Genomic DNA, 56278 nt, shown 5'->3' on the forward strand with positions numbered 1-56278 from the left:
CGCCGATCTGCGATGTGGCCACCTGGTACAGCAGGGGCTGGAACTGGTGGTAGTTGTTCGAGTCAATAAGCAGGACGCGCACGCCCTTGCGGCCAAGTTCCTTGGCTGCTGCTATGCCCGCGAAACCGGCCCCGACCACGATCACCTGATATGAGTCCTCCATCCGAGCAACCTACTCCACAGGGGTTCCCGGCAACAGTGCCTAGGAGGATTTCAGTGCGGCCTTGCTCCGCCGGCGCGCCACCGATGTTTTGCGGGCGGTCCGCAGCATGTCCACGGTCAGGACGAGCAAGGCCACCCAGACCACACCGAACCCGATCCACCGGTCGAGGGTCATCGCTTCTTTGAACACCACGAGGGCCAGGACAAACTGCAGCAGGGGTGCGAAGTACTGGAGCAGCCCGATGGTGGTCATGGGGAGCCTGCGCGCCGAGGCCCCGAAGAACAGCAACGGAACAGCGGTGATCACACCGGAGGCCAGCAGGAGCCAGAAATGGCCCGGGCCCTGGGTGGTGAGGGTCGCCGTTCCGGTTACGGCGAGGTAGACCATGGTTACCGCCGCGAACGGGGCCAGCACCATGGTTTCCACACTGAGGCTGGTGACGGCGTCCACCCTGGGGCCAACACGTTTCTTGACGAAGCCGTAGAGGCCAAAGCTGAACGCCAAGGTGAGCGCGATCCACGGCAGCTTGCCGTAGGAATACGTGAGTACGCCCACCGCAACGAACCCGATGCCTACCGCCGCCCACTGGAGCGGGCGGAGCTTTTCCTTCAGCACAAACACGCCCAGCAGGACGGAGACCAGCGGGTTGATGAAGTAGCCGAGGGAGGCCTCCACTGCCTGGCCGGTGGTCACGCCATAGGTGTAGGTCAGCCAGTTGACGGCGATCAGGAACGCGGCCAGTGCCAAGGAACCAAACACGGCGCGGTTCCGCAGCGCGCCGGCCAGAGCACCCCATGAACGGGTGACGGTGATCAGCAGCGCGCAGAACAGCAGCGACCACACCACGCGGTTCGCCACGATTTCCACGGCGCCGGCCGGCATCAGGACAAAGAAGTACAGGGGGAGCAGCCCCCACAGCCCGTACGCCCCGATGCCAAAGAGGATTCCCGCCGTCGTCTCCTTTTCCACTGCCTTTGGCGGCGCACCCTTGCTGCCTGCCGCGGGCGTTGCCGCTGGTGCCGGAACTTCCGACGTCGGCGCGGAGGGCGATGCTGGAGGTGCGGCCGGAGCAGGGACAGGCGAGGGGGATCCATCGGGAGAAGGCACGGTATCCATAACATCAGTTCCAGGGCAGGTATTCCGGCAAATAGTCAGTAGGCTTGCTTTTATGATATTTGCCGACGGGCTGGAGGCCACCCGATGAGGCTCCGGCGCAGCAACGCCTCGGGCCGCGGATACCGCCGGGTCGCCGCAGGCAAGGGTTTCAGCTACCGGGACCTCGATGGTTCGACGCTGCCGCCGGGGCCTGTTCGTGAGCGGTTGGAGAGCATCGGAATCCCGCCGGCCTGGACGGACGTATGGATAGCGCCGTTCGAAAACGGGCATATCCAGGCCACCGGGGTGGATGCTGTGGGCCGGCGGCAGTACATCTACCACCCGGAATGGCGGGAACGGAAGGACCGGGTGAAGTTCGACCGGGCCCTGCAGCTGGCCGAATCGCTTCCCGCCGCCCGCCGTCGCGTCACCATGGACCTCCGTGGCGAGGGGTTCTCCCGCGAGCGCGTCCTCGCCGGAGCCTTCAGGATGCTGGACAGCGGGTCCCTACGGGTGGGGTCCGAGCGGTACACCAACGAAAACGGCAGCCACGGGCTCGCCACCCTGCTGTGTGCCCACGTCCATGTGCGCAAGGACCGGATCCATCTGCGGTTCCCGGCCAAGAGCGGCAAGGACTGGGAGTCCGAAATCCGCGACGCCGACCTCGCCGCCCTGCTGCGCCTGCTCAAGCGGCGCGGCGCGAACGCCAGGCTCCTGGCGTATAAGGAAGGCCGGCATTGGCGGCCCGTCACCAGCGCGGACATCAACGCGTACGTGAAGGAGCGGACCGGTTCGGACTTCACGGCCAAGGACTTCCGGACCCTGCGCGGCACGGTGGCGGCTGCCGCCAGCCTGTCCCGCACCGGCCCCCAGCGGACGGCGGCCAAACGCAAGCGGGCCATCAGCCGTGCCATGATCGAAGCGTCCGAAGTGCTGGGCAACACCCCATCGATTGCCCGCAAGAGCTATGTGGACCCGCGCGTGCTGGACCACTACCACGAGGGCGAAACCATCGACCCCAAGCGGCCTGACTCCGCCGAAGCCGAACTGCGTGCGCTGCTCTACCGCGAAGGCAACGTGGTGCCGCTCGCGAAAAGCGGCTAGGTGTATTGACCTGAGAGGTTGGTGACGCGGCTGGCCGGTGGCTGACCTTTGAGTGAGGTGTGGCCTCGATGATGATTGTAGTGATGGAGCCAGTCGGCGAAAGCGGCAACACGCTCGGTCTCAGCGCGTTAGCATGGGACATTGAAGACCTCCTTGTGGTTCGGACTCTAGACAAGCCCCACTCCACTTGGAGGTCTTCTTTTTGTCACCTAACCACGCCGCATGTTCCTAACGTCCGTGGTCAATACAGCTAGGCGTTACGGGCGGCATTATTTCGCGGAACCGGCCAATTAGAATAAGTGACTGTGCGCTGCACCTGCCGCGTATCGTCAACGGCCAGAAGGGTCCCAGGTGTCCAACCACGGCGAAACCACCCCCGCACGTCCCCTCCGTGTAGCGATTGTGGGCGCGGGACCTGCCGGTGTCTACGCTGCGGACATCCTCACCAAGTCCAGGGGCGTCAAGGACGGCGACTTCGAGGTCAGCATCGACCTCTTCGAGGCCTATCCTGCGCCGTACGGGCTGATCCGGTACGGGGTGGCGCCGGACCATCCGCGGATCAAGGGGATCGTCAACGCCCTGCACAAGGTCCTGGACCGCGGTGACATCCGGTTCCTGGGCAACGTGACCTACGGGCGGGACCTCACCCTGCACGATTTCCGTGCGTTCTACGACGCCGTCATTTTCTCCACCGGGGCCGTCAAGGATGCGGACCTGGCCATCCCGGGCATTGACCTGCAGGGCTCCTTCGGCGGGGCGGATTTTGTTTCCTGGTACGACGGGCACCCGGACGTCCCCCGCGAATGGCCGCTCGAGGCGAAGGAAATCGCCGTGATCGGCAACGGCAACGTGGCCCTGGACGTCGCCCGAATGCTGGTGAAGCACCCGGAGGAGCTGCTTTCCACCGAAATTCCGGACAACGTGTACCAGGGGCTGAAGGCTTCGCCGGTCACGGACGTGCACGTTTTTGGCCGCCGCGGCCCGGCCCAGGTGAAGTTCACGCCCCTTGAGCTGCGCGAGCTCAGCCACATGAATGACGTGGACATCGTGCTCTATCCCGAGGACTTCGAGTTCGATGAGGCCTCCGATGAAGCGATCCGCAGCAACAACCAGATCAAGACCATGGTGAACACCCTCACCAACTGGCTGGTGGAGGAGCACACCGAGTCCGAGAACCCGTCCTCCCGCCGCCTGCACCTGCACTTCCTGCACAGCCCGGTGGAGATTTACGACGACGGCGGCTCGGGCAAGGTGGCGGGCATCAAGTTTGAGCGCATGCAGCTTGACGGCACCGGCAACGCCAAGGGCACGGGCGAGTTCATCGACTACCCGGTGCAGGCCGTCTACCGCGCCATCGGTTACCACGGCTCGGCCCTTGATGAGCTGGAGTACGACGCCAAACGCGGGGTCATCCCCAACGAAGGCGGCCGCGTACTGGATGCCGAAGGCAACCCGGTCCCGGGAATCTACGCCACCGGCTGGATCAAACGCGGACCTGTCGGGCTGATCGGCCATACCAAGGGTGACGCCCTGGAAACGATCGGCTTCCTCCTGGAAAACCGGCTCACGCTCCCTCCTGCCCAGAATCCTGACCCGCAGGCCATCATCCGCCTGCTGGAAGAGCGCGGCATCGAATACACCACGTGGGAAGGCTGGAACAGGCTCGACGCCCACGAAGCAGCCCTGGGTGCTGCCTGGACCGGGCCGGAAGGCGCGGACCACGTGGTGCGCGAACGCATCAAGGTGGTGCCGCGCGAGGAGATGATCCGCATCTCCCGCGCCTGACGTTCCCACCCTCCACCTCCCCTGCTAGGTGGGGGAGGAGGGCCGCGTTAGAATGGCGACCACCCCTTGGCCGGCTGAGATGAAGCCGCGCCCGCAGGCAGCAGCAGGAGTTCAATGAGGAACCTGATCCAGCCAGGCCCGGCAGCCGACGCCGAACCGCGCCAGCGTGCCGCCCTCGCCGGGCATGAATACCTGGACAATAGTTTCCGGGACATCAATTTTTTGGAAAGCGCCGCGGTCACGGAGACCTCGGAGCTCCCCGGGCTGCGGAAACTCATCAGGGAGTCCTGGCAGCGGTCTGCCAGTTTCAAGGCGGACCCGGACAACGCTGCAGCCCCGCTGGCGATCGACCGGGACGAGCTCGAGGACTACCGGCGGCAGCATCCGCTGGCTGCCATCATGCCGGTCATCAACAAGCTCCTGGTCCAGCCCAGCCATGACAGCGGACTGCTGGTGGCGGTGGGGGATGAGGTCGGGCGCCTGCTGTGGGTGGAGGGTGACCCAGGCCTCCGGCGGCGTGCAGAGGGCATGATGTTCGTTCCTGGCGCTGACTGGTCGGAGGCGACCGTAGGCACCAGTGCGCCGGGCACTGCCCTCGCCCTTGGCCGCGGCATCCAGATCGCCGGTGCCGAACACTACCAGCGGGCCGTGCACCCTTGGAGCTGCACGGCTGTTCCGTTTCACGACCCCGACTCCGGGGCGGTGCTGGGAGTCGTGGACATCACTGGCACGGCCACCGCCGTGGCACCGCACACGCTGTCCCTCGTGGAGGCAACGGTGGCTGCCGCCCAGGCACAGCTGCGTGTTGAACGCCTCCAGCGTGCGGCCGAAGCCACGGGCAGGCCGGCACGACGGCGGTCGCCACGGGCCGCATCCCGGCCACCGGGCGAAGGCAGCACGGACGGCAGCCTCTACCGGAACAGCCTTCAGCTGCTGGGCCGCGACCAGGCCTTGCTCAGCCTGGGCGGCAGGACCGTTGCACTGTCCGCCCGGCACAGCGAAATCCTTGCCCTGCTAAGCACCCACCCGGGCGGACTCAGCGCCGAGGAGCTCAACCTCCTGCTCTACCGCGGGGATGGTTCCACCATCACGCTCCGTGCCGAAATGGTGCGCCTGCGCAAAGTCCTTCAGCAACTCAACCCGGACGCCGTTCCGGGCTCCCGGCCGTACCGCCTTCCCCTCGACCTCGTCCCGGACAGTGCCCAGGTGCTGAGCTGCCTGCAGCGCGGCGCCCACCGGATCGCCTTGGAGATTTACCGCGGCGCAGTGCTTCCCCGCTCCGAGGCGCCGGGCATTATCAAGCTGCGGAACAAAGTTTCGTCACTGCTGCGGGAAGCAGTCATGACGGACGGCAGCGCCGAGTCGCTGCTCAGGTACGCCGAGCTCCCGGAGGCAAGGGACGACGTCGGCATCCGCCGTGCCGCGCTCCGCCTCCTTCCGCCGCGCTCGCCCAAGCGGGCCGCCGTCGTCGCGGACCTCGAGCGGCTGGAAGCCGAACTGCACGCCTAATCCCCACCCGCTCCTCAAGGTTGCAACCTTGCTGCAACCTTCCCGCTCCTACGCTGGCTCCAACGGCGAAAGCCTGACCTGCACAGCAAAGGAGCTAGCAATGACTGTTTACGCACAGCCCGGAACCGAGGGCTCGAAAGTCACTTTCAAGGACCGCTACGAGAACTGGATCGGCGGGGAGTGGGTGGCCCCGGTGAAGGGGCAGTACTTCGAAAACATCACTCCGGTTACGGGCAAAGCCTTCTGTGAAGTGGCCCGCGGCACGGCCGAGGACATCGAACTGGCGCTCGATGCCGCGCACAAGATTGCACCGTCCTGGGGAAAGACTTCCGTGGCCGAGCGCGCCGCGATCCTGAACAAAATCGCGGACCGCATCGATGAGAACCTGGAAATGCTGGCAGTGGCCGAGTCCTGGGACAACGGCAAGCCCATCCGCGAAACCCTCAACGCGGACCTTCCGCTCGCCGCCGACCACTTCCGCTATTTCGCCTCGGCCGTCCGCGCCCAGGAGGGCAGGCTGTCCCAGCTCGACGACGACACCACGGCCTATCACTTCCACGAACCCCTCGGCGTCGTCGGCCAGATCATCCCCTGGAACTTCCCCATCCTCATGGCCGTGTGGAAGCTCGCCCCCGCACTTGCGGCAGGCAATGCGGTGGTGCTCAAGCCGGCCGAGCAGACGCCGTCGTCCATCCTGGTCCTGATGGAACTCATCGGAGACCTGCTCCCAGCCGGCGTGATCAACGTGGTTAACGGCTTCGGAGTGGAGGCGGGCAAACCGCTTGCGTCCAGCCCCCGGATCCGCAAGATCGCGTTCACCGGCGAGACCACCACAGGCCGCCTCATCAGCCAGTACGCCAGCCAGAACCTCATTCCAGTCACGCTGGAGCTGGGCGGCAAGAGCCCGAACGTCTTCTTCAACGACGTCGCCCAGGACAATGACGCGTTTTACGATAAGGCACAGGAAGGGTTCGCGCTGTTCGCCTTCAACCAAGGGGAGGTGTGCACCTGCCCGTCCCGCGCGCTGGTGCAGGAGGACATTTACGAGTCCTTTATGGCCGATGCCGTGGCCCGGGTGGAAAAGATGGTGCAGGGCAATCCGCTGGACACCGAGACGCAGGTGGGCGCGCAGGCCTCGAATGACCAGCTGGAAAAGATCCTCTCCTACATTGACATCGGAAAGCAGGAGGGCGCCAAGGTCCTCACCGGAGGCGGCCGTGCCGAGCTGCCCGGCGACTTGGCCGGCGGGTACTATGTCCAGCCGACCGTGTTCGAAGGCCACAACAAGATGCGTATCTTCCAGGAGGAGATTTTCGGCCCGGTCGTCGCCGTGACGAAGTTCAGCGACTACAGCGACGCCATGGGCATTGCCAACGACACCCTTTATGGGCTGGGTGCAGGAGTGTGGTCCCGCAACGGCAATGTGGCCTACCGCGCCGGCCGCGAGATCCAGGCCGGGCGCGTCTGGGTCAACAACTACCACGCCTACCCGGCCGGGGCCGCGTTCGGAGGGTACAAGTCTTCCGGCATCGGGCGTGAGAACCACGCGATGATGCTGGACCACTACCAGCAGACCAAGAACCTGCTGGTCAGCTACAACGAAAACAAGCTGGGCTTCTTCTAGGCCATGGCTCCGAGAAGCGCGATCGACGCCGCGGTGACGCTGCCCGGGGAGGACTTTTCCCGGGTGGCGCTCACGCCCGAGGCCGCGGAACTGTTGCGGAAGCTCTGGCTCCGGCACGGGCCGCTGATGTTCCACCAGTCCGGCGGGTGCTGCGACGGGTCATCGCCCATGTGTTTCCCTGTGGGCGACTTCCTCACCGGTGACTCCGATGTCCTGCTGGGCCTGTTCGATGTCTCCGATGGCCTTGAACCCCAGCCCCTTGAGTTCTGGATGTCCCGGGAGCAGTTCAACTACTGGAGCCACACGCACCTGACCGTTGATGTGGTGCCGGGGCGGGGCAGCGGTTTCTCGGTGGAAGCACCCGAAGGCAAACGGTTCCTGATCCGTTCAACCCTCATGGACTGGCCGCATAGCAGTTCGACATAAAGCGCTTGAGACCCTCCGCTTGGAGGGTCTCAACCGTTTCCACGGAACAGAGTTCGGCCGGGTGGCCGTCTCACCATTCGGGACAATTGGGACCGTCCAGTGGATGGACCTATCGTTGATAGGTCTGTTTCCATCAGAAATCAGGATAGTGATCCCCTTATGAACCTTCTCCGGACCAAATCGATCGAGCAGTCGATGGCCGACGCCGATGAACCCGGACGCAAGCTCAAGCGGTCCCTTAGCACCTGGGACCTCATGATCATGGGCGTTGCAGTGGCCGTGGGCGCCGGTATCTTCTCCGTCGGCGCCAAGGCAGCAGCCAACTTCTCCGGCCCTGCCGTCACGCTGTCCTTCGCGATCGCCGCCATCACCTGCGCCCTTGCCATCATGTGCTACGCCGAGTTCGCCACCGCCATTCCCGTGGCCGGCTCCGCCTACGTCTTCACCTACGCCACGATGGGTGAACTCCTTGCCTGGATCATCGGCTGGAACCTGATCCTCGAGCTCTTCACAGCAGCTGCGGTCATCGCCAAGTACTGGGGCATCTACCTCAGCAAGGTCTTCGCCCTTATGGGCGCCGACATCCCGGCGGCACTCTCCCTCGGCGGCGTGGACCTCTACTGGGGCGCCTTCCTGATCGTTGCCGTCTTTACGGTGCTGCTGGTGCTGGGCACCAAGCTGTCTGCCCGCGTGGGCAACATCTTCACCCTGATCAAGATCGGCGTGGTCCTCTTTGTGATCATCGTCGGCTTCACCTACGTGAAGTTCGAAAACTACAGCCCGTTCATCCCGGCTGCCGAGCCGACCGGCGGCACCGGCACTGCAGATGTTCTGAAGCAGTCGTTCTTCGGCTTCCTCACCGGAGCTGCCCCAGCACAGTACGGCACCCTCGGCATCTTCGCCGGCGCGGCCCTGGTATTCTTCGCCTTCATCGGCTTCGACGTGGTGGCCACGTCCGCCGAGGAAGTCAAGAACCCGCAGAAGACCCTGCCGCGCGGCATCTTCGGCGGCCTTGCCCTGGTGACCCTCCTGTACATCCTGGTTTCCCTGGCCCTGACCGGCATGGTGTCCTACACCCAGCTGGCCGAGGCGGAGAGCCCTACCCTCACCACCGCTTTCGAAGCTGTGGGCGACACGTCCGCGGCCAAGGTCATTGCCTTCGGTTCCCTGGTGGGCCTGACAACCGTGATTATGGTGCTCCTCATGGGGCTGTCCCGCGTGGTCCTTGCCATGAGCCGCGACGGCCTCCTGCCCCGTTCACTGTCCAAGACAAGTGACAAGCGCTCCACTCCGGTGCGCCTCCAGGTCATCTGCGGCGCCGCGGTTGCGCTGGTGGCCGGCCTGACCAATGTGGACCTGCTTGAGGAAATGATCAACATCGGCACGCTCTCCGCGTTTGTGGTGGTGAGCCTGGGCATCCTGGTGCTGCGCAAGAAGCGCCCGGACCTGAAGCCGGCCTTCCGCGTCCCGTTTGGCAAGGTCCTGCCGATCGTCTCCGCCGTGCTGTGCCTGTACCTGATGACCAACCTGGCGGTGGAAACCTGGATCTTCTTTGCCATCTGGCTGGTGATTGGCCTCGCCATCTACTTCGCCTACGGCCAGCGCCACTCCAGGCTGAACGAACGATTCGCTGAGGCCAACACGGCTGTCAACGGCGCTCCCGCTGCATCGACCCAGGATGACGAGGACGAGCTGACCCGCGCCTGACGCCGTAAAAGTTGTTCAACCAAGCTATGCCAACCGCCCGCTGATTCGTGATCAGCGGGCGGTTCTGCTTTCTTCCACCCGATGGCGCTGGAGAATGTACGTGCAACCCGGGCGGCTTTGGAGTTCAATAAAAGCTGGACCTGAGGCGGGCCCAATGACGCCTATGGGAGGAAGCGGGCGCTATGGAGAACACCATGGAGTCGGTGGCAAGGGCCTTTTCAAGCCACCGGTTTGAGGATTCCCTTCCCCAGCTGGACGACGACGTTGCCTGGGAGCTTGTGGGCGGCGAAGAGCTCAGGGGCAAGGCGGCCGTTGTGGATGTCTGCACATCCCTGGCCCGGGACCTCCAGGACGTGCACACCAGTTTTGACCAGTTCAGGGTGGTGGTGGCCCCTGACTCCGTTGTGGTTGACAGCGTTGCCAGCTACCTCGCCATGGACGGCAGCATCAGCAGGGTTGCGTCGTGCGACATCTACGACTTCGCGGACGGTCGGGTGGTCCGGATCCGCTCCTACAACGTGGAACTGGCTCCGGACACTGCCGGCTGACGCTCACGGCGCGGCGTGGCGGCCAACCCAGTCCACCAACGGCCGCAGTTCATCCCACAACGCCCCGATCTCCTGGACTGCTGCAGGAGTGTCCAGCCAGTCCGGTCGGCCCAGGTCCGTGCTGGCCGCGAGGGATTTGTGCTTCAGGAGCTCGCCCCGCGGATGGTCCCGCGGGTACCCGCGCGGGACAGTCTTGAGCTTCTCTCCCTCCACAGCGAAACCAGCAGCACCGACGGCGTCGATGATATGCCGCAGTGATTCTCCTGTTCCGGAGGCGTCGACCGAGTTGCGGTACCGCACCAGCTGGGCGGGTGTGTGGGAGTGGTAGCCGCCGCCCACCAGGAGCCCCTCGGCGCTGACCTGCAGGTAGTAGCCCATCCCTTCCTGGATGGAGGCAAAAGCACCCTGTGCTGTCTTGTACGGCGATTTGTCCAGGGAGAACCGGATGTCCCTGTTGGGCCGGAAGATCCTGCCGGGACCGAACCGGGGCTCCAGTTCGGCGAGCAGGAGCGTGATTGGTTCACGGACCAGCTCCTGGTACCTGTCCTTATGCTCCAGCCACCACTCACGATTGTTGTTGTCCTGCAGCTCTTTGTAGAACTCGAAGGCGCCGACGGGGATGCCCTGGAAAGTTGTCATGCGTCGATCCTAGGGACGGCTGCCAGTTGGGAGCTATGGGGCTCAGGGGCTATGTGGAAAGCGCCGCTTATGTGGAAAGCAAAAAACCACCCTGTCACGGGAATCCGCGACAGGGTGGTTTTCAGCAGCTTAAGGCGGATTAGCCGATCTTGTTGGCAGCCTCTGCATCGGAGGACGGTGCCGACGCAACAGCTACGGCGCCGAGATTGGCGCGGAGCTTCGCGCCGAGTTCGGCGTCAACGTTGGTCCAGTACTGGATGGCGCGTTCCTTGATGCCGGGGCTCTTGACGCCGCCCACTGCACCGGTGATGGTCTCGAGCAGGCGGGCCTTGGCGCCGTCGTCGTAAACCTCGCGGTACAGGGTGCCGGCCTGGATGAAGTCGCTGTCCTCGGCGTGGAGGGAGTGCGCGGCAAGGGTCAGCTCGCCGTCGTTCTCCCAGCCCCCGGCCGGGTTCTGCGGCTCAACTGCAGCCGGGCCACCAACGGAGTTGGGGGCGTAGACCGGGACGGAGGGCGCGTTGAAGTGGTACCGCCCAGCCCCGTCCTGGCTGTAGTTGTTGACCTGGTTCTTCGGCTGGTTCACCGGGATCTGGGCGTGGTTGGTGCCCACGCGGTAGCGGTGTGCGTCAGCGTAGGAGAAGATGCGGGCCTGCAGCATCTTGTCCGGGGAAGCGGCGATGCCCGGCACGAAGTTCGAGGGGGCAAAGGTGGCCTGCTCGATCTGCGCGAAGTAGTTCTCCGGGTTCCGGTTCAGCTCCATGGTGCCCACCTTGATCAGGGGGTAGTCGCCGTGCGGCCACACCTTGGTCAGGTCGAACGGGTTGAAGCGGTAGGTCTTGGCGTCCTCGTACGGCATGACCTGGACGTGCAGGTCCCAGGACGGGAAGTTGCCGGCTTCGATGTTCTCGGACAGGTCGCGGATGTAGAAGTCCGCGTCCGAACCGGCCAGGGCCTCTGCCTGCTCGCTGGACATCGAGTTCACGCCCTGGTTGGACTTGAAGTGGTACTTCACCCAGAAGCGCTCGCCTTCGGCGTTGATCCACTGGTAGGTGTGTGAGCCGTAGCCCTGCATTTCGCGCCAGGAGGCGGGCAGGCCGCGGTCACCCATGAGCCAGGTGACCTGGTGTGCGGACTCGGGGGAGAGGGTCCAGAAGTCCCACTGCATATCGGCGTCGCGCAGGTGGGTGCCGGGGAGGCGCTTCTGGGAGTGGATGAAGTCCGGGAACTTGATGCCGTCGCGGATGAAAAACACCGGGGTGTTGTTGCCCACGAGGTCGTAGTTGCCCTCGGAGGTGTAGAACTTCACGGCGAAACCGCGGGGATCGCGCCAGGTGTCCGGGGAACCGTTCTCGCCGGCCACGGAGGAGAAGCGGATCAGCATCTCGGTTTCGACGCCGGGCTGGAGGAAGGCTGCCTTCGTGTACTTGGACACGTCCTCGGTGGTCTTGAACGTACCGAATGCACCGCCGCCCTTGGCGTGCACTACGCGCTCCGGAACCCGCTCGCGGTTGAACTGGGCGAGCTTTTCCACCAGGTAGTGGTCAGTCAGGATGATGGCACCGTCGGCACCGACTGACTTTGAGTGTGCGTCGGACGTAACGGGGGCACCTGACTGGGTTGTTGAAATGGCAGTCATTGTTCTCCTATTTCTCTATTTCTTCTGAGGGACGATTGGAAGGAAGTTGTTGGGACTGCTGGCAGTCCTGGCAGATGCCCTGGTACATCACATCGGCGATCTGGATGGTCATGGGCTTGGCGTTCTCGTCCCAGTGGGGCGTGAGGCAGGGGGCGTGGCCCACTGCGCAGTCCACGTCCTCCACGCGGCCGCAGCTGATGCAGATGGCGTGATGGTGGTTGTCCCCGACCCGGGTTTCGTACAGCGCGGGGGAGTGCGGGGGTTCGAACCTGCGAAGCATGTGCAGGTCCGTCAGGTCTCCGAGGACCACGTACACAGACTGGGCCGTGAGTTCCGGAAGCTCGGCGCGGGCCGCGGCCAGGATGCTTTCGGCAGGAGAGTGGGGATGCCGTTCGACGGCGGTGAGCACCGCCAGCCGCTGTTTGGTCACCCTGCGGCCATGGGCGCGCAGGGCGGCAGCCCATGCCTCGTGGCCGTCAAAGTGCTCTGTCATGACACTATTGAAGCACTTATTATGAACATCTCACAATAAGGCTTGGCTTACCTCGCGGGACCCTTTGGCAACTTCTGCACCACGAGGGGATGCAGGGTGATAAAGCTGCGCTTTTCAAAAGAGCGCACGGAACCCTGCTCCGTGGAAAGCCGTTCCCATAGAAGAGGAGGATGAGAAGTGCACAAACACCACAACGGACTCAAGACGGCTGCGCTGTTCGGGATCCTGTGGGCGGTACTGCTGGGCCTCGGGGCGCTGATTGGCGCCAGTACCCGCAGTTCTGCTCCCATCTGGATCATGGCGCTGGTGGGGGTGGCGACGACGGCGTACGGCTATTGGAACAGCGACAAAATCGCCATCCGGTCCATGCAGGCCTATCCTGTCGCCGAGGCGCAGGCTCCGCAGCTGTACCAGATAGTCCGGGAGCTCTCCGTCCGCGCCAACCAGCCGATGCCGCGCATTTACCTCTCACCCACGATGAATCCGAACGCGTTCGCCACCGGGCGCAATCCGAGGAACGCCGCCGTCTGCTGCACCGAGGGGATCCTGCAGCTCCTGAACGCCCGCGAGCTCCGCGGAGTCCTCGGACACGAACTCATGCACGTCTACAACCGGGACATCCTCACATCCTCGGTGGCGGCCGCTGTTGCGGGCGTCATCACCTCGGTGGGGCAGATGCTGCTGTTCTTCGGCGGCGACCGGCGCAACTCGAATCCGTTGGCGATGCTGGCGATGGCTTTGCTGGCGCCTTTCGCGGCGTCCCTGATCCAGCTGGCCATCTCCCGGACCCGGGAGTACGACGCCGACGAGGACGGCGCACAGCTGACCGGCGATCCGCTGGCGCTCGCCTCAGCCCTGGCCAAGATCGAGCGCGGCGTGGGCATCGCCCCGCTGCCGCAGGACCAGCGGCTGGTCAACGCGTCCCACCTGATGATCGCCAACCCGTTCCGCGGCGGAGCGATGAACAAGCTTTTCGCCACCCACCCGCCCATGCGGGACCGGATTTCGCGGCTGGAGCGGATGGCGGGGCGGCCGCTGGTTTAGCTGGGTTCGTTGGTTTAGCTGCGGCCTTGTGGGCGACGCGCGGATACACCGCGAGACGCAAGAGGCCGGCAACGCCCCTTATTTGGGCGTCGCCGGCCTTTTGCTTAGCGGCAATTACAGGCGCGTCGAAAACGACGGTCCGCTGCTAGCTGCGGAAGTTCACAAACTGAAGATCGGCCTCGTCGAAGTCCTTGAGCAGTGCCATGGTGGCCTGCAGATCGTCGCGGGACTTGGACGTGACGCGCAGTTCGTCGCCCTGGATCTGGGACTTCACGGACTTGGGGGCTTCGTCGCGGATCAGCTTGTTGATCTTCTTCGCCAGGTCCTGGGCGATGCCCTCCTTGATGGAGGCCTCGAGACGGAACTCCTTGCCGGAGGCGTACGGTTCGCCGGTATCCAATGACTTCAGCGAAATGCCGCGGCGGATCAGCTTTGACTGCAGGACATCCAACACCGCCAGGACGCGTTCCTCGGAATTGGCCTTCATCAGGATCTTCTCGCCGCTGAAGTCCACCTCGGCACCCACGCCCTTGAAGTCGTAGCGTTGGGCCAGTTCCTTCTGTGCCTGGTTGAGGGCGTTTGCCACTTCCTGCTTGTCCACTTTGCTTACGACGTCGAACGTTGACTCGCCTGCCATGACTCTCCTTGTGCTGGTGGGGCCCCGTCAGCGGACAGGGCTTGGGTGGCTGGATTCAAGCCTAATACGGATGCTCCCGTTGAGGGGTGAGCCGTATTCACAGTTCCCTCTCAGCGGACGCTCCGGGGGAACGAAGGAGTCCCGGACAGAGTTGTAGGAGTTGGAAAGCTGCACGAAGGGAACACCATGCACCGCAATGCCGTCCGATATGTCACACGCACCACCTCGGCGGCGGCCGGCGCGGTGGCCACAGCAGCAACGTCGGTGGCGGCAGCGGCGGTGGCTGCCTCCATCATCTTCAGCCCGGTGGCGGACGCCTCCTCGCGGCTGGAGGGCGTCCACGCTGACCTGGTCCGTGCCGTCCAGCTGAACCAGATCACCGAGGAGCAGGCCCTTAAGTTCGAGGCGAAGCTCGCCGGGAGGATCCTGGGCGACGCCTGACGTGAGCGTGCTCCGGAGGGTCTGAAAGCCCGAATTTCCCCGCCGTTGCGGGCCTGCGGGGGCCGATTCGATTCTTCGGCGGAAGTTCTGTATTGTTGTGTTGCCCGCGGTTACTGGAAGCGGAACGGTCCGGAAACGGACGGTTCGCAGACTGCAGCCGGGGGTGATCTTCTTTTGAAGTTCGGCAGATTACCCGAGCGGCCAAAGGGGGCTGACTGTAAATCAGCTGGCAACGCCTACGGGGGTTCGAATCCCTCATCTGCCACAGTCCCGGATTTCCGGGAATTTAGACCCGTTCGGATCTCTTCGGAGGTCCGGGCGGGTCTTTCTTATTGACCTGTGAGCTCAGTTGTGAGTTCACTCGCACGCGCAGGCAGCATAGATGCTGCACCCTCCACCTCGTTCCTGGCTGCATCAATGGGAACTACCGGCTCAAGGTGGACGGCGAATGGCGAATTCCTACATTGTTGCCACCTACACCACCGGAACGCTCAACTGGGTGCAGGTGTCGTTCTTTGAAAGATGCGCCGCTTTGAGTGATACCTCTCCAGCGTCCCTGGCAGCGGCAACGTGCTCGCGCCAAGCGGAACCGGCAACAGCGACTGCATGGTTTCCGCCGATGCCATCCACCCCTCGGTGGAAGGCCATGGTCACCTCGCTGTGCCAGTGGCCGGTTAAATTACCGCACCCTGTCAGCGCAGGGCTCCATAAGGCCGGTTACGTTACCGAAGACAAGTAGCTTCGGCGGACACATATATCTGCACGGATGCAGGTCGAGCCTGCGAGAATGCAACTTGCCGATGCTGGTATCAGCCAATAACTTTGTCGAGGCGACTCCGCATTCCCCCAAGTGCGGAGGAATCATAGAAGGGCTCAGCATCATCCCCCTGGTGCTGGGCCCTTCGCCTCTTCGGAGGGTCCCGAACTCGCGGAAAACTACCGCAAACCGCCGTCGACATCGCTGTGGGGGCGGGCGTAGGCTGGCAGCATCGGCGCACGTGCCCGATGCCCTGCGTCGATAAACCAATCGATGAAGGAGGACGAATGAGTGCCGTACGCGAGTTTATGACTACGGACGCGCAGTGTATTAAGGAAAGCCAGTCCCTGGCAGATGCCGCCCGGATGATGATGGATCTGGACTGCGGATCGTTGCCGATCTGCGGTGACGACGGCAAGCTGAAGGGCATGATCACCGACCGCGACATCGTGCTCAAGTGCGTAGCGGCCGGACGTGATCCGCGGGAGATGATGGCCCGCGACCTCGCCTCGGGCAGGCCCCACTGGGTGGACGCCGACGCGAACGTTGATGCCGCCATCGAAATGATGGAAAGGTACCAGGTCCGGCGGCTCCCGGTCATCGCCGACCACAAGTTGGTGGGAATCATCAGCCAGGGAGACATCGCCCGCAACTACTCCGAACAGCGTGTTGGTGAGCTCGTGGAGCATATTTCGGAACGCAAACCGATGAACGCATAGCCGGGATTGGCCGTTAGGGCTTGTCCCCGCAATCAACGCCACGGAGTCCTCTCCGTGGCGTTCCTTATTGCCCGCCCATAGCATTGTCCGCAGCTCCCGGCCCGGAAGGTTGGGAGCCGCGAACAAGCATGGGAAGCCAGTGGCAAACCGGTTGTGCATCCTCAGTTCAGGGCGATCAGGAGCATCTGGCTGGTCCCGGGAATGCACGTCTGCAGTATGGCCCGGGGGAAACCGCCGAATACTGCGACGACGTCGTTCGTGGTTCCAGGGTTGGGTACCTGGCCCCTGGCAGTTACGGTGTACGTTCCGTAACCCGGGATGCTCACCGTCTCGCCCACCCCGATTCCGGAGAACCGCCCCCAGCCACCGCAAAAATTATGCTCGGTGATAAAGAGCGAATAACCGTCGTTGGGCGTGTAGTGGATGGGCCCGATGCAGGCGTCCAACATGGCTTGGCCGCCGGCTCCCGCCACGTAGATCGTGCGGACTGCGGGAGCGGCCGGAACGACGGCGGGGGCTGCCGCCAGCGGTGGAGCCGGAGCGGCAGCGGGCGCGGCAGCCGGCGCGGGAGCACCGGCCTGGACTGGTGCCGCCACGGGCACGGCAACGGCCGGACCCGTCAGGACCAATGTTTGGCCCGGGACGATGATGCTGAAGGGGCTTAGGCCGTTGGCGGCAAGCATTGCGTTCATGTCCACGCCGAACCTGGCGGCGATGGCACCTACGGTATCCCCGGGGACCACCGTGTGCAGGTTGGGGTCCGCGGCAGGTGCTGCAGGTACCGGCTCAGGGGCGGGTGCAGGTTCGGCAGGCGGCGCCGGAGCTGCCTCCGGCGGATTTTCCGCCGCAGGCGGCGCAGCTGGGGGTACAACCGCTGCGGGTACGTCCGCCGGCGCTGCCGCCTGCTCCTGAACTTCGCCGGTGGAGGCGCCGGAAGACTCGGTGCCGGACCCGGCCTGGGCCTTGGCTTCAACTCCGGCCGGACCTTCGGGGGCCGCCTCCGCAACGGGAGCGCCCGCCGTCGTATCCTGCAGAACGATGGGGACTGGTGCAGCCAGGGCTCCGACACCCAAGGCGGCCACCACGGCTGCCGTGGCCATCCCGGCCCATAGCTTGTTGCTGACGGTGCGGCGGCCCACCGTCAGGTCGGTGCGGGGGACATCGGTGGTGAAAGTGCGGCTTGGTGGATCTGAGGCGTTGAGGTTCATCTCGTTCATGGGTAGCCCATCGAGGTTCGGTCCAGCCGGGGCAGGTGCAGATGCACGACGCGAAGACGGGACGGATCGAGGTGTGATGCGCTGGCGGCCCGGCGTCAAGCCGGCCGATCACGGCGCATAATGGAGGCGTCCGTACACCCAGAAAATACGGAAGCTCCGCGAGGAGGCGCTGCCACCGGAAGCCACCCGGTGAACAGGCCAAAACTTGTTGGGTCCTAGGAATCCCGAGTCTAGGAACCGTGCACAGGTCACGGCACCAGTAGGGGTTACCCGAATATTCAGGCGCGGTACTTGGGACGTCCCGGATTAATACTCAAAACCGCAACGGCCGGATACCTGCTGCAGCCAGGCCGGGACTAGCGGCTGTGCCGGTCCTTCAGCTCCGCAATCTCGCGGCGTAGCAAAGCCATCTCCGCTGCAAGTTCTGCCACCCCGGCCCGGACCGGTTCCTCGGCATCCGACACCGCTTCGGCTGTGTCCTCCACACGCTGCACCAGCCAGGATGCGATGGAGGCTGTAACTACGCCCAGGACGGCGATTCCGCTCATCATCAGGGCCGCGGCGACCATCCGGCCGATGGGCGTCACCGGGTACATGTCCCCATAGCCAACAGTGGTGATGGTGGTCATGGCCCACCACAGCGCATCACCGAAGGTGACGATCTTTGCGTCCGGAGCGGACTGCTCCACATCGAGGACGGCAAGGGCCCCGACAAATACCAGCATCGCGGCCGACCCTGCCACGTACGTCACCACACGTCCCCGGAGCGTGTCACCCAGCGTCCGGTGCAGCACCGACAGCAGCGTCACCAGCCGGAGCAGGCGGAGCGGCCGAAAGAACGGCAGGGCCACAATGAGCAGTTCATGGAGGTTCCGGACGAACCAGCCGCTCCGGTCATCGGCCAGCCAAAGGTTGACGACATAGTCCACGGCAAAAACGCCCCACGTAGCCCACATCACGGCTTCAAGCCACAACGCGCCGCTGCCTTCAATGCGGCCGATCACTTGCCATGCATACGCTGCCAGGAAGATGAGCGCAGTCATCGTGAGCGGCCAGTCCGCCAGGTCCCGGTAGCGTTGTTGGGTCATGCAGGAAATCCTACGCGGACCGTCTCCGGTGGCCCTCGGATGCCCCGCTATGTTACCCGCAGGTAACATAGGTTCATGCACCTGCTTCTACGAACCCTCCTGCTGCTGTTCACGTCATCCCGCCGCACGCCGTTGACCGTCTGGGATGGGTCCGCGCTGCCGCTGCGGGTGCTGCCCACGGACATCGACATCGCCATGCACGTCAACAACGGCATGTACCTATCCCTGATGGACCTGGGCCGGTTCGACCTGATGGTTCGCAGCGGCGTATGGAAGCGGATGCGACGCCGGGGCTGGGGTCCGGTGGTGGCCGCAGAAACCATCGCCTTCAGGAAATCCCTCCAGTTATGGCAGCAATACACCATCGAAACCCGCATCATCGGCCTGGACGCCAAGGCCATCTACTTCGAGCAGCGCATGGTGGCCGACGGCGAAATCTACGCCCGCGCCTACATCGCCACCCGCCTGGTCCACAACGGCCGGCCCGTCAGCCAGGAGGAGATACTGCGGGAGTTCGGCCAGCCGCCGGCGGACCTGGTGCTCCCTGACTGGGTCCACGAGTGGCGGGCGTCCAGCGCGCTGCCGGGGAGCCGGACGCCTGCGCCGCACGTGTGGAGCTAGCCCGTCCCGCCTAGTGCCGGCGTGGTGATCTGTGAGCGGGCAGCTTATTCCCGATGACGCGTGCAGCGAACAAACGGCCCCCAGCCGCGACAAGCACGGGCCGTCCCGCGTACCGTTGACACATGGCTACCGTTGACATCACAGGTGAACAGTTCGCATCGACCATCGAGGGCAACGACATTGTCCTGGTGGATTTCTGGGCAGAATGGTGCGGCCCCTGCAAGCAGTTCGGACCCACGTACTCGGCCGTTTCGGAGAAGCACCCGGATGTCCTCTTCACCAAGGTGGACACAGAGGCTGAGCAGCAGCTCGCCGCCGAGGCAGGCATCTCCTCCATTCCCACGCTGATGGCTTTCCGCGAAAAGGTGCTGGTGTTCTCACAGCCCGGCGCGCTGAACTCCCAGCAGCTCGAACAGGTGGTTGACGCTGTGAAGGCCCTTGACATGGACGAAGTCCACGCCCACGTGGCACGCCAGCGGGAGGAAGCTGACGCTGCAGCCAGCAAGTCAGCAGGGCCTCAGGACGGCTCCCAGATCCCGGATCTCTAAACCCTTTTAGACTGCAACGCGGGCCCACGCCCGCGCGGTTTCCTGGCCGAGCTTGCGAGGCGTGGAAGCGGGACGCGAGGTCACTTGTCGCCCATAAACATCGGTTCTTTGCGCGAAAAGTGACCCCGCGTTCCTTTTGAAACGGGGTTTACAGGCGTTCGAGCTTGACCGGCTCGGCCAGGAGAGCGCTCAGGGATTCGTTCAGGTCCTGTACCGCGATGCCGTTGGAGTGCTTGGCCAGGTCCTCCTCCGACGCCCACTGCTCGGTGAGGACGAGTTTTTCCTCCGTGGCTTCGGTGAGCTCGTAGCGGATGCAGCCGGGTTCGTTCACCACCTCGTTGATGGCTATTTCGAGGGCCAGCTTTACGCGGTAAAACTCTCCGTCGTTGGGGATGAACGTTGCCTGCAGGTCAATGGGTGAACTCATGGATTTCACAATACCGGCCGCCGCCTGCCGGTCCATTCCTGTTGACGCTGGCCGCGGGACTGTTGCGCTTCTTATGTGCTTCTATTGCCCGGGTCCTGTTGGTAGCGTGCCATCATGCGTGCTTACACAGCCGGGAACACTGACGTTCCACTACTCGAAGAGACCATCGGCGGGAACTTCGAGCGCATGGTGGCGAGGTTCCCGTTCCATGACGCCCTGATCGAGGCGGCCCCGGTGCCGGGCGCCGACGCGCGGCGCTGGAGCTACACCAAGATGAACGACGACGTCGACCGGCTGGCGCGTGCGCTCCTCGCCCTGGGCGTAGAAAAGGGTGACCGGGTGGGGATCTGGAGCCCCAACTGCGCCGAGTGGACGCTGCTGCAGTACGCCACCGCAAAGGCCGGGGCCATCCTTGTCAACGTCAATCCCGCCTACCGCAGCCACGAGCTGGAGTTCGTGGTGAAGCAGAACGGCATGCGCATACTGGTCACGGCGCCCTCGGACCGGAACAGCGATTACGTGGGCATGGCACGGCATGCGCTCGCAGAGTGCCCGGACCTGCGTCAATTGGTGTTCCTTCCCGCCCCCGGCGGGGAGGGGCCCGACGGCGGGGTCCCGCTAAGTGACGCAGAGCTGACCTACGCTGAGCTGCTGAGGCGGGCGGACGACGTCGGACATTCCGGGCTGCGGGCCCGCATGGCTGAACTGAGCCCCCACGATCCCATCAACCTGCAGTACACCTCAGGGACCACGGGTTTTCCCAAAGGCGCCACGCTGACCCACCACAACATCCTCAACAACGGCTACTCGATAGGGGAACTGCTCGGCTATACCGAGCAGGACAGGGTGGTGATCCCGGTGCCTTTCTACCACTGCTTCGGCATGGTGATCGGCAACCTGAACGCGCTCAGCCACGGGGCGGCCACCATCATTCCGGCCCGTGGCTTCAACCCCGCCGCCGCGCTGGAAGCAGTGCAGGACTTCGGCGGGACGTCCCTGTACGGCGTGCCCACCATGTTCATCGCCGAACTTGCACTGCCCGACTTTGCCTCCTACGACCTGTCCACCCTCCGTACCGGGGTGATGGCCGGATCGTTGTGCCCTATTGAGGTGATGAACCGCGTGATCTCCGAGATGAACATGGTGGACGTGGCCATCTGCTACGGCATGACCGAAACGTCGCCGGTGTCCACCATGACGCGGAAGGGCGACAGCCTGCAGCACAGGACGGAAACTGTGGGCCGGACCATGCCGCACCTGGAGAGCAAGATCGTGGACCCGGGGACCGGGGAAGTCCTGGAGCGCGGGCAGATCGGGGAGCTGTGCACCCGCGGCTATGCGGTGATGGCAGGGTACTGGAACCAGCCGGAGAAGACCGCCGAAACGATTGACGGTGACGGCTGGATGCACACCGGCGACCTCGCCCGGATGGACGACGACGGCTACGTGGTGGTCGAGGGCCGCATCAAGGACATGGTGATCAGGGGCGGCGAAAACATCTATCCGCGCGAAATCGAGGAGTTCCTTTACACCCACCCGTCCATCCAGGACGTGCAGGTCATCGGGGTGCCCGATGGCAAGTACGGGGAGGAACTGATGGCCTGCATCATCCTCAAGCCCGGCGCGGAGCCGCTGGACGCGGACGCAGTCTCGGAATTCTGCCGGGGCAAGCTGGCCCATCACAAAATTCCGCGCTACGTGGACGTCCGGGACAGTTTTCCCATGACTGTTTCGGGGAAGGTCCGAAAGGTGGAGATGCGGGAAGAAGCCGTGGCCCGGCTGGGGCTCTGACTGCGGCGCGGCTGGAACTAGTGCCGGCGGTGGTCCTGGATGGTCATCCGGGGGCCAAAGGTGGGCTTGCGGAAGCCGCTGCTCTGGATCATCCGCACCACGCGCTGGCGGTGCCCTTCCCAGGGAGCAAGCAGGCGGAGCATGCCGGCGTCGTCCGTCCGGCGGCCCGTGAGTGCTGCCCCTACATAGGCAGCCAGGTGATAGTCACCCACGGAGATGGAGTCCGGGCAGCCATGGGTGCGCTGCACCACCTCCGCCGCCGTCCAGATGCCGATTCCCGGGATGGTCTGCATCTTGGCTGCCGCCTCCAGCGCCGGCAAGGCTGCCAGCCGTTCAAGCGCGACGGCGGACCGCAGCGCCCGCATGACCGTCGCCGAGCGCTGCGGCCCCACCCCCGCCTTGTGCCACTCCCAGCTGGGGACCTGCAGCCACTGTGCGGCCGTGGGCGCCAGCACCAGGCCGGGCGGCGTGGAAGTGCCGGCCGGCGGGGCCGGTGTTCCGTACCGGTGCACCAGGTACCGGTAGGCCCGCCGCGCTTCGATAACCGTCACCTTCTGCTCCAGGATGATGGGCACGAGCTGGTCAATTATGCGCCCGGTGGACGGAAGCCGCAGGGCCAGGCTCCGGCGTCGTGCCTCCCGGACCATGCGGGGGAGGGTGGCGTGGAACGCTGGCTCATCAAAGGCCCGCCAATCGTCGCCCGCCCCCAGGAGCCGCGGGATCGACTCGACGGCAGCGGCGGCGCCGGGGCCCCAGGCCTGGGCGTCGACGCGGTGCTCCAGCTCCGTGCCGCCGGCCGGGCTGAGCCGCACAGTGGCAGGGCCCTCTTCGGTGGTGAAGGCATGCCAGATGACACTTCCCTGGGCGCTGAAGGATGGATCGCTGGTGCCGCGCAGGAGCGGGCCGAGGGTCCGGGCCAGGTCATAGGGGCCGTCCGGATACCACCGGAGCGAGGCGTCCGCGGCGGCCGCCAGCCGCGCGGGTGCCTCTGCGATCGTCATGCACCAATCGTCCCACGGCGGGCTGACAACGTGCCGCCCTGCCGGTTCGTCCGCGGCCCTTAACGGGCAGCGGACAGAGGACTAGACTCCACCGTGTGGTGCGGAAACACTGCACCGAAAGCTCGAAAGACCAGGAGGAAACAATGGGTGGAGTAGTGCATTTCGAAATTCCCGCGGACGACCAGGAGCGGGCCAGGAGCTTCTACAAGGAGGCCCTCGGCTGGCGGATCGATCCCGTCCCGGGCATGGACTACAATATGGTGATCACCACGCCCATGGACGAGTCCACGGGACAACCCACGGAAGCGGGCGCAATCAACGGCGGCATGATGGCCCGGGAGGCAGAGCTGACGAATCCCGTCCTCACCGTGGACGTTGAGGACATCGAGGCAACGCTGAAGACAGTGGAGTCTTTGGGCGGCGCCGTGGTTAAGCCGAAGGAAACCATTCCCGGGATGGGCTCCTTCGCATATTTCAAGGACACCGAAGGCAACGTCATGGGCCTTTGGGAGAACCTTCCCGCTGACGAGCAGGCGCAGGCCGCCGGGTAGCGGCAGGCACGTGCGAAGGCGGTAGCTTTGTACTCATGAAGTACGCCCAGTCCGTCCTGGACCTCATCGGCAATACCCCGCTTATCAAGCTCAACCATGTGACGGAGGGCGTCAAAGCCACAGTCCTGGTCAAACTGGAGTACCTGAACCCGGGGGGATCCATCAAGGACCGCATCGCGGCGAAGATGGTGGAGGACGCCGAGCGGGACGGCAAGCTGCAGCCCGGCGGCACGATCGTTGAGCCCACGTCCGGGAACACGGGTGTGGGCTTGGCGCTGGTGGCCCAGCAAAAGGGCTACAAGTGCATCTTTGTGGTGCCGGACAAGGTGGGCGAGGACAAGCGCGCCGTGCTGCAGGCCTATGGCGCAGAAGTGGTGGTGACCCCCACCGCCGTCCCGCCGGACAGCCCGCAAAGCTACTACGGTGTTTCTGATCGGATCGTCCGCGAGACGCCCGGCGCGTACAAGCCGGACCAGTTCTCCAACCCCGCCGCACCCGGCAGCCACTACCTGACCACCGGCCCCGAGATCTGGCGCGACACCGACGGCAAAGTCACCCACTGCGTCATCGGCGCTGGTACCGGCGGCACCATCACCGGTACCGGCAGGTACCTCAAGGAAGTTTCGGCGGGCCGGCCGGCGTCCGACGGCGGGACGGTCCGGATCATCGGCGCCGACCCCGAAGGTTCGGTCTACTCAGGCGGCACCGGGCGCCCCTACTTCGTGGAGGGCGTGGGCGAGGACATGTGGCCCGCCAACTACGACAAGTCGGTCCCGGACCAAGTGATCGCCGTCAGCGACGCTGACTCCTTTGCCATGACCCGGCGCCTGGCCCGTGAAGAGGGCCTGCTGGTGGGCGGATCCTCGGGCATGGCTGTGGTGGCTGCGCTGCAGGCGGCGCGGGACTTGCCGGAAAGCGCCGTCGTCGTCGTGATCCTGCCTGACTCCGGCCGCGGCTACCTGGCCAAAATCTTCAACGACCAGTGGATGCGGTCCTACGGCTTCCTCTCCGGCGGCGAGGAGACCTCCGTGGGCGAGGTCATCAGCTCCAAGAACGGCGAACTACCGGACCTGGTGCACATCCACCCCAACGAGTCGGTCCGCGATGTCATCAACATCATGAACGAGTTCGGCGTCAGCCACATCCCGGTCCTGTCCCAGGAGCCTCCGGTGGTGATGGGCGAGGTGCTGGGCGCGGTGGATGAGCGCACCCTCACCGCCAAGCTGTTCCGCGGCGAAGCCAAGCTCACGGATAAGATCTCCGAGCACATGGGTCCGAAGCTGCCGGTGATCGGTTCGCTGGAAACCATCTCGGCCGCCAGGGAGCTGCTCTCGGACGTGGACACCGTGATGGTCACCTTTGTGGGCGCTCCCGTGGGCATCCTCACCCGCCACGACCTCCTGGCCTACCTCAGCAACTGAACTGCAACACCGCCGATAAAGGAGCATCATGTCCGTATCGAAGAACCAGGGCTTCAACACCCGGGCCGTCCACGCCGGCCAGGCTTTCGAGCCCCGCACCGGGGCAGTGGTGCCGCCACTGCATTTCAGCTCCACCTACGCCCAGGACGGCATCGGCGGGCTCCGGGACGGCTATGAGTACGGCCGCGGCGGCAACCCCACGCGTGACGCGCTGCAGGAACAGTTGGCCGCGCTGGAAGGCGGCACGCACGCCTACAGCTTCAGTTCCGGCCTGGCAGCCGAGGACTCCCTCATCCGTGCCCTCACCCGCCCCGGGGACCACATCGTGCTGGGCAACGACGCCTACGGCGGCACCTACCGGCTGATCAGCCGGGTCCTCGGCGGCTGGGGGATCGGCAACACTCCAGTGGACATGGCAAATCTCGACGCCGTTCGGGCGGCGGTTGCCGCCAACAAGACGCGCTTCGTCTGGGTTGAGACCCCGTCCAACCCGCTGATGAAAATCACTGACATCGAGGCCCTTGCCGCGGTTGCCCACGACGCCGGCGCCCTCCTGGTAGTGGACAACACCTTCGCGTCCCCGTACCTCCAGACCCCGCTGGCCCTCGGCGCCGACATCGTGGTGCACTCCACCACCAAGTACATCGGCGGGCACTCGGACGTGGTGGGCGGCGCCGTGGTGGTCAAGGACGCTGAGCTGGCCGAAAAGATCGCGTTTGTGCAGTTCGCCGTGGGCGCCGTTTCGGGTCCCATGGACGCCTTCCTCACCACCCGCGGCCTCAAGACCCTGGGCGTCCGTATGGACCGGCACAGCCTCAACGGCCAGGCCGTGGCGGAGTGGCTGCTGGAACGCCCCGAAGTGGAGGCTGTCCTCTACCCGGGGTTGCCGACCCACCCCGGCCACGAGCTCGCCAGGAAGCAGATGCGGAGCTTCGGCGGCATGGTGTCCGTCCAGTTCAAGGGCGGCGAGGCGGCGGCCCGGAAGGTGGCCGAATCAACCTCGGTGTTCACCCTGGCGGAGTCGCTGGGCGGCATTGAGTCGCTCATGAACTACCCGTCAGAGATGACCCATGCCTCGGTCAAGGGCACCGAACTGGCAGTTCCGGTGAACCTGCTCCGCCTGTCGTGCGGTATCGAGGACGTCGAGGACCTGGTGGCGGACCTGGACCAGGCCTTCTCCTCCATTCCGTAAAGCGGCGGAAGCCGTACTGACGCCGTCGCCATCTGGGCGAGAAACACCTTCCGGCCCCTCTGAGCAGGCACATGGACGTGATCCACTCCGGCTGCGGGCAGCGCACCGGCTTGCGGCCTAGCCCGGCCGCAGCGGAGCGGCCAGTACGCTGGTCCCATGGAAACCCTTGCCGAAGGCCCTGTCCGTAACGTAGCGCTGATCACCGGCGCGGGCCGGCTTGCCTCCATCGGCGCCGGCATCGCCCGCCAGCTTGCCGCCGAAGGCTGGGACCTGGTGCTGGCCTACTGGCAGGACTACGACGCCCGGATGCCGTGGGGGAGCGAGCCGGACGACGTCGTCCGTTTGACCGCCGAGCTGGAGGCGATCGGCGCCCGCGTCCACTCCCTGCCTGCAGACCTGGAGGACCCCGGCACAGCCGACCGCCTGCTGGCTGAAGCGGTGCGGCTGGCCGGTCCGCTGAAGGGCATGGTGCTGAGCCATGCCGAATCGGTGGACTCGGGCGTCCTGGACACAACCCTGGAATCGTTCGAACGGCACTTCGCCGTGAACACACGGGCCAGTTGGCAGCTGATCGCCGCCTTCGCGCGGCAGGCAACGGCCGACGGCGCCGCGATCGTTGCGCTGACCAGTGACCACACGGCATTCAACCTGCCCTACGGCGCCTCGAAGGGCGCGCTGGACAGGATCGTCATCGCCGCTGCCCGCGAGCTGGGGCCGCAGGGCATCTCGGCCAACGTCCTCAACCCGGGGCCGGTGGACACAGGGTGGATGGATGATGAAGTGCGGGAGGCCCTTACCGAACGGCAGCCCACCGGCCGCCTGGGCACCCCTGCCGACGTCGCCGGTACCGCGGCGTTCCTGCTCTCGCCCGCCGGCCGCTGGGTTTCCGGCCAGCTCATCAAATCCGACGGCGGCTTCTCGGTGTGGTAGTCGGCGCTACTTGTTGGGGGAGGGGGTGCTGCTCTTGCTGGTGGCGGTTGTTTTGCCGGTGAAGTAACCGCGGGTTGCGGGCAGGAACCGGCACACGACGGCGAGCACCACTCCAAGTGCCAGCAGCACCACACCGCTGATGAACGCCCCGCCGACGCCAAAGATCTGGGTGTCGCCATAGGCCGGGTCCCACATCTGCACGGCCGAGATAAAGAAAGCAGCGGTTAGGAGCAGCGCGCCCACCAGCGGCAGGATGCCGCGGAACCAGAGGTCACGGGCCGACTGCCGCAAGGTATCCCGGAAGTACCAGAAGCAGGCGAAGCCGGTGAGGGCATAGTAGAAGGCGATGAAGAGGCTGATGGCGCTAATGGAGTCGGACAGCAGGTTTTCGCTGAGGAAGCTCATGGCAACGTAGTAGGCAATCGCTGCCGCGCCCATCACCTGGGTGGAGAAACCGGGGGTTTGGTTCTTCGGGTGCACCTCGCCGAACTTGGCCGGCAGGGCGCCGTGTACTCCCATGGACAGGGTGCCGCGGGCGGTTGGCAGGATGGTGGTCTGGGTGGAGGAGAGCACCGAAGCAAGGACTGCGACGACGATCAGCCAGCCCCAGGGGCCGAGCACCACGTCCTTCATGGCCAGGAAGACGTCGTCCTGGTTGGCCTCGTTGCCCAGCCCGATGCCTTCTGTGCCCACAGTTGCGTACATCATCACCAGGAGCGCCACCGAGACGTAGATGGCCACCAGGATGAAGGCGGAGATCACTGCACCGCGGCCGGGGGTGGTGGACGGGTTTTCGGTTTCCTCGTTGACCGCCAGGCAGGTGTCCCAGCCCCAGTAGATAAAGAGCGCAAGCAGCGCACCATGGACCACCGCGCCGGGATCGGCGAAGGCCCCGGCGGGGTTGAACCAGTCAAAATCGAAAGGTTGCCCCTCCGGCGCGCCGCTGACAATTCGAATCACGATGGCCAGCGCAAAGATGCCCAGCGCTATGTACTGCACGTAGGTCAGTACCCGCTGGACGTGTTCGCCCAACCGGATGCCCCGGTAGTTCACCAGCGTCATCACGGCGATGAACAGCACACCTGTGGCGGTAACAATCACCTTGTTTTCTGCCAGTGAGCCGTCGCCCACCAAAAGCCACAGGTACTGGCCCGCCACCTGGGCGAGATTGGCCAGGACCACGATGCCGGCGAGCGCAACACCCCAGCCGCCCAGCCAGCCGGCCCACGGGCCGAATGCCCGCCGGGACCACGTGAAGGTTGTGCCGCAGTCCGGGATGGCGCTGTTGAGTTCGCGGAAGGCAAAGGCGATGAACAGCACGGGGATAAAACCGAGCAGCAGGATCAGGGGCGTGTAGTTGCCGTTGACCGCAACGATAAGGCCCAGTGTGGCGGCCAGCGAATACACCGGCGCCGTCGAAGCAAGGCCCAACATGACCGAGTCGCCGAGGTCCAGGATGCCGGCGCGGAGCCCCTTGGGCGGAACGGAGGTGCCGGGCCCGCTGCCCGGTCCTCCCGCCGTCGTGGTTTCCGTGCTCATAGTGTCACCGGGCTCATAGTGCGATACCTGCTTTGCTGGAGTGGGCCGCGGCCGAGAGCGGGGCCGGAGCGTCAATGGTGTTGGGCACGAACCTGCAGAAGTAGTCCGTGATGGGGCCGTCCGATTCGCGGATCCCGCAGCCCACGGACTCACCGTCCACAACCCACAGGCCAAGGACGGGATGGTTGCCGTCGAAATCCGGCAGCGGCTGGTACTGCTGGTAGCACCAGCCTTCACGGCCGTATCCGCCGGGTTGTTCCAGGCTGATGCCCTGGGCGTGGATCTTGATGTTGTCGCCTTCGCGGCCGTGCAGGGGTTTGGCCACCCATTCCTTAAGCGGCCCCGGTTCGTTCAGGTACGCCGGCAACAGGTTGGGATACCCAGGGAACAGGTGCCACAGGGCCGCGAGGAGCGCCTTGTTGGAAAGCAGCATCTTCCAGGCGGGTTCAACCCAGCGGGGATTGTGGGCGCGTTCCAGCAGCCGGGGCCCGAACGGTTCCTTCATCATCAGCTCCCACGGGTACAGCTTGAACATGGTGCTGATCATGAAGTTGTCCAGGTCCACAAAGCGGTTCAGGTTGGGGTCCCAGCCGATATCGGACATATTGATGCCGATGGTGGTCCATCCCGCCTGGCTGGCGACGTCCCGCATGTAGGCCGCGGTCATCCAGTCCTCGCCGGACTCCTCGACCTCGGAGTGCGCCACGTGCAGGGTGCTCATGCCGGTGCGGAACTGCATCTTTTTCCATTGCCGGATCAGCGCTTCATGGATGCCGTTCCATTGGTCCTTCTCCGGAAAGACGTCCTGCAGCCAGAACCACTGGGCCACGGCGGCCTCGATCAGGCCGGTGGGGGTGTCCGCGTTGTACTCGAGCATTTTGGCGGGGCCGCCCTGCCCGTCGTAGATGAAGTCGAACCGGCCGTAAACATCGAGATCGCCTGCCTGCAATGAATCCGCAGCCAGCTCGAGGGCCTGCGGGCCGACGCCAATGTCCCCCATGGCACCGGTGGCCAGGAATCGGGCGGCCTCCAGGCACATCTTGTGCATATCCTCGGCCGTTGCCTCGAGGGTCTCCACCTCGTCCAGGGTGAACTCGTAGTAGGCGGCCTCGTTCCAGTATTCGATCCTGCGGCCGTCCGGCATGGTGGTGGTGGAGAATACCAGGCCCTGTTCTTCAATCTTCTGCTTCCACCCGGGCCTGGGTTCAGACAACAACCGCTTCACGCCTAACCCCCCGAAACCTTGCCGCCGCCACCACTGGTGCCGCTTTTTGCACTGGTGCCGAAGCCGCCCCGGCTGACGGTGCCGCCCTTGGTGCTGTAACCGGTGGACGCTTTGGCGCCGCTGGGGACCGTCCGCGTGTAGTTGGGGGCGGTGGATCGGTTCTGTCCCACTGCCGGGACAAAGGCGCCGCGCGAGAAGAAGTACCAGGCGTAGATACCGCCGCCACGGCCGGCGGAGCTGTTGCAGTTGGTATCCTCGACGCGCTCACCGGTGTCGTCGTTGAAGCACACTTGCGCGTATTCCGGCTCGTCCTGGTTGCTGGCCACAACTGCTGTGATGGTGCCGGCCAGCAGGGCGGTCACCCCCAGGCCCACCACTACGGTGCGGCGCTGGGAGCGCTTTTTCCGTGCCGCACCCTCGGCCTGCTGCTTCTCCCGGTCGCGGGCAAAGGGGTCCACCGGTGTGACTGGTTCGTTCAGGAGTTCGGGGCGCAGTTCCGGTTTGGGTACTTGCCACGGGGGAGGCTTGGGGGCGTCCGGCGCCGGGGTGCCCTCCGGTGCAGCACCGGAGCCGTCCGCCGCGCCGGCCTGCTGGCCGTCGCGCCTGGCTGGATCGTGCTCCGGGTCCTTGTTCGGGTCCACGGCGTCCCCCTCAGTTGTCCACGTGAATTGGGCACAGCGCTGCACCCCCAATTGCAATCCTTAAGTCAGCGTAGTCCCTGCGGCCTGCTGCTGCGAGCAGGAAAGCCGGGAGAACTCCCCATGGCGGGGTAACCGCCTCGGGGAGCGCCGGAAACCTACACTGGTCCCATGGAAACCGCTTCTGTGCTTGCCGTCTGCCGCGTACACCAGCTCGTTCCGGACGCCTCCAGCGTGGGTGTGACTGCCATTGACAAGCGTGCGGTGGAAGGGCCGGTGAAGGTGCACAAGCTGGGCCTGCAGGGCGACATCCAGGCGAACCGGGTCCACCACGGCGGGCCGGACCAGGCCATCTACGCCTACTCCCAGGCGGACGCCGACTTTTGGGCCGGTGAACTCCAACGCGACCTGCCGCCGGGAATTTTCGGCGAGAACCTGCGCGTGGCCGGGCTCGACGCCACGGGGGCGGTGATCGGCGAACGCTGGAAAATCGGCCTCGACGTGGAAGTGGAGGTTACGTCCCCGCGCACACCCTGCGCCACCTTCCAGCGCCGCCTCGGTGAGCCGCAGTTCGTCAAGCGCTTCACCGGCGAGGGCCGGGTGGGCGCCTACCTCCGGGTGATCCGCGTTGGCACCATCCGGGCAGGGGACCATATCCACCGGACGTACGTTCCCGGGCACGGGGTCACCGTGGGCAAGTGGTTCAGTGAACCTGATTTGGAGTCGATGGAAGCACTCCGTGACGCCGACGCCGACGGCGAGATCCGGCTGCAGCAGCCTGAGTTCAAGCAGAAGTTTGCGGCGCTGGAGCGGCAGTTGGGCCGGTAACAGCCCACCCGGGTGGCTGGGAGGGGAGCCGTGTGGGCAAGCTCACCGCCGCCGTCGTGCTTCCAATTACCGCTGGGGCCGGTGCGTGCCCTACACTAGAAATATCCCCCACTCCGGAAATCCCTTATTCCTGCCCAATTTTTGAGGCAGGACTGGCAAGTGTTGGGGCCCGCACATGCGATGCGGGCATTTTCATAGGGAGAGCCGGCTAAAGAAAACGCTGTACAGACTGCTGGGATAGCAGCCAAGAGATGCAGCGGGAAGTCCTGCCACGGGATTGCGAAAGCGCCGGACTTCTAAGTGACCGGCCGGTCAACGTTTGCCCGGCACCCACGGCACACGTACTGCGGCTCCGCTCACCTCGGGTAGTGCCGCCTGGCCCCCTATGGATGAGGAATATTTCCCTATGCCCGAAAATCAAAACGACGCCACCTTCGAAGCGGCAACCGCCGAAACCGCCGCCGTCGAATTCACCGAGGCCGCTGTCCCCGCAGCAGAGCCCGCCTCCGCCCCCGCCGCTGAAGCTTCCGTCGAAGCGCCGGCCGCCCGGGCAGCAAACGCTGAGCAAGCTCCTGCAGCCAACGCTGAGGAAGAAGAAGGCATCAAGTTCGCCGACCTCGGCATCGACGGCCGCGTGCTCGCCGCCCTGCAGGACGTGGGCTACGAAAAGCCGTCCCCAATCCAGGCAGCAACCATCCCGCTGCTGCTGGAAGGCCGCGACGTTGTTGGCCTCGCCCAGACCGGCACCGGTAAGACTGCAGCATTCGCAGTACCGGCACTGTCCCGCCTGGCCGAACTCCATGACCTCAACGGCCCGTCCCGCAAGACCCAGGCCCTGGTGCTGGCTCCCACCCGCGAGCTCGCGCTCCAGGTGGCGGAGGCCTTCACCTCCTACGCCAAGCACATTGACGACTTCACCGTCCTGCCCGTGTACGGCGGCTCCGCCTACGGCCCGCAGCTCGCAGGCCTGCGCCGCGGTGCCCAGGTTGTTGTGGGTACCCCCGGCCGCGTGATCGACCATATCTCCAAGGGATCCCTGGACCTGTCCGAACTCCAGTACCTGGTGCTGGACGAGGCTGACGAGATGCTGCGCATGGGCTTCGCTGAAGACGTTGAGCAGATCTTCCAGCAGACGCCGTCGGACCGCCAGGTGGCTCTGTTCTCGGCCACCATGCCGAGCCAGATCCGCCGGATGTCCAAGCAGTACCTGAACAACCCGGCCGAGATCTCGGTCAAATCCAAGACCACCACCGGCGCCAATACGCGCCAGCGGTACCTGCAGGTCATGGGCCCGCACAAGCTCGATGCGATGACCCGCATCCTCGAGGTGGAAGAGTTCGACGGCGTTATCGCCTTCGTGCGCACCAAGATGGCTACCGAGGACCTGGCTGACAAGCTGAAGTCCCGCGGTTTCCAGGCTGCCGCCATCAACGGCGACATTCCGCAGCAGCAGCGTGAGCGCACTGTGGACGCGCTGAAGGAAGGCCGCATCGACATTCTCGTTGCTACCGACGTCGCCGCCCGTGGCCTTGACGTGGAGCGCATCAGCCACGTCATCAACTACGACATCCCGCACGACACCGAGTCCTACGTCCACCGCATCGGCCGCACCGGCCGTGCGGGCCGCTCCGGCGACGCCATCCTCTTTATGACGCCGCGGGAGAAGTACCTGCTGCGCTCCATCGAGAAGGCAACCCGCCAGCCGGTGGAGCAGATGCACCTGCCCACCGCGGAAACCGTGAACACGCTCCGCCTGGGCAAGTTCGCAGAGCGCATCACGGAAACCCTCGCGTCCGAGGACGTCGCCGCGTTCCGCGACCTCATCGCCTCCTACGAGGAAGAGCACAACGTACCGGCTTCGGAGATCGCAGCAGCCCTCGCCGTTATGGCGCAGGGCGGCCAGCCGCTGCTGGTTAAGGAACTGCCTGCAGCTCCCGAGTTCCAGAAGCGCGAGCGCTCCAAGGACGGCTTCGGCTCCCGCGGGCCGACCCGCACGCTCACCGAGGGCAATGCCACGTACCGGATCGCCGTGGGACGCCGCCAGCGCGTTATGCCCGGCTCCATCGTGGGCGCCATCGCCAACGAGGGCGGCATCTCCTCGGCCCAGATCGGCGGCATCGACATCCGCTCGGACCACTCCCTCGTGGAGCTGCCGGCGGACCTCAGCCCAGAGCAGCTGCGTGCCCTGTCCCGCACCCGGATCGGCGGTGAGCTGATCCACCTCGAGCTGGACAACGGCCGCAAGCCCTCCGGCGAGCGTGGCGCCTACCAGGGCAACCGCGGCGGCGACCGTGGCGGCAACTTCAAGGGCAACGGCGGGTTCAAGAAGGAGTTCCGGAAGAACGACGGCGAGCGCAGCTCCGCGGACCGCGGCGGCCGCTCGTACAGCGAGCGTTCCTTCAGCGCTGACAGCGGTGCCACCCGCGGCCAGGCCAGCGATTCCCGCTTCGCCGGCCACGGCGACGGCTCCCGCAAGCCCCGCCACGGCAACGAGGGCGGACAGCGCGACTTCAACCGCAAGGGCAAGTGGTAAACCGTCAGTTCGTCTGACACGTTCCCCCGGTGGGCCGGCTTTCGAGCCGGCCCACCGGCATTTAACGGCCCCTCGCCGACGACGGCGGAGGGCGGCACAGCGCCGTCCGATGCCTCCGGCCCGCCCCCCGCCTGTGAGTTTTTGTCCAGCTGTGCGGACTTCGCCGGCGGCAAAGCCTGCATAGCTGGACAAAAACTCATGGGGGAGTGTGGGGATGAACACATCCTTGTTCCTGGTCCTTCGGGAAAGGCGAGAAGCCGGGAACACTTGAGGAGTCAGAAGGCTCCGTTTTCCTTGATTTTCCGCCATTTTCCGGCCGTCCGAGCCCAGTTTGGGCAAAGGTTTTTGCCCCTGCTGACCTGCCCGGACGCCGATTTGTTGGTGATGGAATCTTCCGGTAGAGTATTTACTCGTTGCCCCCCTAGCTCAGTGGTAGAGCGCGTTCTTGGTAAGAACGAGGTCACCGGATCGATTCCGGTGGGGGGCTCTGAATGAGGGCCTGTGTCAAGGCGGTTTTGACCGGCTTGACACAGGTTTTTCTCATTCGTGGCGGTGTAGCTCAGTTGGTTAGAGCGCACGACTCATAATCGTGAGGTCGGGAGATCGAGCCTCCCCACCGCTACAGGCTAAGCCCCCGGAATCCCCCGAGATTCCGGGGGCTTTCCTGTTTTTCGAGACGGCAACGGCTTGAGCCTCGGACCTAGCGGCAGGCCGCACCGTTCAGCGAGCCGTACTGATGAGTCTCATCGGCCTCTGTTCGGGACACGGCAACGGGACTACGCTTCTGCCCGCCGGTGTTCACCGCCGGCTTAGGTGACCGCCGGGAGGTTCCAGTGACGGATTTTCTCTTCGCGACGCTCGACGCTGGCGGGAACCTGCCGCCGGCCCTCGGCATCGCCCGTGAATTGGTCCGGGGCGGTCACCGCGTCCGCTTCCTGGGGGAGCCGCAGCAGGCGGGGCCCATAGAGGCCGCAGGTGTCGAATTCCACCCTTATAACCATCCGTTCCCGATGCCGGCGGACCATATGTCCGCGCTGCAGCAGATCTCCATGATGGTGTCCGTGTTCACCGATGCCGGCATCGCGCAGGACGTTGTCGAGGAGTCGCGGCACGATCCGCCGGACGTGGTCATCCTGGACTGCCTGCTGCTCAGTGCCATCGACGCCGCCACCCGGGCACGGCTTCGCACCGTGGTGCTGGTCCATTCCTTCTACGCATTTTTTGACGGCCCGTTCCGGCGGACGCCCATTACGGCCGTGCTTGCAGCCCGCGGCCTCGGACCGCGGCGCGTTATGAAGCGTGCCGGCCGGATCCTGGTGTGCTCCGATCCGCTCTTGGATCCGGCCGGCGGCAAGAACGGCAACAGCAAGATGGTGTGGACCGGTGCGGTCGTGGACGTGGAGCATCCGGCAACTCCTGCCCCGCCCGGGTTGAGGCCCCGCGTGCTGGTGAGCCTGAGCACCATGGCGTTCCCCGGGCAGGAGGCATTCCTTCACAAGACACTGCAGGCGGTGGCCGATCTGCCGCTCGATGTGGTGGTAACCACCGGTCCCGCCATTGATCCGGCGAGCTTGACGGCGCCGCCAAACACGATTGTGCACGGCTATGTTCCCCACCGGGACGTGATGCCGGAGTGTAGCGCGGTAATCGGCCACGGCGGCCATGCCACCACCATGCTGGCGCTGGCCCACGGGCTTCCGCTGGTGATCGCACCGATGCATCCTTTGCTGGACCAGCGGATGGTAGGCAAGGCAGTGCAGGACGCCGGAGCGGGGCTGCTGATCAAAGCGTCGTCGTCCCCGGAGGAGATCGCCCGGGCTGTAGGGACTGTGGTTGACTCGGCGATCTTCCGCACTGCCGCATCGGAGGTAGGCCGCCGGATCAGGGAGGCCAACGGTGCCGGTACGGGGGCGCGGGTTCTGGCGGACATGGCTTTCTGAAGCGGCATACCGGTAGCGGGCATTGCCTCTCGTCCTACGCCGCTATGCCATGGGCTGATTGCCCGCTTGCCGGGCTTGTACTTCTGCTGCAACCGCTTCAGTTTTCTCGAAGTGGCGCCGTCCCCAGAATGTCGGCAAAACATCATCCCAGGTACACGCGGAAGCAACCCTGTGCCGACACAATGGGGCCAGGGGGAGCCCTTCAACAAAGGAAAGGACGGGTCATGAACAGCGATGACCAGGTTGTTAGCGGTTCTTGTGATGAGCTCTCCGCAGGAGACGCCATCGAAGCGTTTTACGGGAGCACCCTGGTGCACCGCGGTCCGGTCACAGAGGTCGCGCTGGACCAGGGACTGCTCTGGATTCTGGACACTCTGACCGGCAGCCGCCGCCTTCTCGATATGTCGGAACTCGAGATCGTTCGTTTGCCGGCGCACTACCATGAAGTCCTGGTCGGCGCGCCTGCCCGATAGGAATGCGCGCCATTGACCTGAGCAATAGTGCGTGACAAGCTCTCCGTTTCCCCGTAGCTTTGCCGCATCTCACCGATGGGGAAACGCATGGACTTCTTTGACGCGATCATGGTCCCGTTCAGATGGCTGGTGTCCGCCGTTATGGTCGGCTTACACCAAGGGCTGAGCGCCGTCGGCATGCCCCCGGCCAGCGGCTGGACGTGGACGCTGTCCATCATCGGGCTGGTTCTGTTGATCCGGGCCGCCCTGATTCCCGTGTTTTTGAAGCAGCTCGACGCCCAGCGCCGGATGCGGCTCCTGCAGCCGGACCTGAAGACGCTGCAGGAAAAATACAAGGACCGGACAGACCCGCCCTCCCGCCAGTCAATGGCACAGGAGCAGATGGCCTTGTATAAAAAGCATGGGACCAACCCCTTCTCCGCCTGCCTGCCCATGCTGATCCAGGTGCCGTTCTTCTTTGCCCTGTACCAGGTTCTCTCCGGCATCAGCACCCGGGCAGCGCAGGGTGAGGGAACAGGCGCCATGAGCCACCACCAGGTGGTGCAGTTCGACCAGTCCAGCATCTTCGGCGCCTCATTGACGGCATCCGTGCTGCACGGCGGCAGCGGCAACCAGACAGCCGTTATGGTCTTGACCATCCTGATGATCCTTGCCATGACCGCCGCGCAGGTTGTCACGCAAAAGTTGATCCTCGCCCGGAACCCGTTGCCGGGGGACACCGGGAGTCCCTTTATGCGGCAGCAAAAAATGGTGCTCTACACATTGCCGGTGGTGTTCGCGCTGGGAGGGGTCTTCTTCCCCATCGGCGTCCTGGTCTATTGGACGGTCACCAACGCCTGGACCTTGGCCCAGCAGTTTTTCGTCCGGGAGCGGCGGACATCCGGAACTGCATAGTCCGGCAGGAACGGGGACGCGGTCTTACCCAAAGCCCGAAGTGCAGGCACAATGAGCCCATGGCTGAGCTTATCTACACGGGCATCGCATCCCTGGACGGCTACGTCGCCGACCGCCACGGCAACTTCGACTGGAGTGCCCCCGACGAGGAAGTCCATGCCTTCGTCAATGACTTGGAGCGCGACGCCGGCACGTACCTTTTGGGGCGGCGCATGTACGAGGTCCTGTCCGTCTGGGAGACCCTGGGTGGAAGTGACGATCCGCCCGTGATCCAGGACTACGGGCGCATCTGGCGGGCAGCAGACAAGGTGGTCTTCTCCACGACTTTGGACGCGCCGCTGGCTGCCAGGACAACAATCCTGCGCTCTTTTGAACCCGATGCCATCCGGGACCTGAAGGAGCGCAGCGGGGGCAGCATCGGCATTGGCGGCTCCACCCTGGCAGCCAACGCACTCCGGGCGGGGTTGGTGGACGAGTGCCGGGTCTTCCTCAACCCGGTGGCAGTGGGAGGGGGCCTGCGCTTCCTGCCGGACGGGCTGAACCTGCGGTTTGAACTCCAGGACGAGCGCAGGTTCCGCAACGGGGTGGTGTACCTCAGCTACCGCACTGTCCCCTGATCCTGCCAGGGGTCGAACGCGCGGCGATGTGGCGTCTGCGGGATGGGGGAGCAGAATGGGGCAATGACCCGAATCGCAATCATCGGCGGCCACGGCAAAGTGGCCCTGCACCTGTCCACCCTGCTCACGGAAGAGGGCCACGACGTCACCTCGTTCATCCGCAACCCGGACCACGCGGCGGACGTCGCTCAAACGGGCGCAACGCCGTCGGTCCTTGATATCGAGAATTCCACGACGTCGGCCATCGCGGAGGCGCTGAAGGGCCACGATGCTGTCGTCTGGTCAGCAGGAGCGGGCGGCGGGAACCCCGCCCGGACATTCGCCGTGGACCGGGACGCGGCTATCCGTTCGATGGATGCCGCAGTACAGGCTGGAGTGGACCGGTACGTGATGGTGTCCTACCTGGGAGCCCGCAAGGACCACGGCGTACCGGAGAGCAACGGCTTTTTTGCCTACGCCGAGGCGAAGGCTGCCGCTGACGAGTACCTTCGCGGCACCGACCTTTCGTGGACCATCCTGGGGCCGGGCACCTTGACCAACAAGCCCGGCACGGGTTTGATCAAGGTAGATCCCAACCCGGGGGAGGGAGACGGCGGCACGTCCCGCAGCAACACCGCCATCGTGGCGGCAGCCGTGCTGGACCTGCCGGAGACAGCGGGACGGACGATTGAATTCTGCGACGGTTCGCTTCCGGTGGCCGCAGCGCTGGAATCACCGGCGTAATTTGCCGGAGGAATCACAACCCCGGTTCTGGTGCCCAGGATCATCCGGGGCTGGGCACCTCCCAGGTGAACCGCGTCAGGAAACCGGGTGCACGGGTTTCGGCAACGAAGCGGGGTAAAGGTCGAGCGCGTGCTCCTCGACATAATCGAGGGCAAGGCGGATGGCACCGATTGACACAATGCCATCCCCCAGGGAGGAAGCTTCCACCCGGGGCGGAGTGAAAGTGTAGTTCGGCAGCTGCTCCTCGATGACGGGGATGAGGGCGCGGGCAGAGGCTGCGACACCGCCTGCGAGGACGACGAGCTCAGGGTTTACCAACGTGCTCAGCGAACCAATCACGCGTGCCATGCGGTGTGCAACACGGTCGAGGACTTCCTGCGCGGCATTGTCGCCGTCCCTGGCTGCAGCGAATACCATCTCGGCCGTGAGGCCGGCCGGTGCGCTGCCGCACAGCTCGTGCAGCCGGGTTTTTGCATTGGAGGCGAGCGCTTCCTGGCCCCAAAGTGCTACATAGTGCGCGATGCCGATGGTATCGCCGACGCCTTCGACATTAGCCAGATATCCCAGCTCGCCGAAGCCGCCGAGCTGTCCGTGGAGCAGGCGGCCGGATTCGAGTACGCCGGAGCCGAGCCGGTCCCCGGCAAGCATGACGATAAGGTTGTCAACACCTTGGGCCGTCCCCTGCCAGCGTTCGGCCAGGGCAGCAAGATTGGCGTCGTTCTCGAGCAGCACGTGCCAGCCATGCCGCTCAGAGACAAGCCGGCGGACATCAAAAGACTTCCAGAATTCCTGAACCGTAAGGACTTCGCCGTTACGACTCACCGGAGCGGCGACCCCAACGGACACGGCAAGAACGGACTCTGCGGACACGGCTGCCTTCTCCAAGGCCTCCGCGGCGATCCGGTCCAGTACATCGGCACGCTCGTTGGCGGGCAGGTTGTGCGCGCGGAAGGGTGTCGTGACCCTGGAGAGGGCCTTTCCCGCCATGTCGGCGACGATGGTGGTGATCTTGTTGGCACCAATGTCGATGCCCAGAACGCTGGCCGCGCGATCGTCGAAAACGAATCTGCGCGCCGGCCTGCCTTTGACATAACCCTCGGCGCCCCGTTGGTTTTCCAGCTCCTCAAGCCATCCGAGCCGGACGAGCTCATCACAAATCGAGATAACGGTGGCCCGGGAAAGCCCAGTGGCAGCCATAAGGTCCGTGCCCGTCATGATGCCTGCCCCGCGCATTGCCTTAAGCAAAGCACTGGCGTTGACCCTCCGCAGCAACTGTGTCGACGGTGCAGTCTCATTCATCAGGGGCTCCCCATTCTTCCGGGCTGCCACGGGACGTTGACCAGCCCTTCTAAATTTAGGCCATAAATATAGCCCGGGAAACAAAGTGGCATGCGCTTGACGCTGTGACCCACGGCACTTCATACTATCGATAGGAGCTAAATTTATAGCTTGCATAAAACCGGCAGGGCGAGCATCAGCTACTCCTGCCGTAGCCGCGGCCCTGTCGCCGCACCACGAAAGGACGAGGGTGTCTTCGAACTTGACGCGCACACTACGCATGGCAGTGCTGGGTCTCTGTCTGGCTTTGCTCGCCGGCCTCCTCTCAGGCTGCGCTGGAGATTCCGGAAAGGAGACCATCCGGTTCACGTTCAGCAAGCGGGAGGCCATCGGTTTCATGACGAAACTCGTCGCCGACTACAACGCTTCGCAGGACAACACAGAAGTCGTTCTGGATACCTCCGGGGTTGACGTCGTTTCAGCCAGTTTCGTCCGGGGCAATCCGCCGGATATCGCGCTCGCGAACTACAACATGGAAACCGCCAGGTTCGTGCAGCGCGGCGCGCTGAGTGACTTGTCCGGAACGCAGGCCTCAACCCGTATCCGGAAGGACCTGCAACCCCTGATGGACCAGTACGGCTCGTATCCAGGCCGGACCAGCGCCCTGCCGTATTCGATCATGGCGTCCTCCGTCATCTACAACAAGGAGATCTTCGCTGCCCACGGCATCGATGTGCCTAAGACCTGGAGCGAACTCATCGCAGCGTGTGACGCCCTGAAAGCCGCCGGGGTGACGCCGTTCTACGCAACGTGGAAGGACGACTGGACGGTTGCCCAAGGTTGGTTTGACTACTCCGTGGGTGGCCAGCTCGACACGATCGACTTCTTCCAAAAGCTTTCCGAAGCAGGCACGGAGGTCGGACCGGGTTCACGGGCGTCATTCGAAAAGGACTTTCAACAGCCCGTCGCGAAAATGCTGGAACTGGCGGGCAGCTATGTCAACAAAGACGCCGCGAGCCGAGCCTATGGCGACGGCAACCTCGCGTTTTCGCAAGGTAAGGCAGCCATGTATCTGCAGGGCCCGTGGGCTTTCGGCGAGATCGCGAAGACTGCTCCCGATCTCCAGCTCGGAACCTTTCCGCTGCCGATGACAGAGAATCCCGATGACCTGCGCGTCCGGGTCAATGTGGATCTCGCCGCCTGGATTCCCGAAGGATCCAAGCACAAGGACGCTGCGCGCGACTTCCTCGAGTACCTCTACCAGCCGGAAGTTATCGAAGCGTACAACAAGTCACAGCTGGGCTTCACGCCCACCACTGATGCCGCCGGAGCTCCGGACCCGCGGATCGAGGGGATGGTGGAGTACTACGAAAAGGGCCAGGTCTATCAGGGTCCGTCGGTGCTGGTGCCACGCACCATCCCCATCATGAATCACGTCCAGGCGCTCGTGTTGGGCGCAGATCCTTCCGCCACCTTCCGCACACTCGACGCAGACTGGGCGCGCCTGGCGTTCCGCCAGTAGCGCTCACAAGGGAGCCAGATACATGTCCATCACCACAGCAACAAGACCTGGGCAGGAGCGCCCGGAAATCCGCAAAAAGCGGCGGGTCGAACCGATTTTCTACCTTTTCCTCTTGCCAAGCCTCGTCCTCTTTACCCTGGCTATCACGGTTCCAGGCCTTGTTGGCATCTTCTTCAGCTTCACGAACTCCATCGGAATTGGCGACTGGGAGTTCGTCGGACTGACCAACTACATTGCAATTTTCAGCGATCCTGCCATTCTGCAGAGCTATCTGTTCACGTTCGGATTCTCGATTGTGACCGTGCTTGTGGTGAACGTCATCGCTTTCCTTCTCGCCGTGGGGCTTACGTCGCAGATCCGCATGAAAACCGCGCTGCGGACCATCTTCGTCATCCCCATGGTGGTCTCCGGCATCATCATTGCGTATGTTTTCAATTTCCTGTTCTCGAACTCGCTGCCCTCTGCAGGTGCGGCAGCCGGCATTTCCTGGCTGGAGACGAGCCTCCTGGCAAACCCTGACCTAGCCTGGGTCGCCATCGTGGTGGTTACGGCCTGGCAGGCGGTGCCCGGGGCGCTGCTGATCTATATCGCCGGACTCGTCTCGATCCCCGGGGAAGTGTATGAAGCCGCGGACATCGATGGCGCGAGCAAGTTCCAGCAGCTCCTGAAAATCACCGCTCCGCTCGTGGCCGGCTATGTGGTGATCAACATCATTCTCGGATTCAAGGGCTTCCTCAACGCCTACGACATCATCGTCGGCCTCACCAACGGCGGCCCGGGCACCTCAACACGAAGCATCGCGATGACCGTCATCGCTGGCTTCAATGGCGGCGACTATGCCTACCAGATGGCCAACGCGACCATCTTCTTCGTCGTCGCTGTCCTCATATCTCTCCTGCAGCTTTCGCTGACTCGCGGACGGAACACACTCTGATGACCACACCATCCACCCTCACCGCCGGGGATATCTACCGCACAGAACCAGCACCTGCCGAAACCGGACGACGACGCGCAGGTTTGAAGGTCGAGCGGGTGAACTGGCCGGCTACCACCATCCTGGTTCTCTGTGCGGTCACTGTACTGCTTCCGCTGTACGTGACGCTCTCCATGGCCTTCAAAACCCAGGGGCAGGCGGTGGACGGCAACGCATTTTCATTCCCTGCGCCGTTAAGTATCGACGGCTTCGTCCAGGCGTGGACCTTGACCAACTTCCCCGTCGGCGCCGCAATGTCGTTGCTGGTGACGGCAGGGACCGTGGCCGCGACGATCGTGCTGGCCGCGTTCGCCTCGTACGCAATCGTGCGCAACTGGGAACGCAAGTTGTTCCGGTACTCCTTTTACTACCTGCTCGCAGCGATGTTCATCCCGTTTCCGGTCGTCGCGCTGCCGCAAATCCAGTTGACCGGCCGCCTGGGCCTGGACAATCCGCTGGGCGTGATTCTCCTCGCCACGATGTTTCAGTTGAGCTTCAGCGTGCTGCTGTTCACGGCATTCCTGCGCTCGATCCCGATGGAACTGGAGGAGAGCGCCCGCATTGACGGCGCTACCACCTGGCAGACGTTCTGGAAACTGATTTTTCCGCTGCTGGCGCCGATGAGCGCCACGGTGGGCATCTTCGCCTTCCTCTACGCCTGGAATGACTTCATGATGCCTTCCTTGATCATCTCCGACCCGGCGCTGCAAACCCTTCCAGTGCGGCAGAACCTGTTCCAGACCCAGTTCAGCAACAACTACCACGTTTCCTTTGCGTCCTACCTGATGGCCATGGCTCCGGCCATCGTGGCATATCTCTTTACCCAGCGGTGGGTTATGGCAGGCGTTACCCAGGGCGCCGTCAAGGGCTGAGGCTTGTCACTGGCAGGCCAGCCCGCAGCGAGCAAAAACGCAAAGCAAATCAGCATGCACGCAAGAAATCCAGCCCCAGAAAGGGGAAACCGTTTGTCCATTCTTTCGAGCCAGACGCCCGATGCCGACACCTGGTCCACATCCGCCAGCAATTGGTGGCGCCAGGCTGCGGTTTACCAGATCTACCCGCGCAGTTTCGCCGATTCGAACGGGGACGGGATCGGGGACCTGAACGGCATCACCGGGAAGGTGCCGTACTTGAAGAGCCTTGGTATCGACGCCGTGTGGCTTAGTCCGTTCTACCCCTCCGCGCTGGCTGACGGCGGCTACGACGTTGATGACTACCGTGACGTTGATCCCAGGATCGGCAGCCTGGCGGATTTCGACAAGATGACCGCGGCTCTGCATGCCGGGGGCATCAAAGTGATCGTGGACATTGTCCCGAACCACTCCTCCAACCGGCACGCCTGGTTCCGGGAAGCCTTGGCTGCGCCCAAGGGTTCACCGGCCCGCCAGCGGTACCATTTCCGGGACGGCAAGGGCGGCAATGGCGAACTGCCGCCGTCGGACTGGACAGCCGCTTTCGGCGGGCCGGCCTGGACCCAGGTGGACGACGGGCAGTGGTACCTGCACACCTTTACCCCGGAGCAGCCGGATTGGAATTGGGACAACCCTGAGGTCCGTGAGGACTTCCTCAAGACCTTGCGCTTCTGGGCCGACCGCGGCGTGGACGGCTTCCGCGTGGACGTGGCCAACCTTCTGGTCAAGGACCTCCGCTCCGAGCTGCCCAGTAGGCAGGAACTGGATGCCATGGACCGTACCTCCGGGACCCACCCCCTCATGGACCGCGACGAAGTCCACGAGATCTATGCCGAATGGCGCAAGGTATTCAACGAATATGACCCGCCGCGCTTTGCTGTGGCGGAGGCCTGGGTGGAGACGGCCTCGCGGCGGGCCAAGTACGCCTCCCCTGAAGGTCTGGGCCAGGCTTTCAGTTTCGACCTGCTTATGGCCGATTTCAACGCCACCCAATTCCGCGCCATCATCGCCGACAACCTCGAACAGGCCCGCCTCACCGGCTCCACCACCACCTGGGTATTTTCCAACCATGACGTCACGCGCCACGCCACGCGTTACGGTCTCGAGCCGCTCAACGGGCGGCCGGGGAAACCGGGAGTGGACTGGGTCAAAGCGGGAGGTCCCCGTGAAGCGCTGGACGTGGAAGGAGGCATCCGCCGCGCCAAGGCCGCCACGTTGCTGATGCTCGCCCTTCCCGGCTCCGCGTATCTCTATCAGGGCGAGGAACTGGGCCTGCACGAGGTGGCGGACATCCCCGCTGACCAGCGCCAGGACCCGTCGTTCTTCCGGGGCGCGGAGTACGACGGCCTGGGCCGGGACGGCTGCCGCGTTCCCCTGCCCTGGGAACCCTCCGGACCTTCCTTCGGGTTCGGTGCCAACGGCGCCCATCTGCCCCAGCCGGACTGGTTCGCGGAATATGCAGCCAGCACCCAGGAAGCGGACAACGCCTCAACCCTGAACTTCTACCGCAAAGCCTTGGCACTGCGGCACGAACTTCAGGGCGCCGAGACCCTGGAATGGAAACAGGACGGGAACGATCAGGTGCTGCACTTTGTGCGCCCGGGAGGCTGGCACGTCATTGCGAACTTCGGTACCGCCGCAATCGAACTTCCCGAAGGCAAGGTCCTGATCTCCAGCACCGGGATCGAAAGCGGCAAACTCCCGGGCGAGGCAACCGCCTGGCTCAGGGCTTAGGGCTACGCCCAGCGCAGGCAAGGCGGCGTTGGCTGTTGACGTTCGCCGCCTTGCCTGCACATACTGGTCGACAAGATAATTTAGATGCTAAATAAAAGGAGTGTTGTGAGTACCACTGCCACCTTGGCAACCCTGTCCGATTCCGACCACCTGGCCAACCCAAACTGGTGGCGCCAGGCCTCCGTGTACCAGATCTACCCGCGGAGTTTCTCGGACTCCAACGGTGACGGCATCGGTGACCTCAAGGGCATCACCGCCAAAGTGCCTTACCTGAAGTCGCTGGGAATCGACGCCGTGTGGCTCAGCCCGTTCTACCCCTCAGCCTTGGCGGACGGCGGCTACGACGTGGACGACTACCGCGACGTGGACCCCAAGCTCGGCACGCTTGCGGACTTTGACGAGATGGCGGACGCGCTGCACGGGGCGGGCATCAAGCTGATCGCCGACATCGTTCCCAACCACTCCTCGGACCGGCACAAATGGTTTAAGGAAGCCCTCGCCTCGCCCAAGGGGTCACCCGCCCGGGACCGCTACATCTTCCGCGACGGCAAGGGCCCCAACGGGGAGTTCCCGCCGTCGGACTGGGACTCCGTCTTTGGCGGCCCGGCCTGGGAGCGCATCACTGAACCGGACGGCACCCCGGGCCAGTGGTACATGCACATCTTTGCCAAGGAACAGCCGGACTTGAACTGGTCCAACCGCGAAATCCGCGAGGACTTCCTCAAGACGCTGCGGTTCTGGTCCGACCGGGGCGTTGACGGGTTCCGGGTGGACGTGGCCCATGCCCTCACCAAGGACCTCACCGAGCCCCTGCTGTCCAAACTGGAACTGAGCGAGCTCAACACCGGGGTGGACGGATTCGACGACGGCACCCACCCCTTCTGGGACAGGGACGAAGTCCACGAGATCTACGCCGAATGGCGCGAGGTGTTCAACGAGTACAACCCGCCGCGCACCGCCGTCGCTGAAGCCTGGGTCCACGCAACCCGCCGTGCCCGCTACGCGAGCCCGCAGGGGCTGGGCCAGGCCTTCAACTTCGATTTGCTGCAGGCGGACTTTGACGCCGCCGAGTATAAGGAGATCATCACCCGGAACCTTGCCGAAGCGGCCGCCACCGGCGCCTCGTCCACCTGGGTATTCTCCAACCACGACGTGGTCCGCCATGCCACGCGCTACGGCCTGCCCCAGGTGTCCAAGGGCAAGGAACGCACCAAGGGCCAGGACGGCAAGGACTGGCTGCTGGCCGGCGGCCCCAAGGAGGAACTGGACGTGGAGCTCGGTGAACGCCGTGCCCGCGCCGCCACTTTGCTGATGCTGGCCGTCCCCGGTTCCGCCTACCTGTACCAGGGCGAGGAGCTCGCGCTGCAGGAAGTCGCCGACATTCCCGAATCGGAGCGCCAGGACCCCTCCTTCTTCCGCAACAAGGGAGTGGAAGTCGGGCGTGACGGCTGCCGTGTGCCGCTGCCCTGGAAGGTGGAGGGAACCTCCTTCGGCTTCGGCGACGGCGGCGCGCACCTGCCGCAGCCGGACTGGTTCAGCAAGTACGCCGTCGAGGCGCAGGACGGCACCAAGGGCTCCACGCTGGAGCTCTACCGCGCCGCCCTAAAGCTGCGCCGGGAACTGCAGACCGACGAAGAGCTGGAATGGGTCGAGACTGGCACCCCGGACGTCCTGTACTTCCGCCGCCCCAACGGCTGGCAGTCGGTGACGAACTTCGGGGACACCGCCGTCGACCTTCCGGCAGGAACGGTCCTGGTCAGCAGCGCCCCCCTCGAGGACGGCAAGCTGCCTGCCAACACCACTGCATGGCTGCGCTGATGTTCCCGTGCCATCCGGGGCGGCCGGCCTGATGCAGGAACTGATTTACGGCTGCATGGGCCTCGGCGGCAGCTGGTCGGAGGAGCCGCATGCCGGCGAGCACGTGGACGAGGCCGCTGCCGCCGTCGAGGCCGCGCTCGATGCCGGCATCACCCTGTTTGACCACGCGGACATTTACCGCAGCGGCAAGTCGGAAGCCGTCTTCGGCGAGGTGCTGAGCGCCACGCCGGGGCTCCGGGACCGCATCCGGCTTCAGACCAAGTGCGGCATCAGGCTGAACGAGCGCGGCCTGCAGACGCACTACGACCTCAGCCGTGAGGCCATCCTGGAGCGGGTCAACGACAGCCTGAAGCGGCTGCGGACGGACTATGTGGACATCCTCCTGCTGCACCGCCCGGACCCCCTGGCGGACCCTTCGGAGGTGGCCGCCGCCGTCGGGCAGCTGACGGCGGAAGGCAAGGTCCGGCAGCTGGGGGTGTCCAACATGTCGGGGGCTCAGATCGAGGCGCTGCAGGACCGGCTGGAAACTCCGGTGGTGGCGAACCAGCTGGAGATGAGCCTGCTCAAGCGGGCGTGGTTGGAAAGCCAGGTGCTGGTCAACCACGCCGAGCACCTGGACTACAGCTTCCCGCACGGCACGCTGGAATACTGCACCCGGAACTCGATCACCCTGCAGGCCTACGGCTCACTGGCCCGCGGCCTGTACACGGGGGCGGAACCGGACAGTCCGACGTCGGCCGAAGCCGCCACGGGGGAACTGGTGTTGGAGCTGGCCGGGAGGTACGGCAGTTCGGGCGAGGCCGTCCTGCTGGGTTGGCTGATGAAGCACCCGGCGGGCATCGCCCCGGTGATCGGGACGGTCAACCCCGGACGGATCCGTGCGTGTGCGGACGCTTCGCGCGTGGCACAGGTAATGAGCCGTGCCGACTGGTACCAGCTGTGGGTGACGGCGCGGGGCAGCAACATCCCCTGACCTCCCCAACTGGGTAGCAGCAAGTGTCGTTATGGAGCCCCATAACGACACTTGCCGCTACCTGCTTTCATCAGGATTGAGTCATCTGGGGTTTAGTTCGTATTGAACCTCACAAGCGGGCCGTTTTCTTCCTCGTGCTGCTTCCAAGACGGATACGGTAGATACATGACGTCTACCCTCGCCACCGAGACCGTAAGGCCGGAACGCAATATCCCAGCAGAGATCGCCCGTTCATGGCTCCTTGTTAATGCCATGAAGACCGAGCTTTTTGACCAGTCGGCCGTGTCCCGCGCCGATTCGATCATCCTGGATATTGAAGATGCCGTGGACCCTTCCCAGAAGGACCAGGCCCGGAACCACGTGGTTGACTGGCTGACTGCCGGCGGCAAGGCCTGGGTCCGGATCAACGACGCCACGAGCCCGTTCTGGGCAGACGATCTCGCCGGCCTCCGCGGCACCCCCGGCCTTCTTGGCGTCATGCTGGCCAAGACCGAATCCGCCGACCAGGTGACGGAAAGCTTCCACCGCATGGACGGCAAGACTCCCGTCATCCCGCTGGTGGAGTCCGCCGTCGGCATCGAGGAAGCCAACCAGATCGCCAAGGCACAGGGCGCCTTCCGCCTGGCCTTCGGCTCCGGTGACTTCCGCCGCGACACCGGCATGGCCGCCACTGCCGAGGCCATGGCCTACCCGCGCGCCAAGCTCGTGGTAGCCAGCCGCGTCGGCAACCTGCCGGGCCCGATCGACGGCCCCACCGTTGGCACCAACCACCCCATCCTGCGGGAACAGACCGGGATCACGGTGATGATGGGCATGACCGGCAAGCTCTGCCTGGCCATCGACCAGACCCCCGTCATCAACGAGGTCATCAGCCCCACGCCGTCCGACGTCGCCTGGGCCACCGACTTCATGGCCGACTTCGAAGCCAACGGCCGCGTCATCCGTGACGGCTCCGACCTGCCCCGCCTGGGCCGCGCCGAGAAGATTATGAAGCTCGCGGTAGCCTTTGGGGTGCAGCCCGCGCTGTAGTACCTACCTTCATTTCAGGAGACCCCGTGACCGATACCCGTTATCTGGTCCACGGGGTCTTTTGGCCCGCGCCGCCGGCTTCCTGCCCGGTCCTGCGGCTGCAGGCTCCGGACGGCACCTTCCGGGAATTAGCGCTCGACGGCGGCGCCCGCCTGGGCTTCCGGCTCGCCGCCGAAGGGAAGTCCTGCCTTGGCCACCACCGCGTGCACGGTCCGGACCACCGGGACCACGTCCTGTGCGCCGGCCAATCACCGGCGGCCCGCGGGCACCAGTGTGAGCGGTGCTTTGTGGCGGACGATTTCCGGCTTATGCACGACTTCCACCGGGACGGCCGGGTTCCGCCGGGCCTGCGCACCTACCTGATGCAGCCGCACTGGCTGTACGTTGCCACCTTCGCTGCCGGGGCAACCAAGGTGGGCACGGCGTCGGATCTTCGAAAGTGGCAGCGGCTCGCCGAACAGGGCGCTGTGGTGGCCAGGTACGTAGCCCGTGCCGCTGACGGGCGCGTGGTGCGGCTCCTGGAGGACCTGGTGACGCGCGACGGCGGGCTTCCGCCGCAGGTGCGGTCTGCCGCCAAGGCTGCGGCCCTGGCCACGCCGGCTTCTGCGTCGTGGCTCACCGAACGCAATGCGGCGCACGCAACCACCGCACGCCAGGTCATTTCCGCAGCAGGGCTGGACGGTTTCGAGGTGGTGGACGAAGGCTGGAACCGGCCCGGACTTGCGCAGCGGCTGTGCTCCGGAACCGCCAGGCACGCCTACCCCCACACGCTGGCTTCCGGGCAGCACGGGTTCACCATCAGGTCCGCGGCCGGAAGCTTTGTCCTGGCAGCCCTCGATGACGCCGACCTGGAATTCGTGGTGGACCTTGGCCAGCTGAAAGGCCGGACCATCGAACTGGGCCAGTACAGCTCCACCGTGCCGGCAGTCCAGGAGGCGCTGTTCTGACTCCGCCACCGCTGCCCGCCCGGCGCCGGTGGCACGTCCCGGTAGAATGGCAGGGTGCTGAACGAATTCTGGGCCACCGCGCCAACCCGCTACAAAGTCCTGGTCTTCGGCGCGATGGGACTGATCGCCGTCGGCATCATCCTGAACCTGGTGGGCAACACCAGCGGCAACTCCGCCCTCGCCACCGCATCCCTGCCGCTCATCGGGCTGGGGCTCGTCCTGCACATCGCCGGGATCGTGGTCCGCGGCCAGAGCATCCGCAAGAACCTGCGCCGGTAACCTTTCGGGCGGCTCCGGAGCCTGACGATAGGCTTGAGCCCATGACCATCAATCCGGACCTGCAGGGCAGAAGCTACCCTGCCGCAGAGGTGTACGACGTTGGCCGCGAGAAAATCCGCGAATTTGCCCGCGCCGTCAAGGCCACCCATCCTGCACACTTCGATGTCGACGCCGCCAAAGCCCTGGGCCACACCGACCTTGTTGCCCCGCCAACGTTCGCCATCATCATTGCCCAGCGCGCAGACGCCCAGCTCATCGAGGATCCGGAGGCCGGTATCGACTTCTCGCGCGTGGTCCACGCTGACCAGCGCTTTACCCATCACCGGCCCATCCTCGCCGGGGACCGCCTGGTTGCGGAGCTTCACGTGGACGGTGTCCGTGCCATGGGCGGCGGCGCGATGATCACTACGCGTTCGGAGATCTTCGCCCTTGGCACGGATCACTCCCGGGAACCGGTCACCACCACCACGTCGTCCATCCTGGTCCGCGGAGAGGGACAGTAACCATGAGCCCCACGTTCAACGAACTCAGTGCCGGGCAGGAAATCGGCAGCCGCACCATCGAGGTCACCCGTACCGACCTGGTCAAGTACGCCGGTGCTTCCGGCGACTTCAACCCCATCCACTGGAACGAGGCGTTCGCCACCGGCGTGGAGCTGCCCGGCGTCATTGCTCACGGCATGTTCACCATGGGCTCCGCCGTGCAGCTGGTCACTGACTGGGCAGGCGACCCGGCCGCCGTCGTCGACTTCCAGACCCGCTTCACCAAGCCGGTCCTGGTCACGGACACCACCGGGACCCCCGAACCCGGCGCCACCATCGAGGTCAGCGGCACCATCGGAAAGCTCGACGCCGAGGCCGGCACCGCGCGTGTTGACCTCACCGTGGTTTCCGCCGGGCAGAAAGTCCTGATGAAGGCCCAGGCAGTCGTCCGCCTTTCCTGAGGCCCCGCTGCCATCAGGCGCAGGTGTACAAAGGGACTGAGGGAAGCTGCCCCGGGGCAGCCTCCCTCAGTCCCTTTTCCTTTTTAATGACAATGCTGCCCGGGTTCAGGAAGCCGAGGCGGCGGCGTTGTAGGTCGACTGAATGACAGAACCCCAGTAGGGTCCGTACATCTTGGTGGAATTGCTCCCGTAACCGTAGCTGTTGACCGAGTTTTGGTACCCGCCGGACGAGGTGCCGATGAACCAGGGACCACCTGAGGAACCGCCGGTCATGTTGCACGGGATTCCCTGGGAGTTGAACTGCGGGTTGTAGGGATCGTTGGTTGCTGTGCCCGTGCAGCTCTTGAGGGATTCTCCATTGAACGGTGCTGCTGCCGGATAGCCGAATGCCTTGTAGCTGAGGCCGCGGGCGGCATTGAACCGGACGCCGGAGGCTCCGACGACGTCTGCAAGGTTGCGGCCGTTCAGCTGTGACATGACGGCGAACCCTGTGTCGTACTGCATGCTGCCCCACGAGCTCCACTGGGTGGGAGCATAGAGGGCTTTGGCCGTCCACTTGCCGTAGGGTGCTGAGCCGTTGAGGTAGGCAGGCACGAAGGTGAACCTGGTTGCGAATGCGCCAGGGCCTTCGTTGAGGCAGTGGCCTGCTGTGGAAACGGTGTTTCTGTTGGTGGAGGCCACGGAGTTTGCGGAGCAGACATAGTCCGCTCCGCCCAGGGTAAAGAACACTTTGCCGATGTGCGGCACCGGGTTCTCGCTGGCATTTGCCAGCGGCTGGACTGAGGGGTCCGAACCCTTGATTCTGCTTTCAGCTCCCTTACCGACTGCTTCGTCGGCGTGTGGAGTGTTGGCCTTCTGCCGCGCCAGTGCCTTCTTCGCCAGCACTTCCCCAGGTATGGCTGCCCGCATCCGTTCCGACGTCCAGTAGTCGGGGTCGGCAGTGCCGGCGGTCCTGGTGCTGCTCACGCCGTGAACTTCCTTGTGCTCCGGAGCAGGGGGCGCCGCCGTGGCGCCCCCTGCTGAGGCGAGGGTGAACAGTGCGGCCGTTGAGAGGCTCGTGAGGCTTGTGGCCAGAGTCCTGGTAATTGTCATAGCTGTCCTATGCGTTTGCGGGGAAGCGGACCCCTATATGTGATCCGCTGGGGTTGAAACTACGCAGATATGACAGATTTGTAAATATAAAAGACCAGTTTTGTTGGTTAATTGTCGCACTTGTTAAACGACGATCGGTGCTGATGAGCAGCGGCGGTGGCGCCACGAAGGCCCCTCGGTTTCACTAGTAAGGTGGTCTGGTGACTCCCACGATGCTTTCCGAACTGACCACGGCCGCCGTCGGCGGCCCGGCCGGCACCTTCGTCGAGGCCCGGACCGAGGCTGAGATCATCAACGCCGTCCGCGCTGCGGATGCAGCCGGTGAGCCCCTGCTGATCCTCAGCGGTGGCTCCAACCTGTTGATTTCCGACGACGGGTTCCCCGGCACGGTGGTGCGGATCGCCTCGGAAGGGTTTACCGTCAACGCGGAGGACTCCTGCGGTGGCGTGGCTGTAGTGGTTCAGGCCGGGCACAACTGGGACAAGCTGGTGGAGCACGCCGTTCTTCACGCCTGGTCAGGGGTCGAGGCCCTCGCCGGCATCCCGGGCTCAACCGGCGCAACCCCGGTGCAGAACGTGGGCGCCTACGGCTCGGACGTTTCCCAGACCATCGCCGTTGTCCGCACTTGGGATCGGGAGCGGAATGCCGTGAAAACGTTCACCAATTCGGAGCTGAAGTTCGGGTACCGGGACTCCATCCTGAAGCAGACCACGGTGAACGGCTCGCCCCGCTATGTGGTTCTCACCGTTGAGTTTCAGCTGCCTCTGGGGCGAATGAGCGCCCCCGTCCGGTACGCGGAACTGGCACGGTCGCTGGGGGTGGAGCAGGGCAAGCGTGCCTACTCCACGGACGTGCGCCGGGAAGTGCTCCGGTTGCGTGCTTCGAAGGGCATGGTATTGGATCCCGAGGACCGGGATACGTACTCCACGGGTTCCTTTTTCACCAACCCCGTCGTCCCGGCGGAGGTTGCCGCGGCGCTTCCGGAAGGGGCGCCCCGGTACCCCGCAGCCCAGGACGGGCTGGTGAAGCTTTCCGCTGCGTGGCTGATCGACCGATCCGGGTTCAGCAAGGGCTTTGGCCTGGAGCCCGGCAGCGTCAGCGGGGGCCGCGCGTCCCTGTCCACAAAGCACACCCTGGCCATCACCAACCGCGGCTCGGCCAGTGCGGCGGACGTGGTGGCAGTAGCGCGGGAGGTGCGTTCCGGCGTCGAACAGCGCTTTGGCATCACACTGCACCCGGAACCGCTGCTTATCGGCTTGGAACTGTAGCCCGCGCCTCCGTGGGTGCACCGTTGGAAGTTTCGCCCGTTGCATCGGTGCTGAGTCCCATAACTGCGGAGGCCCAGCCGGCGCTGGCCAGGTAGAGCCCCATAAACAGCCAGACGAGCAGGCCGGGCGCCAGCGGGTTCGCGGTGCCGGCCACCACGCAGGTCGCCAGGCCGCCGGCTGCGATGGCGATGGACAGCACCCAGAGAACCTTTCCGGCCCGCGGGTGCCGCCCCCAGTCGCGGAATACCCGCAGCCCGTTGCGGCTCGCACTGATAGCCGGGAAGAGCACCGCGTAACCGCCGCCCAGGCATAGGGCCAGGGACGGTAAAAGGAGCAGGGGATCGGAGCTGCCGCTCTCCACGAAGCCGGGCAAGGAAGCCACCCCCAGGCCCGTTCCCGCCAGGACGGAAACTGTCCCGCCAAGCATCCACTGCTTCGTTTTTGAATCAAGCAACTGCCACAAACTCCCCAAAGTCATGCCTCTACCCTAATGGTCCTGCCAACGGGACGGTGCGGAGCCTAGGATGGGCCCATGGCTGCGAGGGTGGGGAAGCGTGTTGACCGCCGAACCATGGGCAGGCTGCGGCTGGTGTCCCAACGGCTGGTGCCGCTTCCGGCCGTGCCACCCGCCCCTGACGTCTCCGAGCCCGTAGCCGGGACGGTCCGGTGGATGACAGCAATGCAGGCCCAGGACCTGCAGGCAGCGATCTGGGCTGTGGGCGCCAGGGTACCGGGTGTGGGTTTGAGGGATGTCCGGTCCGCCCTCGATTCGGGTGCTGTGGTCCGGTCGTGGCCGATGCGCGGCACCTTGCACTTCGTGGCGCCGGAGGATCTGCACTGGATGCTGGACCTCACTGCAGAGCGGTTATCGAAGAGTATCGCCGGCCGGCACCGTGAACTGGGCATCACCTGGGCGGACATCGAGAAGTGCCGGGGCATTGCGCTGGAACGCGTTGCCGGGGGCGGGGCTGCCAGCCGGGCGGAGCTCTTCCAGGTGTTCGACGCCGCCGGGCAGCCCACCGAGGGCCAGCGGGGCATCCACATCCTGGGAACATTGTGCCGGCACGGCTGGCTGGTACAGGGGCCGCTGGCCGGCAACCAGCAGCTGATGGTGGGCTTCGACGACTGGATTCCGGTGTCGCGGAAACTGGAGCGGCAGGAGGCCATCGCGGAGTTCCTGCTGCGGTACTTCCGCAGCCATGGCCCGGCAACGATCCGGGACTTCGCCTGGTGGACGCAAATTCCCCTGACCGAGGTCCGGGCCGCGTTCGAGGACGTAAAAAGCCAACTCGTGGAGCTTGAGTTCGAGGGCACAAGCTACTGGCTTTCGGCGGAGACGGCGTCCCTGCTCGATTCCGGTGTACCTGGCCAGCAGTCTGTGCTCCTGCTGCCTGGCTTTGACGAGTTTGTGCTGGGCTATACGGACCGGAGCCTGGTCCTGGCGCCCGAGCACGCCAACAAGATCGTCCCTGGCGGCAACGGCGTCTTCAAAAAAACCCTTATGGCCGGGGGAGAGGTAATTGGCACCTGGGCCGTCGAGGGCAGAGGCCAGCGCGCCGCCGTCGTGCCTGAGCTGTTCGACGACGCCCGGCCGCTCAGTCCGGCAGGACAGGCCGCCTTCGACCGAGCAGCCCGGCGGTACCTCAAGTTCCTGGAAGGCTGACGGGCGCAGCGCACGCGCGGCCCTGCCCCGCATGAGCGGTGCTGGGCAACAGCGTTCAAGCGGGGCAGGGCCGTTATTTGGGCAGCTGCAGGGTTACAGGTTCCCGGTGGCGATGTTGAGCATGCGGCGCAGCGGCTCGGCAGCGCCCCAGAGGAGCTGATCGCCCACGGTGAAGGCGCTGATGTACTGGGGGCCCATTTCCATCTTGCGGATGCGGCCTACGGGGATATCCAGGGTGCCTGAGGCTGCCACCGGGGTGAGCTCGGCCATTGAAGCTTCCTTGGTGTTGGGAACCACCTTGGCCCATTCGTTGTCCTCGGCCAGGAGCTTCTCGATCTCGGCGACGGACAGGTCCTCGCGGAGTTTGAGGGTGAGGGCCTGGGAGTGGGAGCGCATGGCGCCGATGCGGACGCAGAGGCCGTCCATGATCACGCGGTTTTCCTCGGAGGTGCCCAGGATTTTGTTGGTTTCGACCCCGGCCTTCCACTCTTCCTTGGACTGGCCGTTGCCCAGGTCCGCATCAATCCAGGGGATGAGGGAGCCGGCCAGCGGCACGCCGAACTGGGTGGCGTCGATGTCCGTGCGCTGGTGGGCCAGGACCTTGCGGTCGATGTCCAGGATGGCCGACGCCGGGTCGTCCAGTTCCGTGCTGACCTCGGCGTTGAGCGTGCCGAACTGGCTGAGGAGCTCACGCATGTGCCGTGCCCCGCCGCCGGAGGCAGCCTGGTAGGTCATGGAGGTGCCCCACTCCACCAGTCCGTTCTTGAACAGGCCGCCAAGGCCCATGAGCATGCAGGACACCGTGCAGTTGCCGCCGATGAAGTCCTTGGTGCCGTTCACCAGGCCCTTGTCGATGACATCCCTGTTGATGGGGTCCAGGACGATGATCGAATCGTCGTTCATGCGCAGGGTGGAGGCGGCGTCGATCCAGAGGCCGTCCCACCCGCGGCTGCGGAGCTCACCGTGGACCTGCCTGGTGTAGTCGCCGCCCTGGGCGGTGACAATAATAGGCAGCTTCGCGAGGGTGTCGATGTCGAACGCATTCTCGAGCTTGCCCGCGCTGCCTTCTGCTGTACCAGCAAGAGAGGGCGCGGCACCTCCTGCGTTCGAGGTGGAGAAGAACACCGGGTTGATGTTGGCGAAGTCGCCCTCGTCCTGCATGCGCTGCATCAGGACGGAACCGACCATGCCGCGCCATCCGACCAGGCCGACGGAAGGGGTAGCTGCTGTAGTCATCCGTCCAGTTTAGACGCCGGACCAGGCAGGGCGCAGTCGGTTACGTCACTCCTGGGTGGAACTGCCGACGGCGACACGCACCTGGGGC

At 64.7% G+C, this 56278-nt stretch carries 55 protein-coding genes, 3 tRNA genes and 1 pseudogene (1 of these 59 only partly in view); 40 read left to right on the forward strand and 19 right to left on the reverse strand.

The features are described from left to right. Together M8J71_RS12285 and rarD are read right to left on the reverse strand one after the other, a co-directional pair. On the reverse strand, positions 1–163 hold the beginning of the coding sequence (locus M8J71_RS12285) for an NAD(P)/FAD-dependent oxidoreductase (protein ID WP_256248183.1). 1091 nt of this gene lie to the left of the window's left edge; the window shows 163 of its 1254 coding nt (coding positions 1–163); its start codon is at positions 161–163; the stop codon falls past the left edge of the window. 39 nt (positions 164–202) lie between these two features. Further along, positions 203–1279 carry an EamA family transporter RarD gene (gene rarD / locus M8J71_RS12290; protein WP_256248184.1) on the reverse strand — a complete coding sequence of 359 codons (1077 nt, stop codon included), beginning with the start codon at positions 1277–1279 and terminating at the stop codon, positions 203–205. Between the two features lie 84 nt (positions 1280–1363). On the opposite strand from rarD, the gene M8J71_RS12295 reads away from it, so the two are divergent. After that, positions 1364–2362 carry a DNA topoisomerase IB gene (locus M8J71_RS12295; protein ID WP_256248185.1) on the forward strand — a complete coding sequence of 333 codons (999 nt, stop codon included), beginning with the start codon at positions 1364–1366 and terminating at the stop codon, positions 2360–2362. Here M8J71_RS12295 and M8J71_RS12300 read toward each other — a convergent pair. Continuing rightward, positions 2359–2463 (reverse strand): annotated as a pseudogene (locus M8J71_RS12300) (IS481 family transposase); the annotation flags it as partial. The gene M8J71_RS12295 and the pseudogene M8J71_RS12300 overlap by 4 nt on opposite strands. A gap of 250 nt (positions 2464–2713) precedes the next feature. On the opposite strand from M8J71_RS12300, the gene M8J71_RS12305 reads away from it, so the two are divergent. From M8J71_RS12305 to M8J71_RS12330, 6 genes are all read left to right on the forward strand, one after another. Continuing rightward, the gene (locus M8J71_RS12305) at positions 2714–4147 is read left to right on the forward strand and encodes an FAD-dependent oxidoreductase (RefSeq protein ID WP_256248186.1); all 1434 of its coding nucleotides are present in this window, start codon (positions 2714–2716) and stop codon (positions 4145–4147) included. Positions 4148–4261: 114 nt separating this feature from the next. Next, a complete protein-coding gene (locus M8J71_RS12310; protein WP_256248187.1) occupies positions 4262–5656 on the forward strand; it encodes a GAF domain-containing protein in 1395 nt (464 codons plus the stop codon). 100 nt (positions 5657–5756) lie between these two features. Further along, positions 5757–7280, forward strand: a complete 1524-nt coding sequence (gene exaC, locus M8J71_RS12315) for an acetaldehyde dehydrogenase ExaC (RefSeq protein WP_256248188.1) — start codon at positions 5757–5759, stop codon at positions 7278–7280. Positions 7281–7283: 3 nt separating this feature from the next. Next, entirely contained in the window at positions 7284–7706 is a 423-nt protein-coding gene (locus M8J71_RS12320) for a DUF779 domain-containing protein (protein WP_256248189.1), read from the forward strand. 159 nt (positions 7707–7865) lie between these two features. After that, complete coding sequence (locus M8J71_RS12325; protein WP_256248190.1) at positions 7866–9413, forward strand: amino acid permease; 1548 nt, start codon at positions 7866–7868, stop codon at positions 9411–9413. Positions 9414–9595: 182 nt separating this feature from the next. After that, positions 9596–9961: a nuclear transport factor 2 family protein gene (locus M8J71_RS12330; protein ID WP_256248191.1), complete on the forward strand. Its 366-nt coding sequence runs from the start codon at positions 9596–9598 to the stop codon at positions 9959–9961. A gap of 3 nt (positions 9962–9964) precedes the next feature. Here M8J71_RS12330 and M8J71_RS12335 read toward each other — a convergent pair whose 3' ends face one another. The 3 genes from M8J71_RS12335 to M8J71_RS12345 form a co-directional block, all read right to left on the reverse strand. Further along, on the reverse strand, positions 9965–10600 hold the full coding sequence (locus M8J71_RS12335; protein ID WP_256248192.1) for a DUF2461 domain-containing protein: 636 nt from the start codon (positions 10598–10600) through the stop codon (positions 9965–9967). Between the two features lie 139 nt (positions 10601–10739). After that, a complete protein-coding gene (locus M8J71_RS12340) occupies positions 10740–12236 on the reverse strand; it encodes a catalase (protein WP_256248193.1) in 1497 nt (498 codons plus the stop codon). 7 nt (positions 12237–12243) lie between these two features. Further along, positions 12244–12729 (reverse strand): Fur family transcriptional regulator, encoded by a 486-nt coding sequence (locus tag M8J71_RS12345; RefSeq protein WP_163161728.1) that lies wholly within the window; start codon positions 12727–12729, stop codon positions 12244–12246. A gap of 177 nt (positions 12730–12906) precedes the next feature. Here M8J71_RS12345 and htpX point away from each other — a divergent pair, with 177 nt between their 5' ends. Next, complete coding sequence (gene htpX, locus M8J71_RS12350; RefSeq protein ID WP_256248194.1) at positions 12907–13773, forward strand: zinc metalloprotease HtpX; 867 nt, start codon at positions 12907–12909, stop codon at positions 13771–13773. Between the two features lie 145 nt (positions 13774–13918). On the opposite strand, the gene M8J71_RS12355 is transcribed toward htpX, so the two are convergent. Continuing rightward, on the reverse strand, positions 13919–14410 hold the full coding sequence (locus tag M8J71_RS12355; protein ID WP_050054209.1) for a YajQ family cyclic di-GMP-binding protein: 492 nt from the start codon (positions 14408–14410) through the stop codon (positions 13919–13921). A 186-nt stretch (positions 14411–14596) separates the two neighbouring features. Between M8J71_RS12355 and M8J71_RS12360 the strand changes: the two genes are divergently transcribed. Further along, on the forward strand, positions 14597–14851 hold the full coding sequence (locus tag M8J71_RS12360) for a hypothetical protein (RefSeq protein ID WP_256248195.1): 255 nt from the start codon (positions 14597–14599) through the stop codon (positions 14849–14851). A gap of 183 nt (positions 14852–15034) precedes the next feature. After that, positions 15035–15116: transfer RNA gene (locus M8J71_RS12365), tRNA-Tyr, on the forward strand. 209 nt (positions 15117–15325) lie between these two features. On the opposite strand, the gene M8J71_RS12370 is transcribed toward M8J71_RS12365, so the two are convergent. Continuing rightward, on the reverse strand, positions 15326–15499 hold the full coding sequence (locus M8J71_RS12370) for a hypothetical protein (protein WP_256248196.1): 174 nt from the start codon (positions 15497–15499) through the stop codon (positions 15326–15328). Between the two features lie 396 nt (positions 15500–15895). Between M8J71_RS12370 and M8J71_RS12375 the strand changes: the two genes are divergently transcribed. Then, positions 15896–16327 carry a CBS domain-containing protein gene (locus M8J71_RS12375; protein WP_256248197.1) on the forward strand — a complete coding sequence of 144 codons (432 nt, stop codon included), beginning with the start codon at positions 15896–15898 and terminating at the stop codon, positions 16325–16327. 161 nt (positions 16328–16488) lie between these two features. Here the strand turns inward: M8J71_RS12375 and M8J71_RS12380 are convergent, their stop codons facing one another. Further along, the gene (locus M8J71_RS12380) at positions 16489–17544 is read right to left on the reverse strand and encodes a LysM peptidoglycan-binding domain-containing protein (protein WP_256248198.1); all 1056 of its coding nucleotides are present in this window, start codon (positions 17542–17544) and stop codon (positions 16489–16491) included. Between the two features lie 356 nt (positions 17545–17900). After that, positions 17901–18632 carry a potassium channel family protein gene (locus M8J71_RS12385; RefSeq protein ID WP_256248199.1) on the reverse strand — a complete coding sequence of 244 codons (732 nt, stop codon included), beginning with the start codon at positions 18630–18632 and terminating at the stop codon, positions 17901–17903. Positions 18633–18707: 75 nt separating this feature from the next. Here M8J71_RS12385 and M8J71_RS12390 point away from each other — a divergent pair, with 75 nt between their 5' ends. Further along, positions 18708–19253 carry an acyl-CoA thioesterase gene (locus tag M8J71_RS12390; RefSeq protein WP_256248200.1) on the forward strand — a complete coding sequence of 182 codons (546 nt, stop codon included), beginning with the start codon at positions 18708–18710 and terminating at the stop codon, positions 19251–19253. Between the two features lie 122 nt (positions 19254–19375). Further along, the gene (locus M8J71_RS12395) at positions 19376–19801 is read left to right on the forward strand and encodes a thioredoxin family protein (RefSeq protein WP_163161753.1); all 426 of its coding nucleotides are present in this window, start codon (positions 19376–19378) and stop codon (positions 19799–19801) included. 148 nt (positions 19802–19949) lie between these two features. Here the strand turns inward: M8J71_RS12395 and M8J71_RS12400 are convergent, their stop codons facing one another. Then, on the reverse strand, positions 19950–20228 hold the full coding sequence (locus M8J71_RS12400) for a putative quinol monooxygenase (protein ID WP_256248201.1): 279 nt from the start codon (positions 20226–20228) through the stop codon (positions 19950–19952). A 114-nt stretch (positions 20229–20342) separates the two neighbouring features. On the opposite strand from M8J71_RS12400, the gene M8J71_RS12405 reads away from it, so the two are divergent. Next, positions 20343–22019, forward strand: a complete 1677-nt coding sequence (locus tag M8J71_RS12405) for an AMP-binding protein (RefSeq protein ID WP_256248202.1) — start codon at positions 20343–20345, stop codon at positions 22017–22019. A 17-nt stretch (positions 22020–22036) separates the two neighbouring features. Here the strand turns inward: M8J71_RS12405 and M8J71_RS12410 are convergent, their stop codons facing one another. Further along, positions 22037–23020, reverse strand: coding sequence for a DNA-3-methyladenine glycosylase family protein (locus tag M8J71_RS12410; protein ID WP_256248203.1), 984 nt, complete (start codon positions 23018–23020; stop codon positions 22037–22039). Positions 23021–23163: 143 nt separating this feature from the next. On the opposite strand from M8J71_RS12410, the gene M8J71_RS12415 reads away from it, so the two are divergent. The 4 genes from M8J71_RS12415 (at position 23164) to M8J71_RS12430 (ending at position 27114) form a co-directional block, all read left to right on the forward strand. After that, positions 23164–23571, forward strand: coding sequence for a VOC family protein (locus tag M8J71_RS12415; RefSeq protein ID WP_256248204.1), 408 nt, complete (start codon positions 23164–23166; stop codon positions 23569–23571). A 35-nt stretch (positions 23572–23606) separates the two neighbouring features. Further along, positions 23607–24992, forward strand: coding sequence for a cystathionine beta-synthase (locus tag M8J71_RS12420; protein ID WP_163161767.1), 1386 nt, complete (start codon positions 23607–23609; stop codon positions 24990–24992). A 28-nt stretch (positions 24993–25020) separates the two neighbouring features. Further along, complete coding sequence (locus tag M8J71_RS12425; protein ID WP_256248205.1) at positions 25021–26184, forward strand: cystathionine gamma-synthase; 1164 nt, start codon at positions 25021–25023, stop codon at positions 26182–26184. 156 nt (positions 26185–26340) lie between these two features. Further along, positions 26341–27114, forward strand: a complete 774-nt coding sequence (locus M8J71_RS12430; protein ID WP_256248206.1) for an SDR family oxidoreductase — start codon at positions 26341–26343, stop codon at positions 27112–27114. Between the two features lie 6 nt (positions 27115–27120). On the opposite strand, the gene M8J71_RS12435 is transcribed toward M8J71_RS12430, so the two are convergent. The 3 genes from M8J71_RS12435 to M8J71_RS12445 are packed head-to-tail and all read right to left on the reverse strand — an operon-like array spanning position 27121 to position 30519. Further along, a complete protein-coding gene (locus tag M8J71_RS12435) occupies positions 27121–28653 on the reverse strand; it encodes an APC family permease (protein WP_256248207.1) in 1533 nt (510 codons plus the stop codon). A gap of 13 nt (positions 28654–28666) precedes the next feature. Further along, positions 28667–29878, reverse strand: a complete 1212-nt coding sequence (locus M8J71_RS12440; RefSeq protein WP_256248208.1) for a glutathionylspermidine synthase family protein — start codon at positions 29876–29878, stop codon at positions 28667–28669. Positions 29879–29880: 2 nt separating this feature from the next. After that, positions 29881–30519 carry a Tat pathway signal protein gene (locus M8J71_RS12445; protein ID WP_256248209.1) on the reverse strand — a complete coding sequence of 213 codons (639 nt, stop codon included), beginning with the start codon at positions 30517–30519 and terminating at the stop codon, positions 29881–29883. A gap of 168 nt (positions 30520–30687) precedes the next feature. Between M8J71_RS12445 and M8J71_RS12450 the strand changes: the two genes are divergently transcribed. The 9 genes from M8J71_RS12450 (at position 30688) to M8J71_RS12490 (ending at position 38524) form a co-directional block, all read left to right on the forward strand. Further along, on the forward strand, positions 30688–31344 hold the full coding sequence (locus tag M8J71_RS12450) for an MOSC domain-containing protein (RefSeq protein WP_256248210.1): 657 nt from the start codon (positions 30688–30690) through the stop codon (positions 31342–31344). A gap of 406 nt (positions 31345–31750) precedes the next feature. Beyond that, entirely contained in the window at positions 31751–33877 is a 2127-nt protein-coding gene (locus M8J71_RS12455; RefSeq protein WP_256248212.1) for a DEAD/DEAH box helicase, read from the forward strand. Positions 33878–34292: 415 nt separating this feature from the next. Next, a tRNA-Thr gene (locus tag M8J71_RS12460) sits at positions 34293–34364 on the forward strand. 61 nt (positions 34365–34425) lie between these two features. After that, positions 34426–34499 (forward strand) — tRNA-Met (locus tag M8J71_RS12465). 211 nt (positions 34500–34710) lie between these two features. Next, the gene (locus M8J71_RS12470; RefSeq protein ID WP_256248213.1) at positions 34711–35817 is read left to right on the forward strand and encodes a glycosyltransferase; all 1107 of its coding nucleotides are present in this window, start codon (positions 34711–34713) and stop codon (positions 35815–35817) included. 224 nt (positions 35818–36041) lie between these two features. Then, positions 36042–36290: a hypothetical protein gene (locus M8J71_RS12475; protein WP_256248214.1), complete on the forward strand. Its 249-nt coding sequence runs from the start codon at positions 36042–36044 to the stop codon at positions 36288–36290. A gap of 87 nt (positions 36291–36377) precedes the next feature. Then, the gene (gene yidC, locus M8J71_RS12480; protein WP_256248215.1) at positions 36378–37184 is read left to right on the forward strand and encodes a membrane protein insertase YidC; all 807 of its coding nucleotides are present in this window, start codon (positions 36378–36380) and stop codon (positions 37182–37184) included. Positions 37185–37243: 59 nt separating this feature from the next. Further along, positions 37244–37801, forward strand: coding sequence for a dihydrofolate reductase family protein (locus M8J71_RS12485; RefSeq protein ID WP_256248216.1), 558 nt, complete (start codon positions 37244–37246; stop codon positions 37799–37801). A 63-nt stretch (positions 37802–37864) separates the two neighbouring features. Beyond that, positions 37865–38524, forward strand: coding sequence for an SDR family oxidoreductase (locus M8J71_RS12490; protein WP_256248217.1), 660 nt, complete (start codon positions 37865–37867; stop codon positions 38522–38524). 75 nt (positions 38525–38599) lie between these two features. Here the strand turns inward: M8J71_RS12490 and M8J71_RS12495 are convergent, their stop codons facing one another. Beyond that, on the reverse strand, positions 38600–39826 hold the full coding sequence (locus tag M8J71_RS12495) for an ROK family protein (protein ID WP_256248988.1): 1227 nt from the start codon (positions 39824–39826) through the stop codon (positions 38600–38602). Between the two features lie 256 nt (positions 39827–40082). On the opposite strand from M8J71_RS12495, the gene M8J71_RS12500 reads away from it, so the two are divergent. The 11 genes from M8J71_RS12500 to M8J71_RS12550 all read left to right on the forward strand — a co-directional run bounded on the left by M8J71_RS12500 (position 40083) and on the right by M8J71_RS12550 (position 50931). Next, positions 40083–41324, forward strand: a complete 1242-nt coding sequence (locus M8J71_RS12500) for an ABC transporter substrate-binding protein (RefSeq protein WP_256248218.1) — start codon at positions 40083–40085, stop codon at positions 41322–41324. A 22-nt stretch (positions 41325–41346) separates the two neighbouring features. Continuing rightward, entirely contained in the window at positions 41347–42258 is a 912-nt protein-coding gene (locus tag M8J71_RS12505; protein WP_256248219.1) for a carbohydrate ABC transporter permease, read from the forward strand. Next, positions 42258–43169 carry a carbohydrate ABC transporter permease gene (locus M8J71_RS12510; RefSeq protein ID WP_205484193.1) on the forward strand — a complete coding sequence of 304 codons (912 nt, stop codon included), beginning with the start codon at positions 42258–42260 and terminating at the stop codon, positions 43167–43169. The genes M8J71_RS12505 and M8J71_RS12510 overlap by 1 nt, the downstream gene beginning before the upstream one ends. A 93-nt stretch (positions 43170–43262) precedes the next feature. Beyond that, a complete protein-coding gene (locus M8J71_RS12515) occupies positions 43263–44942 on the forward strand; it encodes a glycoside hydrolase family 13 protein (protein WP_256248220.1) in 1680 nt (559 codons plus the stop codon). Positions 44943–45047: 105 nt separating this feature from the next. Next, a complete protein-coding gene (locus M8J71_RS12520; protein WP_256248221.1) occupies positions 45048–46760 on the forward strand; it encodes a glycoside hydrolase family 13 protein in 1713 nt (570 codons plus the stop codon). Between the two features lie 31 nt (positions 46761–46791). Then, on the forward strand, positions 46792–47733 hold the full coding sequence (locus tag M8J71_RS12525; RefSeq protein ID WP_256248222.1) for an aldo/keto reductase: 942 nt from the start codon (positions 46792–46794) through the stop codon (positions 47731–47733). 165 nt (positions 47734–47898) lie between these two features. Next, a complete protein-coding gene (locus tag M8J71_RS12530; RefSeq protein WP_256248223.1) occupies positions 47899–48762 on the forward strand; it encodes an HpcH/HpaI aldolase/citrate lyase family protein in 864 nt (287 codons plus the stop codon). Between the two features lie 26 nt (positions 48763–48788). Further along, a complete protein-coding gene (locus M8J71_RS12535; protein WP_256248224.1) occupies positions 48789–49709 on the forward strand; it encodes a DUF2797 domain-containing protein in 921 nt (306 codons plus the stop codon). A gap of 54 nt (positions 49710–49763) precedes the next feature. Next, positions 49764–49988: a DUF3188 domain-containing protein gene (locus M8J71_RS12540; protein ID WP_163161810.1), complete on the forward strand. Its 225-nt coding sequence runs from the start codon at positions 49764–49766 to the stop codon at positions 49986–49988. Positions 49989–50029: 41 nt separating this feature from the next. Continuing rightward, the gene (locus M8J71_RS12545; RefSeq protein WP_256248225.1) at positions 50030–50491 is read left to right on the forward strand and encodes an FAS1-like dehydratase domain-containing protein; all 462 of its coding nucleotides are present in this window, start codon (positions 50030–50032) and stop codon (positions 50489–50491) included. Positions 50492–50493: 2 nt separating this feature from the next. Next, a complete protein-coding gene (locus M8J71_RS12550) occupies positions 50494–50931 on the forward strand; it encodes a MaoC family dehydratase (RefSeq protein ID WP_256248226.1) in 438 nt (145 codons plus the stop codon). Positions 50932–51036: 105 nt separating this feature from the next. Here M8J71_RS12550 and M8J71_RS12555 read toward each other — a convergent pair whose 3' ends face one another. Beyond that, a complete protein-coding gene (locus tag M8J71_RS12555) occupies positions 51037–52023 on the reverse strand; it encodes a trypsin-like serine peptidase (RefSeq protein WP_256248227.1) in 987 nt (328 codons plus the stop codon). Between the two features lie 200 nt (positions 52024–52223). Between M8J71_RS12555 and M8J71_RS12560 the strand changes: the two genes are divergently transcribed. Next, complete coding sequence (locus tag M8J71_RS12560; RefSeq protein ID WP_256248228.1) at positions 52224–53291, forward strand: UDP-N-acetylmuramate dehydrogenase; 1068 nt, start codon at positions 52224–52226, stop codon at positions 53289–53291. On the opposite strand, the gene M8J71_RS12565 is transcribed toward M8J71_RS12560, so the two are convergent. Next, positions 53272–53769, reverse strand: coding sequence for a hypothetical protein (locus M8J71_RS12565; protein ID WP_256248229.1), 498 nt, complete (start codon positions 53767–53769; stop codon positions 53272–53274). The genes M8J71_RS12560 and M8J71_RS12565 overlap by 20 nt on opposite strands. Before the next feature lie 54 nt (positions 53770–53823). Here M8J71_RS12565 and M8J71_RS12570 point away from each other — a divergent pair, with 54 nt between their 5' ends. Next, entirely contained in the window at positions 53824–54954 is a 1131-nt protein-coding gene (locus M8J71_RS12570; RefSeq protein WP_256248230.1) for a winged helix DNA-binding domain-containing protein, read from the forward strand. 93 nt (positions 54955–55047) lie between these two features. On the opposite strand, the gene asd is transcribed toward M8J71_RS12570, so the two are convergent. Continuing rightward, entirely contained in the window at positions 55048–56190 is a 1143-nt protein-coding gene (gene asd / locus M8J71_RS12575; RefSeq protein ID WP_256248231.1) for an aspartate-semialdehyde dehydrogenase, read from the reverse strand. Between the last annotated feature and the right edge of the window lie 88 nt (positions 56191–56278).

Origin of the sequence: Pseudarthrobacter sp. R1, assembly GCF_024494415.1 — a bacterium.
Taxonomy (GTDB): domain Bacteria; phylum Actinomycetota; class Actinomycetes; order Actinomycetales; family Micrococcaceae; genus Arthrobacter.

Bases quoted from the DNA above. Each gene is read 5' to 3' on its own strand.
- M8J71_RS12455 (WP_256248212.1), top strand. From the start codon at position 31,751: ATGCCCGAAAATCAAAACGACGCCACCTTCGAAGCGGCAACCGCCGAA.
- M8J71_RS12435 (WP_256248207.1), bottom strand. From the start codon at position 28,653: ATGAGCACGGAAACCACGACGGCGGGAGGACCGGGCAGCGGGCCCGGC.
- M8J71_RS12375 (WP_256248197.1), top strand. From the start codon at position 15,896: ATGAGTGCCGTACGCGAGTTTATGACTACGGACGCGCAGTGTATTAAG.
- M8J71_RS12395 (WP_163161753.1), top strand. From the start codon at position 19,376: ATGGCTACCGTTGACATCACAGGTGAACAGTTCGCATCGACCATCGAG.
- M8J71_RS12420 (WP_163161767.1), top strand. From the start codon at position 23,607: ATGAAGTACGCCCAGTCCGTCCTGGACCTCATCGGCAATACCCCGCTT.
- M8J71_RS12415 (WP_256248204.1), top strand. From the start codon at position 23,164: ATGGGTGGAGTAGTGCATTTCGAAATTCCCGCGGACGACCAGGAGCGG.
- M8J71_RS12325 (WP_256248190.1), top strand. From the start codon at position 7,866: ATGAACCTTCTCCGGACCAAATCGATCGAGCAGTCGATGGCCGACGCC.
- M8J71_RS12355 (WP_050054209.1), bottom strand. From the start codon at position 14,410: ATGGCAGGCGAGTCAACGTTCGACGTCGTAAGCAAAGTGGACAAGCAG.
- yidC (WP_256248215.1), top strand. From the start codon at position 36,378: ATGGACTTCTTTGACGCGATCATGGTCCCGTTCAGATGGCTGGTGTCC.
- asd (WP_256248231.1), bottom strand. From the start codon at position 56,190: ATGACTACAGCAGCTACCCCTTCCGTCGGCCTGGTCGGATGGCGCGGC.
- M8J71_RS12565 (WP_256248229.1), bottom strand. From the start codon at position 53,769: ATGACTTTGGGGAGTTTGTGGCAGTTGCTTGATTCAAAAACGAAGCAG.
- M8J71_RS12310 (WP_256248187.1), top strand. From the start codon at position 4,262: ATGAGGAACCTGATCCAGCCAGGCCCGGCAGCCGACGCCGAACCGCGC.
- M8J71_RS12380 (WP_256248198.1), bottom strand. From the start codon at position 17,544: ATGAACGAGATGAACCTCAACGCCTCAGATCCACCAAGCCGCACTTTC.
- M8J71_RS12405 (WP_256248202.1), top strand. From the start codon at position 20,343: ATGCGTGCTTACACAGCCGGGAACACTGACGTTCCACTACTCGAAGAG.
- M8J71_RS12330 (WP_256248191.1), top strand. From the start codon at position 9,596: ATGGAGAACACCATGGAGTCGGTGGCAAGGGCCTTTTCAAGCCACCGG.
- M8J71_RS12370 (WP_256248196.1), bottom strand. From the start codon at position 15,499: ATGGCCTTCCACCGAGGGGTGGATGGCATCGGCGGAAACCATGCAGTC.
- exaC (WP_256248188.1), top strand. From the start codon at position 5,757: ATGACTGTTTACGCACAGCCCGGAACCGAGGGCTCGAAAGTCACTTTC.
- M8J71_RS12485 (WP_256248216.1), top strand. From the start codon at position 37,244: ATGGCTGAGCTTATCTACACGGGCATCGCATCCCTGGACGGCTACGTC.
- M8J71_RS12490 (WP_256248217.1), top strand. From the start codon at position 37,865: ATGACCCGAATCGCAATCATCGGCGGCCACGGCAAAGTGGCCCTGCAC.
- M8J71_RS12340 (WP_256248193.1), bottom strand. From the start codon at position 12,236: ATGACTGCCATTTCAACAACCCAGTCAGGTGCCCCCGTTACGTCCGAC.
- M8J71_RS12450 (WP_256248210.1), top strand. From the start codon at position 30,688: ATGGAAACCGCTTCTGTGCTTGCCGTCTGCCGCGTACACCAGCTCGTT.
- M8J71_RS12425 (WP_256248205.1), top strand. From the start codon at position 25,021: ATGTCCGTATCGAAGAACCAGGGCTTCAACACCCGGGCCGTCCACGCC.
- M8J71_RS12385 (WP_256248199.1), bottom strand. From the start codon at position 18,632: ATGACCCAACAACGCTACCGGGACCTGGCGGACTGGCCGCTCACGATG.
- rarD (WP_256248184.1), bottom strand. From the start codon at position 1,279: ATGGATACCGTGCCTTCTCCCGATGGATCCCCCTCGCCTGTCCCTGCT.
- M8J71_RS12295 (WP_256248185.1), top strand. From the start codon at position 1,364: ATGAGGCTCCGGCGCAGCAACGCCTCGGGCCGCGGATACCGCCGGGTC.
- M8J71_RS12505 (WP_256248219.1), top strand. From the start codon at position 41,347: ATGTCCATCACCACAGCAACAAGACCTGGGCAGGAGCGCCCGGAAATC.
- M8J71_RS12345 (WP_163161728.1), bottom strand. From the start codon at position 12,729: ATGACAGAGCACTTTGACGGCCACGAGGCATGGGCTGCCGCCCTGCGC.
- M8J71_RS12390 (WP_256248200.1), top strand. From the start codon at position 18,708: ATGCACCTGCTTCTACGAACCCTCCTGCTGCTGTTCACGTCATCCCGC.
- M8J71_RS12410 (WP_256248203.1), bottom strand. From the start codon at position 23,020: ATGACGATCGCAGAGGCACCCGCGCGGCTGGCGGCCGCCGCGGACGCC.
- M8J71_RS12525 (WP_256248222.1), top strand. From the start codon at position 46,792: ATGCAGGAACTGATTTACGGCTGCATGGGCCTCGGCGGCAGCTGGTCG.
- M8J71_RS12510 (WP_205484193.1), top strand. From the start codon at position 42,258: ATGACCACACCATCCACCCTCACCGCCGGGGATATCTACCGCACAGAA.
- M8J71_RS12430 (WP_256248206.1), top strand. From the start codon at position 26,341: ATGGAAACCCTTGCCGAAGGCCCTGTCCGTAACGTAGCGCTGATCACC.
- M8J71_RS12550 (WP_256248226.1), top strand. From the start codon at position 50,494: ATGAGCCCCACGTTCAACGAACTCAGTGCCGGGCAGGAAATCGGCAGC.
- M8J71_RS12545 (WP_256248225.1), top strand. From the start codon at position 50,030: ATGACCATCAATCCGGACCTGCAGGGCAGAAGCTACCCTGCCGCAGAG.
- M8J71_RS12360 (WP_256248195.1), top strand. From the start codon at position 14,597: ATGCACCGCAATGCCGTCCGATATGTCACACGCACCACCTCGGCGGCG.
- M8J71_RS12335 (WP_256248192.1), bottom strand. From the start codon at position 10,600: ATGACAACTTTCCAGGGCATCCCCGTCGGCGCCTTCGAGTTCTACAAA.
- M8J71_RS12475 (WP_256248214.1), top strand. From the start codon at position 36,042: ATGAACAGCGATGACCAGGTTGTTAGCGGTTCTTGTGATGAGCTCTCC.
- M8J71_RS12555 (WP_256248227.1), bottom strand. From the start codon at position 52,023: ATGACAATTACCAGGACTCTGGCCACAAGCCTCACGAGCCTCTCAACG.
- M8J71_RS12320 (WP_256248189.1), top strand. From the start codon at position 7,284: ATGGCTCCGAGAAGCGCGATCGACGCCGCGGTGACGCTGCCCGGGGAG.
- M8J71_RS12500 (WP_256248218.1), top strand. From the start codon at position 40,083: ATGGCAGTGCTGGGTCTCTGTCTGGCTTTGCTCGCCGGCCTCCTCTCA.
- M8J71_RS12530 (WP_256248223.1), top strand. From the start codon at position 47,899: ATGACGTCTACCCTCGCCACCGAGACCGTAAGGCCGGAACGCAATATC.
- M8J71_RS12400 (WP_256248201.1), bottom strand. From the start codon at position 20,228: ATGAGTTCACCCATTGACCTGCAGGCAACGTTCATCCCCAACGACGGA.
- M8J71_RS12570 (WP_256248230.1), top strand. From the start codon at position 53,824: ATGGCTGCGAGGGTGGGGAAGCGTGTTGACCGCCGAACCATGGGCAGG.